This is a genomic window from Klebsiella sp. CN_Kp104 (assembly GCF_040064515.1).
GTDB classification, from domain to species: Bacteria; Pseudomonadota; Gammaproteobacteria; order Enterobacterales; family Enterobacteriaceae; genus Klebsiella; species Klebsiella aerogenes.
In genome coordinates, this window is record NZ_JBEAII010000003.1 from 173,015 (window position 1) to 230,685 (window position 57,671).

Genomic DNA, 57,671 nt, shown 5'->3' on the forward strand with positions numbered 1-57,671 from the left:
ATTAATGCTCTGATAATAGTTAGCCTGTCGCAGCATTCCCCACGAATAAAAGATCAGCGTGCCAACTTTGTTAGTACGTTCATACTCTTTAAATAAATCAGAAGTTATAGATGCTAAAGCCTGTGGTTCACCAGGAAATCCATCCTGTAAAACTCGGGCAGTCACAGGGGTTGAGACATTCTCAGCAAATACTGAAAATGTAACCATGCTAAGACACAGGAGCAAAACGCTACAAAGATTACATCGCTGAATCATAAATTATTGCTCCATCCTTGATATCTACTCTCCGTCGAGCACGATCTTTAAGCTGGGACGAGTGTGTTGAGATAATAAATGTTGTTTTCGTCCGTTGATTAATCTCAAGCAGGAGGTCAAGAATTGATTCACCGGTAGCAAGATCCAGATTACCTGTAGGTTCGTCAGCGACAATAACTTCAGGGCTATGCGCTAGCGCCCTTGCAATAGCGACCCGTTGCTGTTGACCACCTGACAACTGGCCAGGTTTTCTTGCCAATAAATGGGATAAACCAACACTATCCAGGAAATGTAACGTTCTCTCTCTGGCCTCTTTCGTACTAAAATGACCATTAAGCTTCAGGGGATAATAAACATTATCAAAAACACTCAGCACCGGTATTAAATTGAAAAATTGAAATATGAAGCCTAAATGACGACTGCGAAGGCTTGCAAGATTTTTGTCTGACAACATATTGAGATTTTTATGCAGAAAGAAAACATTGCCAGCAGTCGGCATATCAATACCGGAAAGTATATTAAGTAAAGTGCTCTTACCGCTACCAGAAGGCCCGCATAACGCAAGAAACTCGCCTTTCACAACATCCATATTAATATTATTTAGAGCATAAGTCATATTGTCCTGATAGCCATAAGTCTTATATATACCAGATAATGAAATATCAGGTAACTCTGTTATATTACTGCGCATATCCCCTCCTATTGGTACCAGGTATCAAAATAGGCATAGCCGCTAGCCACACCTGGAATAACAGTTCTGAGACAGCCATTATGCAATGCATACTGATTAATATATTGCCAACTTAGGGCCGGTGTCATACATCCGCTACAACCGTAGCGAGCAATAAGATCGATGCCGGTATGAGGAGAGGGTTTTGTTTTATTGATTCCTCCGACATATGCAATGATATCTATATCATCTGTATTTTCAACACCTGGTAAATGTGGGTTATTGGTTGCAGTATGTATATATGGACCACAATGTATTTTTAAACCACTCTCCCTTTTACTAAAAATAAAACACCCCACTCTTTCTATTGATGTATTTACCCCAGGAATGAGTCTTTTCTTGTTTTTTACTTCACTCTGGATCATACTTTCAGCTGTAAATGCCAACAATGGCACAGCACGATATCCTCCGCAGATGACGACAAAGTCAAATACATCCCATGTAAGATAATCTTGCGCCATTGCCATCGCTTGATAAAGGGAAAATTTTTCGCCACGAATTTTGCAAGTAACATCACTGATTGAAAATTTCTTAACCAAGTTCTTTGGTAGAGTATCAATAGTAGATAAATTGAGACTACTGATATTGTACTCAAAGACACCTGATTCCCCCCAGGAATCAATATAAATAAAAGCAGTTCTCGATTTCAGTAACAGCATCCTTTCTTTCGCTGACATGCTATGCAATGCGGCATCTGATACTTTATCGAAGGCGTTAATATACGGAGTATGTTCAGGACGCCGTGTAATCTCTCGAGTATAAATTTCACTTCTTGAACCAAAACGTTTGAATCTCCAGCCATTAGCTCCCGTAGTTTTCAAGGCAGTATTGTATGAGTGAGACTCCCATACATTTAGCCAACTCGGGTAGTATAAATAAAATGGCTCGTCTGGTTCCATGAACGAATATGAAGACAGATACATACTATTCTCCATATCAATCAGCATTCTTATTCAAATTAGTCATCAAAAGTGCAACGACGGAACCGTCGACCCCTAAGCCAGTTTTCAGGAGGTGTTTTTTAGCATGTTTACTTACGCCCCCCTCTAAGGAGATATGATGTGCGACATCCTCTCGAATCTGATCGTTAACGACAGGGAAAATTAATTCTCTATCAAGAAGTATATGATGACCAATAACTAAATCGATTAATCCAGAACCTGTTGCGGTATAGCCAATTTGTCCTTTATAGGCCAATACTGGAAGAGCATTTTCACCGGCATACATGGTGATGGCTTTTGCCTCAACATTATCACTTGATGAGGTACCATTACCATGGGGAATAAATGCACAAAGGTCTTCTTTTTTTATACCATTATCATTTAGCATTGAATTAATCAACTTTAGAATACTAGTACTTTGCCAGTAGGAATCATTACTACGCCCAGCATTAATCTGCTTATAAGCCGAAGTAATGCTTATTCCATAGCTTTTCCCTCGCCCTAATCGGTGCTGTTGACTTTCCAGTAACATAGCGCCATACCCCTCAGCAAAAATGACACCATTACTGTTTATACCGAAGGGTTGGACCATTTCACTCTCCAACATTCCCTGGCTCTCAAGGAACACTAGATCTTGATATTTAATTTTTGAAATATTGATAATCAGCGCCAGATCAATACCACCTTGCACTATTGCCCTGGTCCCCAGATGGATAGCGGTGAGTGAAGAGTTACTGGTGCAGTTCATATTTGGGGGAAGATGTTTTAATTCGTATCGTTTTGCAAGGCGATAGGAAACCGTGTCCTGCGACATATTTTTCACTGATAAGTTTTTGATTGAGGATATCAATGAAACATCTTCCATATCATTATAATTATAGAAATTCCTATAATCCATGACATCAACGCGAGGACCTATTCCTGTAATGTATACTCTGACCCTATCACCTTTCAGGCAGTCTTCATTGAGGCCAGCCTGAATTAAGGTTTCATTGATAAGTTTATATACCAGGTCAAAAGCGCTATCATTATCCCGTTTTAGTTTAGCTATCATTATATTGCCAGAAAATCCGCAGTCGATAGCCTGTTTATCTGAAGTAAACCATGGAGATAAGTGTATCCGTTTACCTTGCCGCAAATTTTCAATTAACAGCGAACCATTCTCTGCATACGGTAAACACACACTGAAACCAGAAATAATAGCCCTTTCGCTCACCTTATTATCCTTTTATCACAATAGCGTAATAGTTTCCGCCCTCAGTAGCGCCAATTAAAAGAGCGTATCTAATAGGTATATTAAGTGATTGGTTCACAAAGTTGAGTCTCTCATCAGAAAATTTTCGAGTATAAGGAATAGCAGGAACCGATTGTCTGCGAATACAATCAAGAAGAACCGTCAGGTTTAGCAGACCTGCAGAAGAGGCGACAAAGCCAAAGAATGCATTATAATTCACAACCGGTACATGAGGATTAAGGCGATGAAATGACGTATATATCGCATTCGTTTCTATCAATGAATTTACTTCGCTACCATTACTGGTCCCACAAACTAAATCAATTTCTTTCGAGGTAATACCTGCATCCGCAAGCGCGCGAGTAATAGCCATAGACATTGCTGCGGATTTCTCCTCAACCTGTGTCACATCAAAATAGGTATTGCTACATGCCTTACCATAACCGGCGATTTCAGCTAATACCTCAACGCCGCGGGCCACTGCTGACTGTGGATCTTCCAGGAGCATCATGCATGCGCCTTCACCTGGTACGTAGCCCTGTGCTTCTTTGCCATATATCTGATAATCAGCCGGATCGGACATCATATGAATTTTATTTGTCACCGCATCCATATAAAGCGACATAGAAGGAAAGTATTCATCAGCCCCGCCAATTACAACCTGCGGTTGGAGCTGTTGGCGAACAATTTCATAGCCATAGGTCAATGCACCAAGCGCAGCATTTTCACCGGTCGCCAACGTTGTTGTATATCCTTTGACCCCTTCTGAGATCCCGCAAAATGTTGTAATTGAGTTCATTAGAGAGCCGGGAAATTCCGAAGTCCGAACTTTCCGCGGGTCAGGTTTCAAACTTTGCAAATACTTATAGGTTGTTTCTTGCGGCCCTCGTGCCATTCCCAGAACCATACCCAGATCATCTCCATCTCGTTTGATCTTGCGTTTAGCCATATGCAAAGTTTCTGAAAGTGCAAGAAGAGCAAACGTACCGCCGCGAGTTGCCTTACGCGGGTCGTATCGACGTAGATGTTTGCGTGGTTCCAGGCCTTTCACCTGATAAGTTTTAAAATTCTCTTCTGTCTCCGGCTGCTTGTACGCCTCTTCCTGATATTCACCACCAAATATATCCGCAAACTGATTGGTTTTGGCCAATACACCCAACAGCTCTTTCGCCTCGTCAAGCGTGTCATCAGGAAAGACAACACCGCTGAGTTCTACTGAGCTGTCGCCTTCATGGATATAATGAAGAATCTCATTTAGAGTGTGACCTATAGCCGATACAGCGCCTACTCCAGTAATAGCAACTCGTTTTGCTTCATAGGTGGTCAGTGGAACTGAACAAGGTTTTGTGCTGACAATCATGCAGCAGTTATTACCGCCGAAAGCATAATTGTTCTTCATAAAGATATTGATATCTTTTTTACGAAACTCGTTCGGTACATAGTCCAGATCGCAATTGGGGCGCGCCTGCGAAAAATTTAATGTTGGCAGAACATTTTTTTCTGGCAGAGTCACCAGGCACGCAATAAGTTCGACAATTCCTGCCGCCCCAATATTGTGGCCAAAATAAGATTTTGTGGAACTTATTAACAAATTTTCTGCTCCGGAGAAAACCTTCTTCATTGCCAGAGTTTCGATTTGATCATTAGCTTCCGTACCTGTGCCATGCGCATTGACATAATCAATTTGTTCAGGCTTGACCCCAGCATTCGCCATCGCTTTTTGCATAACCTGCACTGCGCCACTGGCGCGTGGGTCGGGACCTGTTTCATGATATGCGTCGCAAGATGTCGCGTAAGAAAGAATTTCACCGAAGATGGTCGCGCCACGCGCCACCGCATGTTCATACTCCTCGAGTACAATGGCCCCCGCGCCCTCACCAATAGACATCCCTGAATGCCCTGAAAATGGCGAACAGGATTGCGGATGCATAACATTCAAGGCATAAAAACCCGCGAAAGTGGGTAAATAGATGGGTTCTGTACCTACCGCCAACATAGCCTTACTTTTGCCATTTTGGATATAATCAAAAGCCATACCGACGGCATTCGGGCTTGCAGTACAAGCCGTCGCAACAAGTTCCACTCCGCCCTTCAAGCCCAGTAGCGTTGAAGCGCTGGAGCAACATGATGAAAAACTGCCTGAAAACAGAGCCTTTCTTAATGAAAAGTCCTGAATACGCTGCTCGAAGAGTGGAAGAAACGCCTCTGTACCCGCAGAAGAAACGCCCACAATCATCCCCATCTCTTCCAGACACTCGCGATTGGCGGCCAGTTCTGCCTGCTCTAGTGCTTCCTTACCAACTTTGTAAGCCCAAAGCGCGGCATTATCGAGCGATGCAACAATTTCTTCAGATAATTCGGGACAATGAATTTTATGCAGCATTTCAGCAGCTCGGGCATTCGCAAACCATTTAGAAAAGCGAGCACTGTCAGCAATACCATTTTTTTTAGCCAACAGCGCTTGCCTGAAGTCTGCAATATTGTCGGCGAGGGATGACAATATTCCCATGCCGGTAATAACTACTCTTTTTCTGCTCGTTTTCATATTTTTATGTTCTATCCAGAGTTGTTAACAACGATTCCGAGAATGCCGAGTTAAGAATAAAGTCGCTAATTGTTATACCGCTTCAAGCGCGCTTTTCGCCTTCAATTCATCAACATAACTATGGATTGTTGGGTTAACCAATAAACTCAGATTATAAATAAAAGGGACATTTTGGGTTTTGGCTGTGATTTCCCCATTTACAGTTTGAATAGTAAAACCGGAGATATCCGCTAATGCATAGCATTCGTCAATAAGTGCCAACGCGATCCAATGCTGTTTAGCAGGAGAATATGCGGCTTTAACAATAACACCGACTTGATGTCCATTAACCATCACAAGGTCATTTGAGTCGATGTGACTACATTCGACATCAGGAGCAATTCCAACGAGTTTGCGTTCAACACCCTTCCGCGATAGTTCTTCTACCGCACTCTTACCAATAAAGTCTTCCTTGTCATACTGTACAGCCCACTGCATTTGTAGTTCTACTGGATTACGGGAGTAATTATTATAAAGGCTTTCGTCCCATCCTGGATTTTCTACTCTCACCAGTCGTTGATAATCTAAACCGCCGGTTTTGAGCAAATACTTAGCCCCTATTTCTTGTAACTTCATCCACATTGTGACTAGCGTTGCTTGTGGGCCGATCAACTGATATGCAAATTCACCATGTTTTCCACAGCGGAAAACCATTAACTCATCATCAGTGTTCATATATTCATAATATGGTAGACCAATGATATCAAAGCCATAAACCTCCGCCATTATCTCCCAGGCATAGGGGCCTTCCAGCATAATAGTCCCCCAATTATTTTCCTCCATCGCTTTGATTTCAGGGATCTCCTGAATATCTAACTCCTCAGCTTTAGTCAGTACTTCGTTGAGTACATCTATAATTTCTTTAGAAGTAAGGCTCTCGGATAAAATATAATAACCATCAGCGGCGCACAAAACATATGCATCACCACGGATATCCCCATCAGCGTTTAGCAGTAGGGAGTAAATGCCCTGCTCATCACGGATTATAGATACATCAGCCGAAACCATGTAGTTCACCAACGCCCATGCATCATCTCCCATCACACTGATGATAGACATATGAGAATAATCCACCAACAAGGCATTTTCACGCACAGCCTTATATTCTTCAAAAATATCATGATATGAAGAAGGTACGCATTGATGATTATAGATTCCCATAACCGCATTATTTTTAAAGTGGAGATCAGAAAGTAAATTCATAAAATAGCCTTTAATATAACCTATCAATTCAGGATGTTTTTTTCTTTAGAATGAAAGATGCCAGATTATTTATGCTTCGCATATAGGCTGGGTCATCACCTTCCGAAACCTGAATGTTGAAGGTTTTATCAAGCATTACGATTATTTCCGTGGCATCTACAGAGTCTAGTTTCAGTCCATTGCCAAACAGCGGTGTGTCATCATCAATTTGATGTGCCTCACGTTGAACATTTAGGCGTTGAATAATTTCGGATTTAATCGTAATGATTATTTTTTTTCTTTCATCGATTTCATCATTAATGTTGGTCACACCTGCTCTCCTTGGTAATTAAATGACTTCTCTAAAATTAATAATCACGCCCTGGCTAATGATCTTCTTTCCGACATTAGCCGTGACTAAATAATGTTTAAACCCACTTTCATCAGAAAATGAGAGTTTACTTACCACTTCAATCGTATCTCCCGGGTAAGCTGTCCCTTTAAACTTCAAGTTCTGAGAAGCTAACACTCCACGTACCTGCGAGCGCCTCGTACGTATTGTACTTAGCATATCCGGATGCTTAATATAGGCATGAATGTCACGCAATGATCTCAGTTCTTCACCCGTTCGCCCCTGGTAAATATCACAGATATCAGTGAGAAAAGAGTAGTACTCGCTTGCCTGGCCAAATATTTCAGAAATAATAGCTCCTGGCATAATGGGATCCTCTGGGAAATGCCCAAGTAGATAAGGATCATTATAAGTCACATGTTTTATAACTTTGATAAAACCATTCTCGCCATACTTATAATCAATGATCTGGTCGACCATAAGTAGAGGTTGACGCCAGCCCCCCATAGCAAGAAATATTTTCGGCGGTATCGGATACTTAGACATAAATCACCGCATTACCATGCCACCATCAACCACGATGGTTTGCCCTATAATATAGCTGGATGCTGAAGAGCTTAAATAAACAATGACGTTTGCTACCTCATCGCATTTTCCGAGTCGTTTTAATGGAATTGAGTTAGTCACCTCACGAACCACGGTACGGGGAACCTTCTTCGCCATTTTAGATTCAATCATTCCTGGCGCTACCGCATTAACACGCACTCCCCGCGGGGCCAGTTCAGCCGCAAGAGTGCGGGTGAAACTTAAAATTGCACCTTTGGATGCACAATAGTTTGCCTGGCCAATGCTTGGTACCAGAGCTGCAACAGATGCAACGTTGATAACAACTGGACTTTCCGCTGAACGTAATAACATTAATGCTTCTTTCGTTAACCGAAACAGACTAAGTAAATTGATGTTGATAACCGAATAAAAATCATCAAAACTCATTGATGCAAAGAGGCTATCTTTAACAATTCCCGTATTATTCACCAGCACGTCCAGTCTTCCGGCATCTATGGTCAGGCGCTCGCACAACGCCACGACTTCTTCCCGGTTCGTGAGATCGCAAGGCAAAATATGTAGCAAGTCACCATTGGCATGATTTTCTTTCAGTGCAAGCAGCGGTTCGTCATTCGATTTATATAATGCATAAACAATACATTTTTGCTCAAGAAATTTCCCACAAATTGCAAGACCTATGTCGCCGCTAGCACCAGTAATCAGCACCTTTTTACTTGCAAGATCGTTATATTTATACATTTTATATGAATGCCTTAAATTAATATATGATGGTTACGGCTATCGCATATGTCCGGCAATGTGAAATACTTAATGACATATTCATCACTCGCTGCTCATTAAGAATATCCCTAACTCTACCGGATAATATAAACTCAGGTTTTCCATATTCGTCATGAACAACTTCAATATCATGGAATCGAATTCCATGGCCAAATCCGTAGCCAATGGCTTTTACCAGAGACTCCTTTGCAGCCCAAAATCCTGAGGCTCGTTCATAATTTAGATCAATAACATCGATTTCTTTTATTTCATTATTCGTAAATACTCTCTGAAGAAACCCCGACTTATGATTACCAATAGCCTTTTTTATTCTTGCTACTTCGACAATATCTGTACCAATACGCATTACATATTTCCAAAAGAATTAAATCTGGTACGCAAAATTGAAATTAAGCTTATACTTATCCACATCGAAATCATCCGGATAGAGAAAAGGTGTTGATAACGAAGCATCATACTCGACCGCTTTCACCGCGCCTTTAACTCCTAAGACTCCACCCATTATCTTTTTCCCACTCAGGTCTTGTGAAGGTAACTTACCAATTATTTGTCCATAATCTGTGCCAACATAAGGGGTGATACCGTCAAATCCAGTCACCACATTCAGGGTATTTTGTATAAAAAAACCTTTATTCCCATAGATACCATCGCTGTTTTGAAAACCACGTACACTCCAACGATCGCCTATTGTAAATTGATCCTGTAACGTCAAATTATCTGGTGAATACTGAGCACCAAAATTAAGTTCGTAATAGGCGTTGGCTGGCAACATAGTTAACCATTTAACATAGTTCACATTAAGGTTTACTATTTGACTTTTCTTACTCACAGTGCCAGTACGCATGTCTGGTGTGTCAGTGCCACCAAAAGCCCTGGTAAACCGTTGCCAGGTTAATGTGGAATCCAATGCAGCCCCGGTAAAGTTTCTCTTATAATTTAATCCTAACCGTATGTTACCCATATCTCGTTTTTGCAAAACCAGTTCTGTCCCACCCAATGTGTAGTCATATTTCCGTCTGATCAATTCAGCACTCGCAGACAATTTAGAGTTCACATTGCGGTATAGCATACGATTACCTTTGAGGCTGAAATATTCCGTCTCACCTACATAATCAAAAGTATATGTACCAACATCAATACCCTGAGTGGATTTACTTTTACTATAAAAAAGACTTAGATCGGTATATCCAAAAGGCACACTATAATAGGCACTAGCATTTTTATACCCCCCGGTCTGACTACCCGTTCCTGCAAGGTAAAAAACATCGCTCAAACTAGTGACATTATATAAATACCCCACTCCACCAATAAGTTGGTTTCCAGTGCTATCATCACCATAGTTATTATACGAAGCTCTGACGCTCCATGTTTTTTTTAGTTGTGTATTAATTACCAGATTGCTCGTGCCATTTTTAGGACCTGGTACTATGTTAATTTTAACATCAACTTCAGGTGTTCTCTGTATATTTTCCAAAGCCTGCTCAACATCCCTGATATTGAGAATATCACCTTCTGAAAATGGCAAAACCCATTTACTTATATCGTTATCAACAATGACAACCTCAGAAATCCTTCCAGGTATCACTGCCAAATTTAATTTTTTAGTCAAGAGATCTTGAGATGGAATTTCCACCCTCGTTGTTATATATCCTGCATTTATATAGTAATCTTGAAAAAGCACAGCAGCTTTTTTCAACCCATTCATCCCTAAGCATTTTCCAGCAACCTGTTTTTTAATTTTATTTAATCCGCGGTCGTCTAAAAAATCATTGCTAAGTACTAATTCATCAATTTGAAAACACGGAGTTTCCAGCGGGAATGTGCTATCGGTTTCTTTTTTTGCGATGGCATCGGAGAACACATCCTTTTGTTCTATTTTTCGGTCTTTGAACGCAGCGTTATCATTGCTTTGCTGGTCTTTTACAAGCCGCCCTAACTGAGCATCAGCCGCTACTGCAGGGCCGGTAATCAACAATACCAGGCTAATAATTACTATATTGCGAATATCCATTTCATACCCTAATCAGGTAAAAGCAGTAATCCCTTACCGCTTTTACCTTCAACCTAAGTTATTTATTTACCTACAACGGTACCAAATACATTTACAACATTGGCAGTAGTCTCAAATCCTTGAGCTCCGCCTAATACAGCCCAGAAACCAGTATTAACTATTTTCTTGGCATTGATAACAGCCTTACCGCTGGTATACAAATTACCGTAATTGTAAATATTATTACTCGCAGTGACATTTAACTGACTATCAGCTACCAGGTTTGACCAGTTTGAGATATTTTTAGCGGTGACATTAGTAGTCTTAGCTGTAATATTCGCGCCGAGATTATTAGTTAAATCATTAGCAGTGGTGATATTAAGTGTATTACCAGCTGCAATATCGCTGTTGTTAGTAATAGTTTTGCCAGTCAGATTTAAATCACCACCTGCATTAAAGGCGTGATTATTTGTCACATAACCGGAAGTATTTACTGTCAGATTGCCTGCAGCATTCACCCATCCAGTGTTATTGTAGTCACCATTGATATTAATTAAAATATCGCTATCTGAAGAGATGATACCGGTAGCGGTATTTTTGGCAACAGAGCCACTTGCTTTTGATGATATCGCAGTTGCATCTATCTGCATATTGCCTGAACTATAAATTGTTGCGTAATCAGCAGCAATTTTCTTCGCAGCAATCGTCATTTTCCCGGAATTAGCAACAATCTGCCCCTTGTTACTTGCGAGATCGCCAGTCAGATTAATATTTACATCACCGGTTTGCGCAATAATACGGCCAGATTCGTTATTCAGGCTCTTAGCCGTAATATCAACCCCTTCACCGCCAATTAGACCGCCTTGCTGGTTACCATAGCCGAAGTATTGCCCCACATAGAAACCAAATTTGTCACTGTCAGTACTGGTGATTTTACCAACCGCATTAAGCGCTAGTTTTTCATCCGCAACCATCATTGTATATTTAGCATCAATATCAGCGCCTGAATCAATGCTGATATTTTTAGCTTTGATTACCGAACTGTCTGTACTCACTGTATTGGCTTTAATGGTTACGTCACCGTTCACAGAAGTTATTACTCCCAGGCGGCTATAATAGTTGTTAAGATCGATATTAACACCCGCCCCGCCATTGATACCCGATTGGCTGGTATTCATGTCGCGACCAGTAATTGAAACAGTCTTACTGCTTTCAATTTTACCCATATAGTTATCAATATCACTGGTGGTTTTAATGCTCACGTCACCATCTGAAGCAATTTCGCCAGCCCAGTTGAATAAGTAGTCAGCAGCAATCTCGATGCCATTACCTGAGACGATACCCAAGGATTCACCGCCCGTGGTATCGGCCGATTTGTTGTTGTTGTTTTTAACTGCTTTGGTTGTCGTTAATTTTACAGCACCAGCACTGGAGCGAATCAAACCAGTTACGTTTTCAATGTTTCCAGTACTTTCAACTTCGACATTGCCCGTTGAATCAATAGTGCCGCCATTATTGGTTAACGATGTATTTTTCAGACCAACATAGCCAGCATAAATCTGACCATTGTTATTATCAAAATCACCTGATTCGATTGCGACGATACCCGCCTCAATGCCCGCCGTTTTAGCTTTACCGGTATTAGTAAAAGTGTTGCCATTGGTATTGACAGCCAGCGTTTGTCCGGCAGCCAGTTTACCATTACTATTATCGAATTTACCGCTAGTAATATAGTTATTAGTGGTTGCTAAAATGTTTCCACCGTTGATATTACTTATTTTATTCCCCGCAGTATCAATAGCGATCATTTTGTCACTATTGATTTTTCCTGCACTATTTTCTAAAACACCGTTGGTGTTCAGGGTGATATCACCACTGGATTGAATAACCGCATTGTTGTTAAGTAGTTTACCGTTACTGGTAATCTTAATACCGCTATCCCCGGCAGAAATCGTCCCCAGATTACGCACGCCTACGCCACTTTCAGTGCTGACAAGGCTAATTTTATTCGCATACATACCACCGAGCTTAGAAACATCCACGCCGTAGGTACTGGCGTTACCGGTAGGCGTTACGGAGTCGGTGACCACGCCGTCGGCGTTGACCGCATTACTCCCCGCGACAATCTTAAGCTCACTGGCAGAAAGCGCACCATTCACAACGACACTGCGCGCCAGAATTTCGGTCGGTGATTCGCTCTGAAAGCCACTTACAGTAATCGTTCCGCCATTAACGGAATAGCCATTTAACAGCCCATCCTCACCTAATTTTGGCGTACCTGTCGTCAACGTCCCTTTTTCAGCGTTGATGAACCCGCCTCCCTGAGTCGTGATGCCATTAGGGTTGGCAATGATTAAGTGAGCGGAATCCCCGGCAACTTCCATCATGCCATTAATGGTACTCGCATTCGTTGAAGTCACTTCGTTAAGAATAACCATCGCGCTGCGGTCCGTAAGGTTCGGGTTGGCCGCAATCTGCCCAGCCAGCACGGACTGCGCCGCGCTTGTCGCGTTGTTAAAGATCACCCCTTCAGCGCCAACGTTCAGGGTGTCATATACGTTATGCGAAAGACCATTGCTATTCGGTTTCGCGATATTGACAATCGGCACACCATTTGAGGCTTCAGTAACGCTGCCATTTTTAATAGAAATTTCCGCTTGCGCCACTACAGGCATCAGCAGTAATAATGATGCCGCAATTGGGTTTAATTTCACGGACCTTTTTTTATTTTCGTGATATTTCATATGAACCTTTCTAAGATAGTATTGATTGAGTGCAGCCAGAAAGAATAACCTGCGCTTATGCAGCGATATTCACCCTGACTATTTTAAGTACGCGTCATGCGTACAAAATCCCTGTGAAAAGCACGTAAACTCATCAAACGTTATATGCAGTTCTATTCAACAAATTAATATTAAATAAGTTAAAAATTATATCTTTCAGATCGTCTACGCCGAATGCATATACCTACATGGCACAAAGAAAGTTGATTTAATTCATACGAAATATGAGACATCCCCTGTCCGTGCATCGAGCGTAATTCCTCGTTTAAGCGTTGTTGACTCATCATTTTTCAAGCGCTAAATCACCTGTTCTTGTGATGCGTAATAAATAATGCCACGTACAACACCATATCCTTACTCCGTTACAGTTTCCCCGATCAATATAATGAACAAAAAGTGAATTCTTTCTATACATATTCAATTTTGTTCACTTCATGATTGAGATCACGACCCTCGCCTCTTCTCTCCCAGGGATTATTCATCCTTCAACTTCATCATTCATGCGTGAATTCATCTTTATGAATTTGTATTTGAAAGCAGATGGGCATAATAAGCCTGCGGCGGGTAATGAAACCGGCATGATGAAATGCCTTGTGAAGGATTAAAAAGAAGTTCAGAAGAGATAGGTAATGAGGACTTAATTTGCCGGAGAGAGGCTTATGCCTTCTCCGGCCTGGATATCAACACAATGCCTGAATCGCTTTGCGTTTTAATCGCGGAAGTTTTTGAACTGGAATGGCTGGCCAAGATCGCCGCCGCGAACCAACGCCATAACCGACTGCAGATCGTCACGGGATTTGCCAGTGACGCGAATTTCTTCGCCCTGAATCTGCGTCTGTACTTTGAGTTTGCTGTCTTTAATCAGTTTAACGATTTTCTTCTGTATTGCGCTTTCAATACCCTGCTTCAGCTTAGCTTCAACAAACCAGGTTTTCCCGCTGTGTACGAAGTTTTCCGGCACGTCAAGCGAGCTTCCTTCAATACCGCGCTTGAGTAGCTTTGCACGCAGGATATCCAACAGTTGATTGACCTGGAAATCAGACTCGCTCAGCACCTTGATGGTTTTACTGGTTTCGTTCAGCTCAAAGGTGGCTTCAACATTACGAAAATCAAATCGTGACTCGACTTCGCGGCTTGCGTTTTCGACCGCATTACGTGCTTCCTGAAGATCGACTTCAGAGACAATATCGAAAGATGGCATCTTTTCCTCTCCTTCCGTTTCTTTTGCGTTGCATAATACCCGCAACGCGGCATAACTCAACTTGTTATCCCGGAAGCTTAGCTGATAACGCTATACTTTAGCTACAAGCGCCTGGGAAGTCGCAGGTGAGGAGGAATAATGAAAGTAACCGTACTAGGATGCGGTGCATTGGGACAACTATGGTTAACCGCGCTGTATAAAAACGGACATGAGGTTCAGGGCTGGTTACGCGTCCCGCAACCATTTTGTAGCGTTAATCTCATTGAGACTGACGGTAGTAATTTCAACGAATCAATGACCGCTAACGATCCTGATTTTCTCGCCACCAGCGATTTACTACTGGTGACGCTAAAGGCATGGCAGGTTTCCCAGGCAGTGAGAAATCTGGCTGCTATCTTACCGGCTTCTGCGCCTATCTTGCTCATTCATAACGGCATGGGCACCCTTGATGAATTAAAAAGCGTTAAACACCCACTGCTGCTGGCGTCCACCACTCATGCCGCCCGCCGCGATGGCAACGTCATCATTCACGTCGCGCAGGGAACAACTCATATTGGACCAGCCAAAAGCTATAGCGAAGATTACAGCGGCCTCGCCGACATTCTGCAAAACGTCCTGCCGGATGTCGCCTGGCACGACAATATTCACCCTGCTCTTTGGAGTAAGCTGGCCGTCAACTGTGTGATTAATCCCCTGACTGCGCTGAAAGATTGTAGAAACGGCGATCTGCGAGATTTTCCGCAAGAGATCGGCGCAATCTGTCATGAAGTCGCAGCGGTAATGCAACGTGAAGGCATTCATACATCTGCGGAAAACCTGTTATTGTATGTAAATCAGGTAATTGAAAGTACAGCAGACAATATCTCATCTATGTTGCAGGATATTCGCGCGCAGCGGCATACGGAAATCGACTACATCACCGGTTTTCTGCTTAATCGCGCCCGGGCCCACGGTCTGTCAGTGCCAGAAAATGCCCGTTTATTTGAACAGGTAAAGCGGAAGGAGAATACTTATGAGCGCGTCGGCACTGATTTGCCTCGCCCCTGGTAGTGAAGAGACCGAAGCGGTCACCACTATCGATTTATTAGCGCGCGGCGGCGTGAAAGTGACTACCGCCAGCGTCGCCAGTGATGGCAATCTGACCATCGTTTGCTCGCGCGGCGTGAAGCTACTTGCGGATGCGCCGCTGGTCGAAGTCGCTGATGGCGATTTTGATATCATTGTTTTACCTGGCGGTATTAAAGGTGCCGAGTGCTTTCGCGACAGCCCTTTGCTGGTAGAAACCGTAAGACAATTTCATTTATCCGGGCGCATCGTGGCAGCAATCTGTGCTGCGCCAGCGACCGTCCTGGTGCCACATAATCTGTTCCCCATCGGCAACATCACCGGTTTCCCGGCGCTGAAAGAGCAAATCCCCGCCGAACAGTGGCAGGATAAACGCGTCGTCTGGGACCCAAGGGTTAATCTGTTAACCAGCCAGGGTCCGGGAACCTCTATTGATTTCGCGCTAAAAATGATTGACCTGCTGATCGGTCGCGAAAAAGCATACGAAGTAGCTTCGCAGTTGGTCATGGCTGCTGGCATCTATAATTACTACGAATCCTGATAGCCGGTCCGCGCCGCGGGCTGGTTCCCCCCTTCTTGAGGAGCCGTAGCATGTCCCGTAGCGCAACCGATTCTCGTGATCTCGTCATCAGCCGTCTACTCAGCGCCCCCACGACAGCCCTCTGGCGCGCGTGGGCCGACCCGGCTTTACTCAAAACCTGGTGGTGTCCTAAGCCATGGTATACCGACGTTCTGGCCTTTGATTTGCGTCCCGGAGGGGCTTTTCACACCGTGATGCACGGCCCTGACGGTGAACGTAGCGATAATCCCGGCTGCTTTCTTGAAGTCATTCCGCAGCAAAAGTTAGTCATGACCTCAATGCTGACCGCAGACTTTCGCCCTGCCGTTTCCCCGTTTGCCATGACGGCTATTATCACCTTTGCGGATGAAAACGACGGCTGTCGCTATACGGCAACGGTACTGCATGCAGATAATGAAACCCGTGAGCAACACGAAAAGATGGGATTTTTTGAAGGCTGGAATATCGTTATCGATCAGTTGAATGCCCTGGCGATGACGCTACGCTAAACCCAGATGTAAAAAAGCCTTCCCTAAGGGAAGGCTTTTTCATAAGTACAGGTGAATTACGGACGATACACTTTCACGTTAGTAAAGCCCTGCTCACGCAGGTACAGCGCCTGCAGACGGCTCATTACGCCGCGCTCACACCACAACAGCCAGGTTTTACTCTGATCGAGGTTGCCAAATTGGGTGCTCAGTTTATAGAACGGCAGCGAAACAACATCGACGCCTTCCACTTTCAATGGCTTATCATCCTGCTCATCGACAGAACGAATATCGAGAATCACGTCATTCGCGCTGAAGCCGCTGACGGTTTCCACTTCTACCACGTCCTGCTGCGTTTGCTGAGCGATGTCGCGAATGTCGATGTTATTCGCTTCCTCAACCACTTTATCCAGAATGCTAAAATCGAAGTTTTCTTCTTCCGCTTCGATCTTCGCTTTTACCGCTTTTATGGTTGGGCTCTTCGAGATAACGCCGCAGTATTCCGGCATGGTGCGGGCAAAATCTTCAGTGCCGATTTCGCGCGCAAGATTGATAATGTGTTCTTTATCGTGAGAAATCAGCGGGCGCAGGATCAGCGTGTCGGAGACATTATCGATAAGACGCAGGTTAGTCAGCGTCTGGCTGGATACCTGGCCCAAGGCTTCGCCGGTCACCAGTGCCTGCACGCCATAACGCTCAGCGACTTTCGATGCCGCACGCACCATCATACGTTTGAGCACCACGCCCATCTGGCCATCCTCGACTTTCTCAAGGATTTCGCCAACCACCGGCTCGAAATTGATTGCCACGAAGCGAACGCGATGGGAGCTGCCGAAGCGGTTCCACAAATAGTGCGCCACCTGACGAACGCCAATTTCATGCGCGGCGCCGCCGAGGTTGAAGAAGCAGTAGTGTACGCGGCAGCCGCGACGCATCAGCATATAGCTGGAGACGCCGGAGTCGAAGCCGCCGGAAATAAGCGACAGCACATCTTCCTGAGTACCAATGGGGAAGCCGCCAATACCTTCATAGCGCCCTTTCACCAGCAACAGACGATCGTTTTCGATTTCCAGGTTAACCGTCACGTCCGGATCGGTGAGCTTCACGCGCGCCGATTCGATATGCTGGTTCAGGCCGCCGCCAACGTAGCGCTCAACCTCAATTGAGGTGAATTCATGTTTACCACGGCGCTTCACACGCACGCAGAAGCTTTTACCTTCGAGCTGTTCGCGCCACAGCGGTAGCGTCTGTTCAAAAATGTTATGCAGAGAAGTAAAAGGTACGTCCTCCACTTCCAGAATATGATGAATGCCAGGGATACGGGTCAGCGCATCGCGAATAACCGGCCGCTGGTTTTCGTCTTTCGCGCGAACTTCGATATGATCCCAATGACGAACGACGGCGAGCGTCTCATCATAGTTTTTGAGAACGTTACGAATGTTCCCGGTTAAGATTTTAATAAAGCGCAACCGCACAGATTGGCTTTTGATGGTGATTTCCGGGAACAATTTAATGATAAACTTCATGGCGACAATAGTTCGTTGGCAAGCCCGACGGGGCTTTAAGCAAAAAAGTTGTACAGGCGCGATACAGCGTCTGCATCCAGGGCGCGGAGTATACCATCATTGTTCGCTTTTCGCCTGGCATTGCGCATTTTCGCAAAAATGTATCCGTAGGGTGAATGCCGCGAGTTTGCTTAACCGCCCGACTCCGTTACCATACTGATAGCCATCGAGACATAACAAGAGTCTATATTCACTATGCCAAAGAAAAATGAGGCCCCGGCCAGCTTTGAGAGCGCTTTAGGCGAACTCGAGCAGATCGTTAATCGTCTGGAAAGCGGCTCACTACCGCTGGAAGAAGCGCTCAGCGAATTTGAACGCGGCGTGCAGCTCGCGCGCCAGGGCCAGACGAAACTGCAACAGGCCGAGCAGCGTGTCCAAATCCTGCTGGCCGATAGCGAAGATGCGCCGTTGACTCCCTTTACGCCGGACGCTGAATAAATGGACTTCCCGCAACAATTACAGACCTGTGTCACCCAGGCCAATGACGCGCTGCGCCGCTTTATCTCTCCGCTGCCATTTCAGAACACTCCGCTGGTTGAAGCCATGCACTATGGCGCATTATTAGGCGGCAAACGCCTGCGCCCTTTCCTGGTTTACGCCACCGGCGAGATGTTCGGCGTTAGCCGTTCCACACTGGATGCCCCAGCCGCTGCCGTCGAATGCATTCATGCCTACTCGCTGATGCATGACGATCTGCCGGCGATGGACGACGACGATCTGCGCCGCGGTCAACCCACGTGCCACATCAAGTTTGGCGAAGCGAACGCTATTCTTGCCGGTGACGCCCTGCAAACGCTGGCATTTTCTATACTGAGTGATACGCCGATGCCGGAAGTACCGGATCGCGACCGTCTGGCGATGGTTTCCGAACTGGCTCAGGCCAGCGGCGTCGCCGGAATGTGCGGCGGTCAGGCGTTGGATCTCGAGGCGGAAGGCAAGCAGGTCGATCTACAGGCGCTGGAGCGAATTCACCGCCATAAGACCGGAGCGCTTATTCGCGCGGCGGTTCGTCTTGGCGCGCTGAGCGCCGGTGAGCGTGGCCGTCAGGCGCTACCAGCACTCGATCGCTTTGCGGAGAATATCGGTCTCGCCTTCCAGGTGCAGGATGACATTCTGGATGTGGTAGGTGATACTGCGACTCTTGGCAAACGTCAGGGTGCCGACCAACAGTTAGGCAAAAGTACCTATCCGGCGCTTTTGGGTCTTGAGCAAGCCCAGCAGAAAGCGCGCGATCTGATTGCCGACGCCCGCCAGGCTTTAGATGAACTGGCTGCGCAATCGCTGGATACCACGGCACTGGAAGCGCTCGCGAATTACATTATTCAGCGCGATAAATAAACAATAAATGAGTCTCTGATGAGTTTTGATATTGCCAAATACCCAACCCTGGCGCTGGTAGATTCCACCCAGGAGTTGCGCCTGCTGCCAAAAGATAGCCTGCCCAAGCTTTGCGATGAGCTGCGCCGTTATCTTCTGGACAGCGTGAGCCGCTCAAGCGGCCATTTTGCCTCTGGCCTTGGCACGGTTGAACTGACCGTGGCGCTGCACTACGTCTACAACACGCCGTTCGACCGCTTAATTTGGGATGTCGGCCACCAGGCTTACCCGCACAAAATTCTCACTGGCCGCCGCGACAAAATCGGCACTATCCGCCAGAAAGGCGGGCTGCATCCGTTCCCGTGGCGCGGCGAAAGCGAATATGACGTACTGAGCGTTGGCCACTCTTCTACCTCTATCTCCGCGGGTATTGGGGTCGCTATTGCCGCCGAAAAAGAAGGCAAACAGCGGCGCACCGTTTGCGTCATCGGCGATGGGGCTATCACCGCCGGGATGGCGTTTGAGGCGATGAACCACGCGGGGGATATCAAACCAGACATGCTGGTGGTGCTGAACGACAATGAAATGTCGATTTCAGAAAACGTCGGGGCGCTGAATAATCACCTGGCGCAGCTGCTGTCCGGCAAGCTGTATTCCTCGCTGCGTGAAGGCGGCAAAAAAGTCTTCTCCGGCGTACCGCCGATTAAAGAACTGCTTAAACGTACCGAAGAGCATATTAAAGGTATGGTGGTGCCCGGCACGCTGTTTGAAGAGATGGGATTTAACTACATCGGCCCGGTAGATGGCCACGATGTGCTGGGTCTGGTTAATACGCTGAAGAATATGCGCGACCTGAAAGGGCCGCAGTTCCTGCATATCATGACCAAAAAAGGCCGTGGATATGAACCGGCGGAAAAAGATCCCATCACCTTCCACGCGGTACCGAAATTCGATCACACCAGTGGCGTGCTGCCGAAAAGCAGCGGCGGCCTGCCTTCCTATTCGAAAATATTTGGCGACTGGCTGTGCGAAACCGCGGCCAAAGACGACAAACTGATGGCCGTCACCCCGGCGATGCGTGAAGGGTCCGGGATGGTCGAGTTCTCGAAAAAATTCCCCGATCGCTATTTCGATGTCGCGATTGCCGAACAGCACGCGGTGACCTTTGCCGCCGGGATGGCGATTGGCGGCTATAAGCCGATCGTGGCGATCTATTCCACCTTCCTGCAGCGCGCTTACGATCAGGTGATCCATGACGTCGCCATTCAAAAGCTGCCGGTGCTGTTTGCAATCGATCGTGCGGGCATCGTCGGCGCCGACGGTCAGACCCACCAGGGAGCGTTCGATCTCTCCTTCCTGCGCTGCATTCCGGAAATGGTGATCATGACCCCGAGCGACGAAAATGAATGTCGCCAGATGCTCTACACCGGATACCACTATAACGATGGCCCTAGCGCGGTACGCTATCCGCGCGGCACAGGTACCGGCGCGGAACTGGAACCACTGGCGCCGCTGCCGCTCGGGAAAGGCGTGGTGAAAAGAAACGGCGAGAAGCTGGCGATCCTTAACTTCGGGACTTTACTGCCGGAAGCCGCTCAGGTTGCGGAAAAACTCAATGCGACGTTGGTCGATATGCGTTTTGTGAAACCGCTTGATGAGGCGCTGATCCTGCAGCTTGCCGCCAATCACGAGGTGCTGGTCACCCTTGAAGAGAACGCCATCATGGGCGGGGCAGGCAGCGGCGTAAACGAGCTGTTGATGGCCCACCGTCGCGCGGTGCCGGTGCTGAATATCGGTCTGCCGGACTTCTTTATCCCGCAGGGGACTCAGGAAGAAGTTCGCGCCGACCTCGGCCTGGATGCCGCCGGGATCGAAACCAAAATCCGCGACTGGTTGGCATAATTGCCCATACCGCTCCTGCTATGCTTAAAGGATACCTTTTAAAGTAGCAGGAGCGTCTTATGCACTACATTCCTCTTGGAGATACCCATCTTCGCGTTTCCCGACTCTGTCTCGGCTGCATGACCTTCGGCGAACCTGACCGCGGCAATCATGCCTGGACGCTGCCAGAAGAGAGTAGCCGTCCGCTGATTAAACGTGCGCTGGAAGGCGGAATTAACTTCTTCGATACCTCGAACAACTACTCCGACGGCAGCAGCGAAGAGATCCTCGGCCGCGCGCTGCGGGAGTACGCTCGCCGCGATTCGGTGATCGTCGCCACCAAAGTTTATCATCAGGTCGGCGATCTGCCGCAGGGGCTGTCTCGCGCGCAAATCATGCGCTCCATTGACGATAGCCTGCGCCGTCTGGGAATGGACTATGTCGACCTGTTGCAGATCCACCGCTGGGATTACTCCACGCCCATCGAAGAGACGCTGGAGGCGCTCAGCGACGTCGTACGCGCCGGGAAAGCGCGCTATATCGGCGCATCATCAATGCATGCCCGCCAGTTCGCCCAGGCGCTCGCCCTGCAGGAACAGAACAATTGGGCGCGCTTCGTCACCATGCAGGATCACTACAACCTGATTTATCGCGAAGAAGAAAACGAGATGCTGCCGCTATGCCAGCGCAAAGGGATTGCGGTCATGCCGTGGAGCCCGTTGGCGCGCGGCCGACTAACACGACCATGGGGAGAAACCACCGCGCGTCTCGTCTCCGATGAATTCGGCAAATCGCTGTATAGCGCCACCGACGCCAATGATGAGCAGATAGCACAGAAGCTGGAGGAGGTGGCTGAGGAGTTAGACGCCAACCGCGCGCAGGTGGCGCTGGCCTGGCTATTAAGCAAGCCCGGCGTGGCTGCGCCGATTATTGGCGCCTCACGGCAGGAACAGCTGGATGAGCTCCTGCATGCCGTCGATTTAACCCTGACGCCAGAACAGATCGACAAGCTGGAGGCGCCCTATCGGCCCCACCCAATCGTCGGCTTCAAGTAACGCCGCAATTTAAACCCCGGCCGCGCCGGGGTGCAGATTTAGAGCAGACCTATCGGCCAGTGGTGGCCAATCAGATACAGTACGCCGGCGGAGATCACCCCGGCGACGATATCGTCGACCATGATCCCCATTCCACCATGGATGTTGCGGTCGAACCAACGAATTGGCCACGGCTTCCACATATCAAAGATGCGGAAAATAACGAAACCGGCGGCCACCCACTGCCAGTCCATCGTCGGTAACGCCATCAAAGTGATCCACATCCCGACAAACTCATCCCAAACGATGCTGCCGTGGTCATGAGTGCCCATATCTTTAGCCGTACGGTGACAAAGATAGACGCCGATACAGATGCTCATCATCACCACCAGCGAATAGAGCTGCCAGGGGAGAAAGGTCATCAGATACCAGAACGGAATCGCCGCCAGAGACCCCATCGTTCCCGGCACCACCGGGCTCAGCCCACTGCCGAACCCGGTCGCCAGCAGATGCCAGGGATTGCGCATATTGAGGCGGCTTTTCGCCTCGTCTCTACTGCGTGCCAAAATGATCGTACCCCTTTAAATCCAATTTAATCGGCTTACCCTCACGGATAAACTGCAGTCCATCCGCTTCCGCCACGATCTGGCCGATACAGGTAAAGCGTGCGCCAAGCTGACCAATCGCGACATCCAATGCTCCGCGATTCAGCTCGGGAACGGTAAAGCATAATTCATAATCTTCGCCGCCGGCGAGCGCCCAGCGTAGCGCCTGTTCAGGATCAACATGGCGCAGCATGGCATCGGAATACGGCATCGCATCGAGATCGATACGCGCGCCGCAGGCGCTGGCCTTGAGAATATGACCAAGGTCAGAGATAAGACCGTCAGAGAGATCGATCGCTGAATTAGCCAGATCGCGCAGCGCCTGCCCCTGCAGCACGCGGGGCATTGGACGCAAATGGCGCGCCAGCAGATAATCGGCATCCGCTGGCGAATCAACCGTTAGCCGGTCCTGTAAAAGCGCCAGCCCGGCGGCGCTATCACCGGGCGTGCCGGTGACATAAATCCAGTCGCCAGGCCTGGCCCCGGAACGCTTCATCGCGCGGCCCGGCGGCACAAAGCCGTGGATACCCAGCGTCATCGACAGCGGCCCACGGGTGGTGTCGCCGCCGATCAGCTGCATATCGTAATAGTTAAGCTGGACAAACAGACTGTCGCTAAAGGCTTCAAGCCACGCTTCGTCTGCTTCCGGCAAAGTGAGGGCCAGCGTCAACCATGCCGGTTCCGCCCCCATCGCCGCCAAATCGCTCAGGTTCACCGCCAGCGCTTTATACGCCAGGTCAGCAGGGTCGATGTCGGCTAAAAAGTGGTTGCCCGCCACCAGGGTGTCGGTGCTGATTGCCAGCGTTTTTTTCTCGGGGATATTCAGGAGCGCGCAGTCATCGCCGATGCCGGTTTCAACATCAAGGCGGGCGCTTTTAACGCGATCAAAATAACGGGCAATCAGGGAAAATTCGCCGCATGCCATACGTTATGCCTCAGCAAAGAAAAGAATAAGGCCGGGTTCGCAGGATCAGATCCTGCAAAGCCCGGCCTGCAGTTTACTTTTTGCGGGGACGGATTACCGGGGCCGCTTTATCCAGCACGCCGTTGACGAACTTGTGGCTATCTTCAGCGCCGAAGGTTTTCGCCAGCTCGATAGCTTCGTTGATAGCCACTTTGTACGGCACGTCGTCACGCTTCGACAGCTCAAACAGCGCAATACGCAGTACCGCTTTTTCTACCTGACCCAGCTCTTCCAACTGACGTGACAGGTATGGCTTCATCAGACCGTCGAGATACGCGCTGTTAGTCGCCACTCCGGACAGCAGTTCACGGAAATACAGAACGTCTACATCTTTTACATCCTGTTCCGCCAGGAACTGGTATTCAACATCAGCGATGTCGTTCTGGGACAACTGCCAGGAGTAGAGCGCCTGGACGGCACACTCACGGGCGCGGCGACGAGCAGCAGGTTTCACGGAATTCCCCTTACAAAAAATCAGGCCTTGATGGCTTTCAATACGTTAATCATTTCCAGCGCGGTCAGCGCGGCTTCTGCGCCTTTGTTACCGGCTTTAGTGCCAGCGCGTTCGATGGCTTGTTCAATACTTTCAGTCGTCAGAACACCGAAGGCTACCGGGATTTCACTGTCCTGAGCGACGTGCGCCAGGCCATTGCTTGCACCGCCAGCCACATATTCAAAGTGGGCGGTACCGCCACGAATCACCGTACCCAGCGCGATTACCGCGTCATATTTACCGGTTTTTGCCAGTGCGCCAGCCGCCAGCGGCAGCTCATACGCGCCTGGTACCCAAACAACGGTGATGTTTTCATCTTTTACCTGACCAATGCGCTTGAGGGCGTCAATCGCGCCTTCCAGCAGGCTGTCATTGATAAAGTTGTTGAAACGCGCAATGGTGATGGCGACGCGAGCGTCCGGGGTAGCAACGTTAGCTTCAATAATGTTCATACTCTTCCTTCGGGTTCATGTGCCCCGCAAGGGGGGCGGATTTTATCATAATATTCTGGGCGCTGCTTCCTAATATTAGGAATACATCACGCAGTCGTTAAATGCAGGCAGACATCGGGCCCGACCTGACGTATCTCGTTGAATTTGAAATGGGGGGCCTGGCTCAGTTTCTCAAGCCCCGGCAGCGCGCATAAACCGCGCGCGTCACTGCCTAACAGTTTAGGCGCAATATAGACGATAAGCTCATCCACCAGCCCGGCCTGTAGCAAAGCGCCGGCCAGCGTCGGCCCCGCTTCCACCCAAATGCTGTTCACCTGCTGTTTACCGAGCTGCATCATTAGCAGCACGAGGTCGAGATGGCCGTTATGCTCCGGCACCAGCAGGGTACGCACGTTATCAGGCCAGGCACGTTCATCGGCATGGGTGCGAGCGAACAGGGTTTCACCTTGCTGCTGGATAATTCGATGCTCCGGCGTGACGCGGTTTTGGCTATCGATGACGATACGCAGCGGCTGACGCAGGTTCTCCTGCGGATAGAGCGCCTGCGTATCGGCGCTCAGCTCCTGCCAGCGCACGGTCAGCGCCGGATCGTCCGCCAGCACGGTCGCGCTGCTGGTGAGAATAGCGTGGCTCTGCGCGCGCAGGCGCTGCACGTCGCGTCGCGCCTGTGGCGAGGTGATCCACTGACTTTCACCGCTGGCCATCGCCGTACGGCCATCAAGCGAAGCGCCCATCTTCAGCTGGATCCACGGAAAACCGGTGCGCATCCGCTTCAGAAAACCTTTATTCAGCGCTTCCGCTTCATTCATCATCAGCCCATGGCTGACGTCAATGCCGGCCTGCTGCAGGCGGTACAGGCCGCGACCGGCCACCTGTGGATTCGGGTCCTGCATTGCCGCTACCACGCGAGCCACGCCTGCGGCGATCAGCGCGTCGCAGCACGGCGGCGTGCGACCATGGTGGCTACAGGGCTCCAGGGTGACGTAGGCGGTCGCGCCTTTGGCTTTATCGCCGGCCATACGCAGCGCGTGCACTTCGGCGTGCGGCTCGCCGGCCCGATAGTGGAAGCCCTCGCCGACGATCTCGCCGTCTTTTACAATCACACAGCCGACGTTGGGATTAGGATGGGTAGTAAAGCGTCCGCGCGCGGCAAGCTTCAGCGCTCGCGCCATGTACATTTCGTCCTGCATGGCTTAGTCCTGTAAACGGGCGATTTCTTCGCCGAACTCTTTAATATCTTCGAAACTGCGATAGACGGAAGCGAAGCGAATATAGGCGACCTTATCGAGCTTCTTCAGCTGCTCCATCACCAGATTACCGATCATTTTACTCGCGACTTCACGCTCACCGGTGCCGCGCAGATGGGTTTTAATGTGATTTACCGCCATTTCGACGTCATCGGCGCTGACCGGACGCTTTTCAAGCGCTTTCAACATCCCGCTACGCAGCTTGTCTTCGTTGAAAGGTTCGCGCACGTCGTTGCTTTTTACCACCCGCGGCATTACCAGCTCAGCCACTTCAAAAGTGGTAAAGCGTTCATTGCAGACCAGACACTGCCGACGACGACGCACGGAGGAGCCTTCGCCGACCAGGCGAGAATCGATGACTTTGGTATCCACGGCGAAACAGAAAGGGCAATGCATGGCGCGTCCTGACAGGTAGTTAATCTGAAGGATAGTTTACCCTGAAGTCAGCGGACTACAAAGAAAGAGCTTTTGAGACAAAGGATCTATGGTAGGTCAATTCAGTTTAGCTACCATTAATCATCCTCTGTAAACGGAATCCTGACCATGACAAGACGTTACCTACAACTGGCTATCATCGGCAGCCTGTTCACCCTTACCGCCTGCGCCCAGCAAAGCGAAGTTCGTCAGATGAACGAGAGCGTCAGTACGCTGAGCAAAGAGATGACCCAGCTGAATCAGCAAACGATAAAAATCACCCAGCAAAACGCACTGAATGCTAAATCAACCCGCGGCGTTTATCTGCTGCCGGAGGCCAAAACCCCCGCGCGGCTGGAGAGCCAGATCGGCACCCTGCGCATGTCAGTGGGTAGCATTACGCCAGATGGCGACGGTTCGCGCCTGACCTTACGCATCCAGGGCGAGTCTAACGATCCGCTCCCGGCCTTCACCGCGACCGTCGCTTCCGGACAAATTACCGGCACCACCCACAGCTATCAGGAAGTCAACGTCCAGGATCAGCTGATTAGCGCCCCGGCCAGCATCCTGGCGCCCAGCGATGTGGATATCCCGCTGCGCCTGAATGTGACGCCTGATAAAGTCGGCTTTATTCGTATCCACGATATCCAACCCGCCAGCGCGCAGTAAGCGCTCACGCCGGGCAAAACGGCCCGGCGCCCCACTTTTCATCTATCGAAGTTATCCATTTACAACTTTTCATAAGAGTTCATTAGAAATCGCTCCTGAAGGCGATTTTCAGTAGCATTTTGTCAAGAAATGCATAGAATCGTGAACGCAATCGATTACGCATGTTCTGGTTATGTGAAACAACACGTATTTTTGTGAGCAATGATTTCTATAATAGACCCCCACAGAAAGACGAAATATTTAGCAACGCTTCGGCAATTTTCTTAACGCCTTTTGGCTTAATTTAAACAGTGGCATCAACATGAAAAAAACATTACTGGCAGCGAGCGCTGTTGTGGCGCTTTCCGCTTCTTTCACCGCTGGCGCGGCAGAAACTGAAAAACCGCAGTACCTGTCTGATTGGTGGCACCAGAGTGTGAACGTAGTCGGTAGCTACCACACTCGTTTTGGACCGCAGATCCGTAACGATACCTATCTGGAATACGAAGCGTTTGCTAAAAAAGATTGGTTTGATTTCTACGGCTATATTGATGCGCCGGTCTTCTTCGGCGGCAACAGCACGGCGAAAGGTATCTGGAACAAAGGCTCCCCGCTGTTTATGGAGATCGAACCGCGTTTCTCTATCGACAAGCTGACCAACACCGACCTGAGCTTCGGGCCGTTCAAAGAGTGGTACTTCGCGAACAACTATATCTACGATATGGGCCGCAACGACTCTCAGGAGCAGAGCACCTGGTATATGGGTCTGGGTACCGACATCGATACCGGTCTGCCGATGAGCCTGTCGCTGAATATCTATGCTAAATACCAGTGGCAGAACTACGGCGCCTCCAACGAAAACGAGTGGGACGGCTACCGCTTCAAGGTGAAATACTTCGTTCCGCTGACCGACCTGTGGGGCGGTTCGCTGAGCTATATTGGCTTCACCAACTTCGACTGGGGTTCTGACCTTGGCGACGACAACTTCTACGATATGAACGGTAAGCACGCGCGTACCAGCAACTCTATCGCGTCCAGCCACATCCTGGCGCTGAACTACGCGCACTGGCACTACTCTATCGTCGCGCGTTACTTCCATAACGGCGGCCAGTGGGCTGATGATGCTAAGCTGAACTTCGGCGACGGCGACTTCAGCGTTCGCTCTACCGGCTGGGGTGGCTACTTCGTTGTCGGTTACAACTTCTAATTGCTGATACAGCAAGACAGCGCCCGGGACGCGTTTTACGCTTACCGGGCGTTTTTTTATCGCTCCTCACATCTCACCTTACGTAAGAAATCGCTCAGTGAACGGTCGGCGCACTCGCTGAAACGACGTTCGATCACCTTCACCTCCAGACAACGATCGAGACGAAAGTTACGATAATCACTGCGCAGTTCGCACCAGGCCACCAGCAGCCAACGCTCCCCCCAGAAAAATAGCCCCAGCGGCAGCACTTCACGCCGCGTTACCTGACCGGATTCATCCTGATAGTGAAGCTGCAACACCTGCTGATTGGATACGGCCTGATGGATAACGTCAAAATGGGTTTTAGCATAACGATGCGCGCCAAGGTCAGGGGCAAACAGCCGGGTCTGCTCCGCTTTGCGCCGCCGGTCTTCCGGCAAAATCGCCAGCATTTTTTCCTGAGCTGACTCCAACGACTGTGAAAGCGCATCTCCGCCCCAGGTCTTCAGTAGTCGAATCGCGGCGATTAGCGCTTCAGATTCTTTGCTGGTTAGCATCAGCGGCGGCAGATCATAGCCCGCCAGCAGACGATAACCGCTCCCGGCCTCGCCCTCAACCGGTACACCGGAGAGCGAGAGGTCGCGGATATCGCGATAGACGGTTCGCTCCGACACGCCCAACCGCTCCGCCAGCAGCGCCGCGGTGGTTAGCCGCCTGCCGCGCAGGATCTGTACAATCTGAAATAAACGGTCGGCGCGTCGGGTCATTTCTCGTTTCGCTAAATAGTCAGGTTAAACCGGTTGATGCAAACCTACGCGGTTGCCTTCGCTGTCGGTAAACAGGGCGATGGTGCCAATATCATTCGGCAGCGCCAGCGGGCCAAATACGCACGCTCCTCCCGCCGAGGCGATACGATCCAGCGTGGCGGCCAGGTTGTCGGTATGCAGATAAATAATAGCGCCCTGCGGCGATGGCGCGATACCGTCAAATTTAGCCAACGCGCCGCCGGGGGCCGGATCCTGATGCGGGAAGACGGCCAGGTCCGCACAATCCATGGTTTCACGACGCAGCGTCACCTGCATTACCGGCTCATAAAACGCGACGGCGCGATCCATATCAGCGACCGGAATTTCAAACCAGTTAATCACGTTATTCATACTTCCTCCTGCTCGTTAGTGAGTTCAGAAGCAGTGTACGAGAGGGCTCCTGACAGCATACTGTCAGCAGGTTTCAGGCAGGCAAAAAAAATCCCGGCCATCGAGGCCGGGATTGCTTTATCTCAACTGAACTCTATTACGGCAGAATAGACGGCTGATCCGCCCCTTCTTTTTCGACCTTCTGCTGGATCAGATGCTCGCGCTTCATGCCCAGTTTCAACGCCAGCGCGGACGCGACGTAGATAGAAGAAGCCGTACCGATGGAAACACCGATCAGCATGGTCAGCGAGAAGCCTTCCAGAATCGGGCCGCCGAAGAGGAACAGCATCAGGATCACCATCAGGGTGGTACCGGAGGTGATCAAGGTACGATGCAGCGTCTGGGTCAACGACACGTTAAAGATTTCGTACGGCGTACCGCGACGGATCTTACGGAAGTTTTCACGGATACGGTCCGACACCACGATACTATCGTTCAACGAGTAACCAATTACCGACATCAGTGATGCGACGATGGTCAAGTCAATCTCGATGTGGAACAACGACAGTACACCCATGGTAATCACCACGTCGTGCGCCAGTGCAATAACGACCCCTGCCGCCAGTCGCCATTCAAAGCGGAAGCCGACATAGATAAGGATACACACCAGCGCCGCAATCAGCGCCAGTGCGCCGGTTTGCGCAAGGTCCGCGCCCACGCTCGGGCCAACGAACTCAATACGTTTCACCGTCGCGCTTTGGCTGGTCGATTCGTTAATCACGTTAACGACTTTGCTGCCCAGCTCCTGGCTGCCGTTGGCATCGTGTACCGGCGGCATACGCACCATGATGTCGCGGCTGCTGCCGAAGTTCTGCAACTGCGGCTCCTCAAAGCCTGCTTTCTGCAGCGAATCGCGCAGCTGGTCCATATCAACCGGTTTTTCGAGGGTAATTTCAATCACCGTACCGCCGGTGAAATCGAGACCCCAGTTAAACCCGCGGACGCCGATGATGGCGATCGACACAATCAGCAGAAAACCTGAAATGCCGAAGGCCCAGTAGTCCCAGCGCATAAAGTCCCAGACTTTACGGCCGTGGTTCAATTGTTCAACAGTATATTCCTGTGCCACAACGCACTCCTCAGATAGACAGCTTTTTCACGCGCTTGCCGCCGTACAGCAGGTTCACGATGGCACGGGTGCCGACGATAGCGGTAAACATTGAGGTCGCGATACCGATACCGGTAGTAATCGCAAACCCTTTAATGGCACCGGTACCGACCGCGTACAGGATGATAACCTTAATCAGCGTCGTCACGTTGGCATCGAAGATAGAGCTAAATGCGCCCTTATAACCTTCGTCAATCGCCTGCTGAACGGTACGTCCGTTGCTCAGCTCTTCTTTGATACGCTCGTTAATCAGTACGTTAGCATCGACCGCCACCGCAAGGGTTAAGACGATACCCGCGATACCCGGCATGGTCAGCGTTGCCCCAGGAATCAGGGACATAATGCCGACAATCAGCACCAGGTTAGCAATCAGCGCGGAGGTCGCAATCAGGCCGAACTTCTTATAGAAGAAGATCATGAACAGGATAGAGACCACCAGACCGGCCAGACACGCTTCCAGGCCCTGCTTGATATTCTGCATACCCAGAGTTGGGCCGATAGTACGCTCTTCAACGATCTGAATCGGCGCAATCAGGGCGCCCGCACGCAGCAGCAGAGAAAGCTGACGCGCTTCGGTCGGGTTGCTGATACCGGTGATACGGAAGCTATTGCCAAGGCGAGACTGGATATTGGCGATGTTAATCACCTCTTCCTCTTTCGCAAGGATAGCGCGACCGTTGGCATCTTTCTTACCGCTGTCTTTGTACTCCACGAACAGGGTCGCCATCGGTTTACCGATATTGTCCTTGGTGAAGTTAGACATGATGTTGCCACCCGCGCTATCGAGCGAGATGTTAACCTGCGGCTGGTTGTACTCGTCCATGCTGGAAGTGGAGTCAGTGATATGGTCGCCGGTCAGGATCACGCGCTTATACAGCACCACCGGACGGCCTTCACGGGTATCTTTCACTTCCGAATCGCCCGGTACGCGGCCAGAAGCGGCTGCGGACTGATCGACGTTGGTGTTCACCAGACGGAATTCCAGCGTCGCGGTCGCGCCAAGGATTTCCTTCGCACGCGCGGTATCCTGGATACCCGGCAGTTCAACCACGATACGGTCGGAACCCTGACGCTGCACCAGCGGTTCGGCCACGCCGAGCTGGTTTACACGGTTACGCAGAATGTTGATGTTCTGCTGAACGGCGTATTCACGGGCTTCTTTCAGACGTTCGTCGGTCATCACCGCTTTCAGCGCATTGTTCCCCTGGCTTGAAATAACCAGATCGCGATGGCGCGGGCTGAGATAAGAGATAGCCTGGTCGCGCGCCGCGCTGTCGCGGAAGACGATGCTCAGACCGTAGTTGTCTTCCTTACGCACGGTAGAGTAAGGAATGCCTTTGTCACGCAGCTCGCTGCGCAGGCTATCGATGTTTTGTTCCTGCAGTTTGCCTAATGCGGTGTCCATGTCCACTTCCATCAGGAAGTGCACGCCGCCGCGCAGGTCAAGACCCAGCTTCATCGGCTCGGCATACATCGCCGCCAGCCAGCGCGGGGTAGCAGGAGCAAGGTTTAGCGCCACGACGTATTTGTCACCCAGCAGGTTAACCAGCGCTTCACGCGCTCGCAGCTGAGTGTCGGTGGTGTCGAAGCGCGCAAGAATTGCGCCCTCTTCCAGTGCCACAGACTTCGCGGTGATTTTTTCTTCTTGTAAAGTTTTCTGGACCTGGATCAGCGTTTGCTCACTGGCGGCGACGCCGCGCGCGCCAGTGATTTGAACAGCCGGATCCTCACCATACAGGTTGGGAAGCGCGTAAATCAGGCCGACGATAATCACGACGACCAGCATCACGTACTTCCACAAAGGATAACGGTTTAACACGGCAGTTCCCTTAGGGAAAATGGTAATTACAGCGCCTTCATGGTGCCTTTCGGCAGAACGGCAGCTACGAAGTCACGTTTGATAACCACTTCGGTGGTATCGTTCAGCGCGATAGCGATGTAGCCGTTTTCCGCGACTTTAGTCACGCGACCAACCAGACCGCCGTTAGTCAGGACTTCATCACCTTTGGCGATGGAGTTCATCAGATTCTTGTGCTCTTTAGTACGTTTCTGCTGTGGGCGCAGGATCATGAAGTAAAAAATCAGACCGAACACCACCAGCATCAGAATCAGAGACATTGGGCTGCCCTGCGCCGGCGCGCCGGTTGCTGCTACCGCATCAGAAATAAAAAAGCTCATTGAAATTCCCTCATTATTAAAATTAATCAACGTTCAAAGGAGGAACGGAACGCCCCTGACGTTGGTAAAAATCGGTCACGAAGCTCTCTAATTTACCCTCTTCGATAGCCTTGCGTAAACCAGCCATTAAACGCTGATAGTAGCGCAGGTTATGAATGGTATTGAGGCGCGCGCCCAATATTTCGTTGCAACGATCAAGATGATGCAAGTAAGCACGTGAATAATTGCGACACGTATAGCAATCGCACTCGGCATCCAGCGGCGATGTATCGCTTTTATGCTTCGCGTTGCGGATTTTCACTACGCCATCGGTCACAAACAGATGGCCGTTACGCGCGTTGCGCGTCGGCATAACGCAGTCAAACATATCGATGCCGCGACGTACCCCTTCCACCAGGTCTTCCGGTTTCCCGACGCCCATCAGGTATCGCGGTTTATCTGCCGGGATCTGCGGGCAAACGTGCTCCAGGATACGGTGCATGTCTTCCTTCGGCTCGCCGACAGCCAAACCGCCGACAGCGTAGCCATCAAAGCCAATCTCTACCAGACCTTTCACCGAGATATCTCGTAAATCTTCGTAAACGCTGCCCTGAATGATGCCAAAGAGCGCGTTTTTGTTGCCGAGGCCATCGAAACGGTCACGGCTGCGCTTGGCCCAGCGCAGAGACATTTCCATCGAACGCTTAGCGTAATCCCAGTCTGCCGGGTACGGCGTACATTCGTCGAAGATCATTACGATATCGGAACCGAGATCGTACTGAATCTCCATCGATTTTTCCGGATCGAGGAAAATCGGATCGCCGTTGATCGGATTGCGGAAGTGCACGCCCTGCTCGGTGATCTTACGGATATCGCCAAGACTGAAGACCTGGAAACCGCCGGAATCGGTGAGGATCGGCCCTTTCCACTGCATGAAATCATGCAGATCGCCGTGCAGCTTCATGATTTCCTGGCCCGGGCGCAGCCACAGGTGGAAGGTGTTGCCGAGGATGATTTGCGCGCCGGTGGCTTCAACTTCTTCCGGCGTCATCCCTTTGACGGTGCCGTAGGTACCCACGGGCATAAAGGCTGGCGTTTCAACTACGCCGCGATCAAACACCAAACGGCCGCGACGCGCGCGGCCATCGGTGGTATCAAGTTCAAATTTCATTATTGCTCCTGCGTCAGAAAAACAGTCCGACGTTTAAATACTCGCCACGGAATGATTCCGTGGCTAAAAAATGCGTCAAGGCGTCAGAAAGCCGGCGTGCCGGGCTTTTTAGGGACGCTCAGAAATAGCCTGCGGATTGTACGTGATAAACATCGCGTCCCCGTAGCTAAAAAAGCGATATTTTTGTTCTACCGCAGCCTTATAGGCGTTCATGGTGTGCTGATAGCCAGCGAAAGCGGAGACCAACATAATCAGTGTGGATTCAGGGAGATGGAAGTTAGTCACCAGCGCATCGATGACTTTGTACTGATATCCCGGATAGATAAAGATCTGCGTATCGGCAAAGAACGGCTCAATCAGGCCATTTTTAGCCGCCTGCGCCGCGCTTTCCAGCGAACGCACGGAAGTGGTGCCGACGGCGATGACGCGGTTACCGCGCGCTTTCGCCGCCAGAACCGCATCAACCACATCCTGCGGCACCTCCGCATATTCTGAGTGCATGATGTGCTCTTCGATGCTATCGACGCGCACCGGCTGGAAGGTCCCCGCGCCAACGTGCAGCGTCACAAACGCCATCTCAATGCCTTTCGCGCGCAGTTTTTCCAGCAGCGGGTCGTCAAAATGCAAGCCGGCGGTCGGCGCGGCGACCGCGCCCGGCTTGGTGCCGTAAACTGTCTGGTACAGCTCGCGATCGGCGTCTTCGTCCGGGCGGTCGATATACGGCGGCAGCGGCATATGACCGATGCTGTTCAGGATATCGAGCACCGGGCGCTCATCGTTGAACTCAACTTCAAACAGTGCGCCGTGGCGCGCCAGCATTGTGGCGTTAATGCTTTCGTCATCGCCTAACAGCAGCTCCGCCCCCGGCTTCGGCGCTTTAGAGGCGCGAATATGTGCCAGAATACGTTTATCATCCAGCATTCGCTCGACCAGCACTTCAATCTTGCCGCCGCTGGCTTTACGGCCAAACAGACGCGCCGGGATCACCCGGGTGTTGTTAAAGACCAGCAGATCGCCAGGGTTGAGCTTATCGAGCAGATCGGTGAAAGTACCGTGCGTCAGCGCGCCCGTCGGCCCGTCCAGCGACAGCAAGCGGCAGCTACTGCGCTCCGGCTGCGGATAGTGAGCAATCAGGGATTCAGGTAATTCAAAGGAAAAATCGGTAACGCGCATGACGATGACTCAGACTAAATAAAGAGGCGGGTAGTCTAGTGCCGGGCGGGTCTTCCTGCAACCGTTACCCTATTCAACGCTGGATATAATAGCGGAATACCATGATTAACCAGCAAGAACGGCATGACCGTGTGAAGGATTGAAGTCGATATGAATTTTCTCGCGCATTTACATCTCGCCCATCTTGCGGATAGCTCGCTGCCGGGCAACCTGCTGGCCGATTTTGTCCGTGGTAACCCGCAGGGCGAGTATCCTGCGGATGTGGTTGACGGCATTTATATGCATCGGCGTATAGATGTAATGACCGACAATCTGGCGGAAGTTAAAACGGCGCGCGAATGGTTTCGCCCCGAGACCCGCCGCGTCGCGCCAATTTCCCTCGACGTCATGTGGGATCATTTCCTGTCGCATCACTGGGCGCAGCTGTCGCCGGATCTGCCGCTAAACGAGTTTGTGCGCTACGCCCACGCGCAGGTAGCGCAAATTCTGCCGGATTCGCCGCCGCGCTTTGTTAATCTCAATGAATATATGTGGTCCGAACGCTGGCTGGAACGTTATCAGGATATGGAATTCATTCAGCGCGTCCTGAACGGTATGGCCAGTCGCCGCCCGCGCCTCGATGCGCTGCGTGATTCATGGTACGACCTTGATAACCACTATGGGCAACTGGAGCAGCAATTCTGGCGTTTTTATCCGCGAATGATGGAGCAGGCGAAAAAGAGAACGCTGTAAAACCTTGCGCTTTCTCACAAAACGATTATTCTGAAAGCGCTATTGAATAATTATCAATAGGCAAAATCTATCTCATCGATTGTCAGCGCCGCATTGAGTTCCTGCCCGCCTCTGCCTATACTGGCCCGCGTTGCGTTCCAATTAACCTTAGTAATAACAGGAGAATCATATGGTTCTGGTTACTCGTCAGGCTCCGGACTTTACCGCTGCAGCAGTATTAGGTAACGGCGAAATCGTTGAGAAATTCAACTTCAAACAGCACACCAACGGTAAAGCTACCGTCCTGTTCTTCTGGCCAATGGATTTCACTTTCGTTTGCCCGTCTGAACTGATCGCTTTCGACAAGCGCTACGAAGAATTCCAGAAACGCGGCGTAGAAGTGGTTGGCGTTTCCTTTGACTCCGAGTTCGTTCACAACGCATGGCGTAACACCCCGGTAGACCAGGGCGGTATTGGCCCGGTTAAATACGCGATGGTTGCCGACATCAAACGTGAAATTCAGAAAGCTTACGGCATCGAGCATCCGGACGAAGGCGTTGCGCTGCGCGGTTCCTTCCTGATCGACGCTAACGGTATCGTTCGCCACCAGGTTGTTAACGACCTGCCGCTGGGCCGTAACATCGACGAAATGCTGCGTATGGTTGACGCGCTGCAGTTCCACGAAGAGCACGGTGAAGTTTGCCCGGCTCAGTGGGAAAAAGGAAAAGAAGGTATGGCCGCTTCTCCGGAAGGCGTAGCTAAATACCTGACCGAAAACGTATCCAGCCTGTAATCGGCTAGACGTTTCCATAAAAAGGCTCGCAAATGCGAGCCTTTTTTGTGCCTGTTATATTCGCTGTGAGCCCGGTAAGCGCGGCGCCACCGGGCAAACGTATCAGAACGCGAAGCAAGAACAGCCTAATACGCCCCAGAAAGCCTGCTCATCCGCCACCGGAATCGACGACTTGCGCGCAATATCATGCTGATGTCCATGCACGCCGCAGCTGCCGCAGCACTGGTGCATCTGCACCACCGCGCCAATCTTCGCGGCCGCAGGCGGCGCCGAGCGATAATGCCCAGGCACTTTTACCACCGGCGACCACTCCGGCAATACCGGAATTGGCGGCGGCGCCAGCGGCGAGAAATGGCCGGCCGCGTACACCACCTTGCCATCAACGATGGTCAATACCGACTCAATACCTTTAATTTCCTCTTCCGCAACGCTGAAGTAGTCTTTTGACAGCACTACCAGGTCAGCCAGTTGCCCTTTCTCAATGCGTCCTTTTTTACCCTGCTCGCTGGAGAACCACGCGCTACCGGCGGTCCATAGCTCAAGGGCGACGTCGCGCGGCAAACGGTTGTTATCGTCGTACATCGCCATGCCGCCGACGGTACGTCCGGAAACCAGCCAGTACAGCGCGGTCCACGGGTTATAACTGGCGACGCGGGTCGCATCGGTACCCAAGCCTACCGGTACGTCCAGTTCCAGCATTTTCGCCACCGGCGGCGTATGTTTCACCGCCTCTTTGCCGTAGCGATCGACGAAATACTCGCCCTGGAAAGCCATCCGGTGCTGCACCGCGATACCGCCGCCTAGCGCCTTCACGCGTTCAATATTACGTTCGGTGATGGTCTCGGCGTGATCGAAGAACCAGTGCAGGCCGTTAAACGGAATATCGCGGTTCACCTTCTCGAACACATCCAGCATTCGGCTAATCGACTCATCGTAGGTGGCATGCAGACGGAAAGGCCAGCGGTGTTCCACCAGATGACGCACCACCCGCTCCAGCTCATCTTCCATGCCTTGCGGCAGATCCGGCCGCGGCTGCAGGAAATCTTCAAAATCCGCCGCCGAGAAGACCAGCATTTCACCAGCGCCGTTGGCACGGTAGAAATCGGTGCCCTGCCCCGGCTTCAGCATGTCGGTCCAGCGCTCGAAATCTTCCAGCTCCTGCTTCGGCCGCTGGGTAAAGAGGTTATAGGCGATACGCACGGTCATCTGCTCTTTGGCGTGCAGTTGCTCGATAATTTCGTAATCTTCCGGGTAGTTCTGGAAACCACCGCCGGCATCGATAGCGCTGGTTAATCCTAAACGGTTCAGTTCGCGCATAAACTGGCGCGTGGAGTTAACCTGTAGATCGAGCGGCAGCTTCGGTCCTTTGGCCAGCGTCGCATACAGGATCATGGCATTCGGTTTGGCGATCAGCATCCCGGTCGGGTTGCCGTTGTTATCGCGAACGATCTCGCCGCCCGCCGGATCCGGCGTCTCTTTGGTATAGCCAACGGCTTTCAGCGCCGCGCGGTTAAGCAGCGCGCGATCGTACAGATGCAGCACGAATACCGGCGTGTCAGGCGCCGCTTCATTCAGCTCTTCCAGCGTCGGCATGCGGCGTTCGGCAAACTGGAATTCGCTCCAGCCGCCGACCACCCTCACCCACTGCGGCGACGGCGTGCGATCGGCCTGATCTTTTAGCATACGCAGCGCATCCGCCAGCGATGGCACTCCTTCCCAGCGCAGCTCGAGGTTATAGTTCAGGCCGCCACGAATCAGGTGCAGGTGGGAGTCGTTAAGACCCGGGATCACCGTATGGCCTTTAAGATCGACAATTTGCGTCCCCTCGGCGGCGAACGTCATGATTCGATCGTGGCTTCCGGTCGCGAGAATTTTTCCATCGGCGATGGCCACGGCTTCCGCCAGTGGGTTCGCGCGATCGAGCGTATGAATCTGACCGTGGGTCAGAATCAGTGTGGCAGTTTGCGACATAACGCACTCCTTTAAGCTGGTTGAGCTAGTTTTTTTTCAACCAACCGGCAAACAGACGGGTCACGATAGGCATCCACAACCAGACCACCAACGCGACCACCAGGGCATCGTTAATCAGATGCAGTAACAAGCTTCCCCGTAACTCCGGTAGCGCCATGCCGGTCAGCCATGGTACCAGGTTGGTACTTGGGAAGATGACCAGCAGGGTTATCAGGAACTGTTTCCAGCGCAGCGGCTGGCGAATATTGGCCGCAGGCGGGGTAAACCAGAACGCCGCTTCGGTGCGGATTTCGGTACGATCGCCATCATTGAGAAACGGCGCGATTTCCGCGACTAATTCACGACGGGTTTCCGACTGCGTCCAGGCGTAGAGATGTTCAATGGTGTCGAAGCGAATTATCACGCTCCAGAGATTTTGCCCGGCCGCCGGACGGATCACGTTGGCGCCAAGATGGCCGGGAAACTCCGCCGCAACCGGCATGATTTTGCCCAACCATGCTTCATAGCGCTGGCCGTTTTGTGGATCGAGATGATGACTGATGACCAGCGTCACTGATTTCTGTTGCGCCATTAAGAGTTCCTTGCTTCAGGGGAATGACGGGATTTCTCCCGCCATCAGCCATAAATGACAATACACAAAATCATTCATGCCGCATTGAGGCGGCAAGATTGCCCGCCCTCGAGCGCTGACATCAGCCAGTGACCGGGGCGGACAAGCGAAGCCAACAAAGAGGCAGCTTGCAGGATGAAGTGTTTTAGGCTTTACGTTCCGGCGCGCCGTGCACCATGGTATAAGCATAATCCACGCCCATACCGTAGGCGCCGCTATGTTCACGAACCAGATCCATCACCGCGTCATAAGTCTCTTTACGTGACCAGTCGCGCTGGTACTCCAGCAGGACCTGCTGCCAGGTCACCGGTACCGCGCCGGCTTGCACCATACGGTCGATGGCGCGCTCGTGAGCGTCAACGGAGGTACCGCCGGAGGTATCGGTTACCACGTACACTTCATAACCTTCTTCCAGCGCCATCAGCGCCGGGAAGGTCAGGCACACTTCAGTCCACAGCGCGGAAATAATCAGTTTTTTACGTCCAGTGGCTTTCACCGCATTAACAAAACCGGCGTCTTCCCAGGAGTTCATAGAAGTACGTTCAATCGGTTTCACTTCAGGATGAACCGCCAGCAGTTCTGGCCAGATATAGCCGCTGAAGCTTTTGGTTTCGACAGAGGTATAAATAACCGGAACGTTAAAAATCTTGCCCGCTTTGGCCAACGCGACGGTGTTATTTTTCAGCGTCTGGCGATCGATATTGGCCACACCAAAAGCCATTTGCGGCTGGTGGTCAATAAAAATAAGGGTGGAATTAGACGGATCAATCAGTTCACGAATAGACATAACACATCCTATTAATCAATTAGTTAGGAAGATAATACACTGCCGTTGTGCTGTGCTGATTGTGGCCAATAACGCATGATGAGTATAGTCAGTAATTTCTAACGAGTTATTAAAGAAATCTTTCCGTTTTAATTCACTTGAGTAAAAATAGTGACCGTTTGAATAATTAAAAAAAGACTAATCAAAAAATTAATGGGAACTGTTCTAATTTATTCACTGGAATTGAACATCGGCCTTCGGTAAAACAACGTTATTATTAGACTGGCGGATCGAGACTAATGCGTTTAAACCTTGATGTACTTTTGATTCTTGATGCTCTGGATAGGCATGGCTCGTTCGCGCTGGCGGCGGAGTCGCTATTTAAAACCCCCGCCGCGCTGAGCTATATGATCCAAAAACTGGAAAACGATCTAAACATCAGTCTGCTGGATCGTTCCGGACACCGGGCGAAATTTACCGATACCGGTAAAATGATGCTGGAAAAGGGGCGCCTGCTGCTCAATGCCGCCAACGATCTGGAAAAACAGGCGCAGCTGCTGAGTTCCGGATGGGAGCGGGATCTGGCGATTGCGCTGGACGACTCTTTCCCTTTCCAGGCCCTATTGCCGCTGATTGAAAAGTTTTACGCGCAATATCCGCAAACCCGGCTCAACTTTACCCACCATACCCTGGCGGGCTCATGGGAAGAGCTGACTCACAACGGCGCGGATATTATTCTTGGGGCGATTAACGAACCGCCGACTTCAGCGGAATGGTCGTGGAAAATGCTCGGCGCGATGGACAACGTGTTCGTTGTCGCGCCCGGCCACCCGCTGGCGGCAACGACCCAGCCGCTGACCAACAAACAACTCAGCCTGCATCGCGCGGTGGTTATTAGCGATAGCGCCCGCTACTGTCATCCACTGAACAGCAACCTGCTCGATGAGCAGGAGCAAATCCGGGTAGATGATTTCGCCACCAAAGTCGCGCTCCTGCGCGCCGGTTTGGGATGCGGATTCCTGCCCCGCCACATCGCCCTCCCGTGGCTGGAGAGCGGTGAGTTGCTGGAGAAACCGGTGATTTCGAGCCGTGAGAAAGATATAACCTATATGGCCTGGCGTAGCGGCAATAACGGTCTGGCTCAGCGCTGGTGGCGAGAGGCTATTCTCGAAGACAGCTGTCTGAGCCAGCTCTACCGTTAACGGCTACACCAGACGCTTGCGGAAATCGCGGGCAAACTCAGCACATCATCGTGCATGTCGCCCGCGCCTTCTTTTCGCTGCCACGTTTTCCCCTCCAGCAAAGGCGATGCGTCGATTACCACCTCGCAGGCATGACCACGGTTTATCGCCACCAGCACCCGCTGCTGTTTGTAAACGCGAACAAAGACCACCACGTTATCTTCCGCATAGATGACCTGGCAGCCGCCATAGCGCAGCGCCTGATGCCCCTTACGCAAGGTGGTCATACGCTTATATAACGCCAACAAGTTTTCATCCTGCAGCGCCGGATCCCATGGAAAGGGTTTACGGCAGAAGGGATCGTTGTTGCCATCGACGCCGACTTCGTCACCATAGTAAATACACGGAACGCCCGGCCAACAGAACAGCCAGACCACCGCCAGCGGCAGTCGCGCCACATCCTTACCCAGCAAGGATTTAAAACGCGCGGTATCGTGGCTGTCCAGTTGGTTAAACATCCGCAATTGCTGCTGATGCGACAGCCCGGCGCGATAGTTGTCCATCCACGCCATACAGGTTTGCGCATCGATGTGCTGCGGATCGTAGGAAATATCGGTATTGGCGAGGAAGCCCCACAGCGGGAAGGTAAAACCGCGATAGTTCATCGCCGCGTCTTCGGCATCAGCCTGCAGCCACTGGCGCGCATCGCCAAAATGTTCGCCGAATACAAAAGCCTCCGGCTGCTCCCGCTTCGCCGCCTGGGTGATACCGGCAATATGGCGCAAGTTATTACGCGCGCCGCCATCCTCGCCCAGCATATGCACCACGTCCAGCCGCCAGCCGTCCATACTCCACGGCGCTTTTAACCAGTGGCGCACCACGCTGTCTTCACCCGCATAGATTTCGTTAACCAGGCTCGATGAACGGTAGTCAAGTTTTGGCAGACTGGCGTAACCCAGCCAGTTATGCGCCACCCCGTCCTGGGAAAAATTAAACCACTCACGCCACGGGGAATCCGGCTGATGGCAGGCGCCGTTGCTCGCCTGCTGGTGGCGATCGAACCATGGGTGCGAGTCACCGGTATGGTTAAACACGCCGTCGAGGATCAGGCGCATCCCTTCACGCTGCGTATTGTGGCGCAGTCGCAGCAGCGCGGCATCGCCACCGAACTGCGGATCGACACGGCGATAATCAGCGGTATCGTATTTATGTACGCTGGGCGCGACGAATACCGGATTGAGATACAGCGCGGTCACGCCAAGCTGCTTCAGATAAGGAAGCTTCTCGCTAATACCGTCGAGGTCGCCGCCATAAAAGGTCGAACCGCCCGCCTCGCCGGTTAACGGCTCATCCCACGCTTTTAGCACAATATCCTGACCGGCCGCATGGTGGTAATAAACCTCGTCCTGCCCGGCTTCTCGCGCCTCGCTACGGGCGAAACGATCGGGGAAAATTTGATAAAACACCTGATCGGCGACCCACTGCGGGCCGCTATCCGGCACATCGACCGCAAACTGCTCCAGCCTCGCGGGCGGGAAACGCTGGAATCCCTGCGGCGTAAACCACAACTGACGGTCCGCCCACAGCAGCTTAAAGCTATAGCGGCGGCGCGGCTGGCCGTTCATCAGGTTTATCTCTCCACGCCAGGCGACGACATCGGCGTGTGGGGATTGGCGCAGGCGCTGCATGGGCAACGACAGCTCTTCATTGTCTTCTTCCGCGCGCAGCGTAATTCGCTGCGGCATTGTTTCGCCGCTTAGCCACAATGTGATAACGAGTCGTTCCTGCTGCTCTTTAATAAAAGGAGCAACCGGCAGGTGCCAGGCCTTCAACATCATCATTCCTCTTTTTGCGTAATGGCCACACCTTGCCACAGTGAACAGGCGTATAACTCATCATCAATAGAATAATTGGGGGAGGAGAAAGGAGGAGGATGTGATTTTCCGGGCCGCGGCAAAGCCGGACCCGGAAGAGTGGAGAATTACTGCGCCTGCGCTAACTGGCGATCGCGGCGGGTCTTAATTTTCCAGCCAACCAGCAGCAGCACGATCCACGCAAAGCCGACGTACAGCGAAATGCGGGTATCCGGATGGTAGCCGATAAGCGCGATGATAAAGACCAGGAACAGCAGGCCGACCACGGTGGTGGCCACGCCGCCCGGTACTTTAAACTTCAGCGCTTTCACCTCTTCCGGCGACAGGCGGCGACGGAAAGCGATTTGCGACAGCAGGATCATAATCCACACCCACACCGTGGCGAAGGTCGCCAACGACGCAATCACCAGGAAGACGTTTTCCGGCATGATGTAGTTGAGATAGACCGCAAACAGCAGCGCCACGGTCATCACCAGCACCGTCACCCACGGCGTACCGCGACGCGACGTTTTGGCGAACACTTTCGGCGCGCTCCCCTGCTCGGCCATTCCGTGCAGCATACGGCCAACGCCGAATACGTCGCTGTTAATCGCCGATAGCGAGGCGGTTAACACCACGAAATTCAGGATGCCGGCGGCAAAGGTAATTCCCATATGCTGGAAGGTCAACACGAACGGGCTGCCGTTAGTCCCCACCAGGTTCCAGGGATAGATAGACATAATGACGAACAGCGTCCCCACGTAGAACACCAGGATACGCATCGGCACCGAATTAATCGCCCGCGGAATGGATTTTTCAGGATCCTTCGCTTCACCGGCGGTGATACCGATAATCTCAATCCCGCCGTAGGCGAACATCACCATCTGCAGCGACATCACCATCCCCAGCCAGCCGTTACTGAAGAAGCCGCCGTTACTCCATAAGTTATGAATACCGGTTGGCTGACCGCCGTTGCCGATACCCCAGATGATGATGCCGAAACCGGCAAGGATCATGATGATAATCGTGGCGACTTTAAAGAATGAGAACCAGAACTCCAGTTCGCCGAACACCTTCACGCTCATCAGATTGACGGCGCAGATAATCAGCACCACGCTCAGTACCCATATCCAGTGCGGCACCGCCGGGAACCAGACGCCCATATAGATACCGAAGGCGGTCACGTCGGCAATCGCGACGATCAGGATTTCAAAACAATAGGTCCAGCCGGTGATATAGCCGGCCAGCCCGCCGAGGTTCTCCTGCGCATAACGCGAGAAAGAGCTGGCGGAAGGATTATGCACCGACATTTCGCCCAGCGCGCGCATGATGATATACGCCGCCACGCCGCCGATAATGTATGCCAACAATACGCTCGGCCCCGCCATTTTAATGGCGTCTGCCGAACCATAGAACAGGCCGGTACCAATAGCGGAACCAAGGGCCATAAAGCGAATGTGCCGGGTACTTAGCCCGCGCTTAAGCTTGTTACTACTTTCCATCGTGTTCCATGCCGTTTTTCTCGTTTGTGCTTTGCGGGGGCAAAACGCAAAAGGGAATGACCAAAAAAACAAAAAACCACGGGACCTTAAGTCCCGTGGTTAAACACCTGCGTAAAGCGTCGGTTAGTGGGCTTTTGAGACCACCGGGCTACCCGCTGCGCGATCGATGATCGCGGCCAGCACAGCCATCACCGCGGTTGGCAGCAACCATGCCAGACCTTGCGCTGCCAGCGGCAGGCTCGCGGTCCATTGCGGCAGGATATCTGCGAACGCCGATGCTTTAACACCGTCAATGATACCAAACATCAGGCTGATAAACATTGCCGGCGCGATAACGCGGGAGGAATTATGCCACCAACCGCGGGTAAAGCTTAATACCACCAGTGCGATACACGGCGGATAAATAGCGGTTAACACCGGAATCGAGATCTGAATCAGATGGCTGAGCCCCAGGTTAGAAACCGCCATGGAGAACAGGCCGAGAATAAACACCAGCGAACGATACGACAGCGGCAGATACTGCGCGAAGAACTCAGCGCAGGCGCAGGTCAGGCCAACCGCGGTGACCAGACAGGCGATAAATATCAATGCCGCCAGCAGGAAGCTGCCCGCGCCGCCGAAGGTATGCTGCACGTAGGAGTGCAGAATAGCCGCGCCGTTTGCCGACTGATCGACCAGCGTCGCGCTATCGGAACCCAGGCGGAACAGCGCCAGGTACAGCAGCGTCAGGCCCACGCCGGCCATCAGACCAGCCCAGACGGTGTATCGGGTCAGCAATCGGGCTTCGCTAACGCCACGGGAACGCGCAGCATTAACGATAACGATACCGAAGACCATCGCCCCCAGCGTGTCCATGGTCAGATAACCATTGACGAAACCATTAGAGAACGGCGCGGTACGATAGGCTTCCATCGCGTCGCTAATCGGGCCAGCCGGCCAGATAACCGCGGCCACCGCGAGCACGACCAGGGCGATAATTTTCAGCGGCGCCAGGAAGTTGCCGACGGTATCCAGCAGTTTGCCCGGATAGAGAGAAACCAGAATCACCAGCGCGAAATAGATAACGCTATAAATAAGGAGCGGCAGCGCGCCGTCGCCGGTCAGCGGAGCAATCCCCACTTCAAATGAAACGGTGGCGGTACGCGGGGTCGCGAACAGCGGCCCAACCGCCAGGTAGCACACCACGGCCAGCAAAATGCCCGCAACTTTGCCGATTGGCGAGCTCAGACGCTCAACGCCGCCGCCGACTTTCGCCAGCGCGACTACCGTTAGCACCGGCAAACCCACGGCGGTAATCAGGAAGCCAATGGCTGCGGTCCAGACGTGTTCGCCGGCCTGTAAGCCAACCATCGGAGGGAAGATAATGTTGCCTGCGCCAACGAACAGCGCGAAGGTCATAAAGCCCAGCGCGATGATGTCGCGAGATTTTAACTGATGGGTCATAAATTCATTACTGCCTGTGGATGTGGTGTTGTAAAAAACGGAAAAATACCGTGCCTTCCTTTCGGGATGATACAGCGGCCATTGCCTGTAAACTCAGCGAGATATGCTCTCGAAGCGGCGTGGAAAAGAATTGTTTTTTGAATTACCACGCAAAAGCAGTCTTACCGGGACTGCATAGGGGGCAATTTAAACGCTTATAACGTTTTAAAGCAAGGTGGGATCGTAAAACCAGATGATTATGCTAACTATGATTTTGAACCTGGATTAATTGACCATAACGACGCAAAACGCGTGGCTAATCATGCGAACAATAAATAACCAGGCGTTCGTTTAATACGCAACGAAAAGTTGACTGCAAATGAAAATGACCAGCCGAAGCTGGTCATTGGCAAGGAAAGCTGACAGACGCCGCCTCAGGCGACATTTTTGGCAATTAAACGTTCCGGCAACAGGAAGCTAAAGCGTGTTCCCTTCCCGACCGTACTTTCGATTTCCAGCCGGCTTTCGTGATGGCTAACCGCATGTTTCACAATAGCCAGCCCTAAACCGCTGCCGCCGGTTTGCCGGGAGCGCGCCTTGTCGACGCGGTAGAACCGCTCGGTCAACCGGGGGAGATGTTCAGGCCCGATGCCAGGACCGTTGTCCTCAACGCTAAACAGCGCGCCGTGTGGCGCCCGCTGCCAGCTGACGTGAATCTCAGTTCCCGCTGGAGTATGGTTAACGGCGTTGTACACCAGATTGGAAATCGCGCTGCGCAACTGCTCTTCGTTGCCCATCACCTGGAGCGTTTCGTCGACGCTAAAGTGCAACTGATGCTTACCCTGGCTGAGGGTTTGCGCCTCGCGCTCAACCACCCGCAGCATCATCGGGACGTCGATTTTATCATTCATCGCCAGCACCGGCGCGGCTTCAATACGCGAGAGCGTCAGCAACTGCTTCACCAACCCTTCCATCCGCTGCGTTTGCTCACGCATGGTATGCAGCGCTTTTTCTCGCGTCGGCCCTTCCAGCACCTGCTCCTGCATCATCTCGAGATAACCCTGCAGTACGGTGAGCGGCGTGCGCAGCTCGTGGCTGACGTTGGCGAAAAAGTTACGCCGCGCGCCTTCCAGCTGGTGCATTTGCGTGACATCGCGCGCCACCATCAACCACTGTTTATCGCTATAAGGCATCACGCGAATTTCCAGATGACGGGCGTTATTGAGCACCAAATTAAGGGGCTTGGTGAAATCGCGGTTTTTCAGATAGTTAGCAAACTCTGGGTAGCGCAGCAGGTTGAGGATATTCTGCCCGCTATCGTCCGGCCAGCGTAGATTAAGGATTTGTTGCGCCAGGCCATTACACCAGAAGATGGCGCCCTCTTCGGTGGTCAGCACCACCGCATCGGGTAAGGATTCCGCCCCGCTGCGAAAGCGCTTGATGAGGCTTCCCAGTTCGCGACGACGTTTTTTATTACGCATCTGCATTTGATGCAGACCATACAGCAGCGGTTCCCAACTGCCGCTTCCCGGCGGCGGCGTCATACTGCGATCGACCCACAGCCACCACGACAGACGTAACAAATTCCAGAAATGCCAAATAAGCAATCCGGTCACCGCCGCCAGTAAAAACCACGGCAGATGACCGAAAAACGCCCCGAGGATCAGGGCCGGTATACAACATAAGAAAAGCTCAAGCGCCAGCCTTTTCCATGACAGCCGTTCCAGCACGGGTCACACTCCTGTCAAAATTCAGAAACGGGCGGAGAAACGATATCCCGTGCCGCGAACCGTCTGTACCATCCGGTCATGGCCGCTATGTTCCAGCGCTTTGCGCAGGCGGCGAATATGCACATCCACCGTCCGGTCTTCAACGTAAACGTTGGTTCCCCAAACGTGATTCAGCAGCTGTTCACGGCTGTATACGCGTTCCGGGTGGGTCATAAAGAAGTGTAATAATTTAAACTCGGTCGGCCCCATATCCAGCGGGTTTTCACCGGTCATGACACGATGCGAGGAGGGATCCAGGCTCAGCCCCTGCATCTCAATCACCTCTTCGACCGCCATTGGCGAAATACGCCGCATCACCGCCTTAATTCGCGCCACCAGCTCCTTCGGCGAAAACGGTTTGGTAATGTAATCATCCGCACCGGTTTCCAGACCGCGAACGCGATCTTCTTCTTCGCCGCGCGCCGTCAGCATCACCACCGGAATATCGCGGGTCATCGCTTCGCGCTTAAGCTGTTTAATAAACTGTAGCCCCGATCCGCCCGGCAACATCCAGTCAAGGAGAATCAAATCGGGCCAGGGTTCATTGAGTTGATTCACCGCACTGTCAAAATCTTCCGCCTCGACGGGCTGAAAGCCGTTTTGCTCCAGAACAAAGCAGACCATTTCGCGGATTGGAGCTTCATCTTCAACGACCAGAATTCTTCTCGCCATTATTTACCCTGTGTTTTTTAGCCATCAGTATAGAAGTGCGCGGCCATTATGCGTCAGATTTGTGACAGATTTATGAAAAAATGACCGTCTGATGAATGCGGATTTTGAATGATGACACGCACTTAACGCATCCAGTCTCGCCGTAATATGGCAAAAGGAATACGGGCGGCGGGATCGACGTTATAATGGCCGCCTGGCTTTTATCGCAACGGAATTTTTATGCGCATCCTTCATACCTCCGACTGGCATCTCGGCCAGAACTTCTACAGCAAAAGCCGCGCGGACGAACACGCCGCCTTTCTCGACTGGCTGCTGGCGCGCGCGCAGGAACACGAGGTGGATGCCATTATCGTCGCTGGCGATATTTTTGATACCGGCTCTCCGCCGAGCTACGCCCGCGAACTGTATAACCGTTTTGTCGTTCAACTGCAGCAAACCGGCTGCCAGTTGGTGGTGCTGGCGGGCAACCACGATTCGGTGGCGACGTTAAACGAGTCGCGCGAAATTCTCGCCTTCCTGAAAACCACCGTGGTCGCCAACGCCGGCCACGCGCCCTTTATCTTGCCGCGGCGCGACGGCGCGCCCGGCGCGGTCTTCTGCCCGGTGCCGTTTTTGCGCCCGCGCGAACTGGTGGTCAGCCAGGCTGGCCACTCCAGCGGCGAAAAACAGCAGCAGTTGCTCACCGCCATCAGCGACTACTATCAGCAGCAATATCAGCAGGCCTGCGATCTGCGCGGCGAACGGGCACTGCCGATTATTGCCAGCGGCCACCTCACCACCGTCGGCGCCAGCAAAAGCGACGCGGTCCGTGAAATCTATATCGGCACCCTCGACGCCTTCCCGGCCAATCGCTTCCCGCCCGCCGATTACATCGCACTCGGCCATATTCATCGCGCCCAGCTGGTTGGCGGCTGCGAGCATATTCGCTACAGCGGTTCGCCGCTGCCGCTGAGTTTTGATGAAACCGGAAAAAACAAAAGCGTTAATCTGGTCTCATTCAGCGAGGGCAAGCTCAGTGAAGTCACCCCGCTAACGGTGCCGATCACCCAGCCTCTGGCGGTACTGAAAGGCGATTTCGCCAGCATCACCGAACAGCTTCAGCAGTGGCAGGATAGCGCGCAGCAGCCGCCGGTATGGCTGGATATCGAAATCACCAGCGATGAGTACCTGCACGATATCCAAAGAAAAATTCAGCAGCAGACCGAATCGCTGCCGGTGGAAGTGTTGCTGGTGCGCCGCAGTCGCGCCCAGCGTGAACGCATTCTGGCCGGCGTTCAGCGAGAAACGCTGAGCGAACTACAGGTCGAAGAGGTGTTTGCCCGCCGCCTGGCGCTGGAAACTCTTGATGCTCCACAGCAACAGCGGCTGGAGCAACTGTTTACGGAAACGCTGCATAGCCTGAACGGTGAGGAACGCCTGTGAGAATCCTGAGCCTACGCCTGAAAAACCTTAACTCGCTGAAAGGCGAATGGAAAATCGACTTTACCGCTGAACCGTTCGCCAGCAATGGGTTATTCGCGATTACCGGGCCGACCGGCGCCGGGAAAACCACCCTGTTAGATGCTATCTGTCTCGCGCTGTACCACGAAACGCCGCGCCTGAGCAGCGTATCGCAATCGCAAAACGATCTGATGACCCGCGACACCGCCGAGTGCCTGGCGGAAGTTGAATTTGAGGTCCGGGGCACCGCCTATCGCGCCTTCTGGAGCCAGAACCGCGCCCGCAACCAGCCGGATGGCAATCTACAGGCGCCGCGCGTTGAGCTGGCGCGCTGCGACGACGGGAAAATTCTTGCCGACAAGGTCAAAGACAAACTGGAGCTGACGGCATCAATTACCGGCCTCGACTATGGGCGCTTTACCCGCTCAATGCTGCTTTCGCAGGGGCAATTTGCCGCTTTCCTCAATGCCAAACCGAAAGAGCGCGCCGAACTGCTGGAAGAGCTGACCGGGACTGAAATTTACGGGCAAATTTCCGCGCAGGTCTTTGAAAAACATAAACTCGCCCGCATTGAACTGGAAAAGCTGCAGGCGCAGGCCTCCGGCGTCGTACTGTTAAATGATGAGCAGCAGCAGGCGTTACAGCAAAGTTTGCAAGTACTTACTGCTGAAGAACAGCAGCAGCTTGCCGAACAGACCCGCCAGCAAAATGGCCTACAGTGGCTGCGCCGCCGTCAGGAGCTAAACGCGGAAGCCACCCAGGCTCAGGCTGCTTTACAGCAGGCGCTGCTGGCGCAGGAAGCCGCCGCGCCGCAGCTGGCGGCTCTACAAACCGCGCAGCCGGCAGAGCAACTGCGTCCATTATGGTCGCGGCTGCAGGAACACAGTAGCGCGCTGGCGCAAACTCGCCGTCAGGCTGAGGAAGTAAATACTCGCTTACAGCACAGCCTGCGCCGTCGCGCCGGGATCCGCCTGGCTGCCCAACAACGTCTGGCTCAACTAGAATCCAGCCAGCAATCGTTAAATGAGTGGCTTAAAGCGCACGAGCGATTCCAGCAGTGGAGCACGGCGCTGGCAGGCTGGAAAGCCACCTTCCAGCAGCTTAACCGCGACGCTCAGCAAGAGTTGACGCTACAACAGCGCCTGCAGGATGCCAGCCGTAAGCTCGGCGAAGTGCCGGCCACCGCGCTAACCCTCGATGCGCAGCAGGTCAGCCGCGAGCTGACACAGCATGCCGCCGCCCGCCCGCTGCGCCAGCAGCTCTCAACCCTCCATCGCCAGCTGCAGCCGCTGTTCCTGCGTCTGCGGCAGCTACAGAGCGCGGAAAACGCCTCACAGCAGGAAAAAGAGAAGCTTGAAGCCGCGCTACAACAGCGTCGTCAGGCGTGGAAGGAAAAAAATCAACAGCTCAGCGATGTAAAAGCCATCTGCGAACTGGAAGCGCGTATCGCCGGGCTGGAAGCCGAGCGCGCCCGCCTGCAGCCGGGCGCGCCTTGTCCACTGTGCGGTTCTGAACATCATCCGGCGGTCGCGGAATACCAGGCGCTGGTACCCGGCATCAACCAAACTCGCCGCGACGCGCTGGAGCGTGACGTGCGACAGCTGGCGGAAGAAGGCGCGCAGCTGCGCGGCCAGCTTGAAGCGCTGCTTAAACAACAGCAAAAAGACGCTGACGAGAAAACATCGCTTCTGCAGCAGGAGCAAGCGCTCACCTCTCAATGGCAAGCCACCCTCGCGGAATTAGCGATTACGCTGACGCCGCAGGATGATATTGCTGGCTGGCTGGATAGCCAACAGCAGCATGAACAGCAGCTGTATCAGCATCAACAACGGCTGGCCTGGCAGGCGCAACAGCAGGAGAGCCAGCTGCAGCTGCAGCAGTTACAGCAGGATCTCGAACAGCGCCGTCGCGCGCTGCAGGCGGAGCTGGACGTTTATACCCTGGCGCTGCCGCCTGCCGCGGAGGCTAACGACTGGCTGGCCCAGCGTGAAGCCGAAACCCGCGGCTGGCAGGCGAAACAAAATGAAGCCGCCGCGCTGCAGGAACAGCGCCAGCAGCTAACGCCGCTGCTGGAAACCCTGCCTGAGTCAACGGAAGCCGCGGATCCCGCGCCGCTGGAGGGCTGGCGGCAGGTGCATGATGATTGCCTGGCGCTACAGAGCCAGTGGCAAACGCTGGGCCAGCAAGAAAGCCAGCAGCAGGCACAGGTGAAGGAAAGCGAAAAGCAGTTTACTGCCGCGCTGGCCGCCAGCCCGTTTGCCGACCAAGCGGCCTTTCTTGCCGCTTTGCTTGACGAGGCAACCCGCCAGCGGCTGGAACAACTCAAGCAGACGCTGGAAAAAGAAGTTCAGCAGAACCAAACGCTGGCCCTGCGGGCGCAGACGTCGCTTGAACGCCATCAGCAACAGCCGCCCGCCGATATTGATATTAACCAGCCGCTGGAGCAGCTAGAGAATAGGCTGGAGCAACTGGCACGCCAGTTGCGGGAAAACAGCGCCCGTCAGGGTGAGATCCGCCAGCAGTTGAAGCAAAACAGCGATAACCAACAGCGCCAGCAATCATTACGTCAGCAGATGGAACAAGCCGCGCAGCAGGTCGAAGACTGGGCCTGGCTGAATGCGCTCATCGGTTCAAAAGAAGGCGATAAGTTCCGTAAATTCGCCCAGGGGCTGACGCTGGATAATCTGGTGTGGCTGGCTAACCAGCAGCTCAACCGCCTGCATGGCCGCTATTTGTTGCAACGTAAAGCCAGCGAGGCGCTGGAGCTGGAAGTGGTGGACACCTGGCAGGCCGACGCGGTGCGCGATACCCGCACGCTTTCCGGCGGCGAAAGCTTCCTTGTGAGCCTCGCGCTGGCGCTGGCGCTATCTGACCTGGTGAGCCATAAAACGCGGATTGATTCGCTATTCCTTGATGAAGGATTCGGCACCCTCGATAGCGAAACGCTGGATACCGCGCTGGATGCGCTCGACGCGCTTAACGCCAGCGGCAAAGTGATTGGCGTGATTAGCCACGTCGAGGCGATGAAAGAGCGCATCCCGGTGCAGATTAAAGTGAAGAAGATAAACGGTCTGGGATACAGCCGGTTGGATAAAGCGTTTGCGGTGGAGTGAAGTCTTCCCTCTCCCCACAGGGGAGAGGGAATGAGATCACAGCGGCCACAGCCATGCCGCGCCGCGTACGCCGCTGGAATCGCCGTGCATCGCCTGGCGAATCGGCGTCTCGCATTCTCCACCGAACACCCACTGCTTCACCAGCCCCGGTACCGTTTGATACAGGCGTTCGACATTGCTCATCCCGCCGCCTAACACAATGACATCCGGGTCGAGGATATTCACCACATGCGCCAGCGATTTCGCCAGCCGCTGCTCGTAGCGGCTCAGCGCCAGTTCGGCCTTTTCGTCACCTTCACCCACCAGGCGCATAATCTCGCTGCCGGTTAACGGGTTTCCGCTCAGCCGCTGATAGTCGGTGGCGAAGCCGGTGCCGGAAATAAAGGTTTCAATACACCCCTGCTTGCCGCAGTAACAAGGCACTTGCTGACGATAGCGCAGCTCATCTTCATCCATCCACGGCAGCGGGTTGTGCCCCCATTCGCCGGCTGTACCATTGCCGCCGATATGCGCGCGCCCGTTCAACGCCACCCCCGCGCCGCAGCCGGTACCGATAATTACCGCAAACACGGTTTGCGCACCCGCGGCCGCGCCATCGACCGCCTCCGAAACCGCCAGGCAGTTGGCGTCGTTGGCAAGCCGGACCTCACGATTGAGGCGCAGGCTGAGATCTTTATCGAAGGGTTGTCCGTTCAGCCAGGTCGAGTTGGCGTTTTTCACCACCCCGCTATACGGCGAAATCGAGCCGGGGATGCCCATACCGACGGTGCCGCGCTGCCCGGTCGCCTGCTCGGCCATCTCCACCAGCGAGGCAATCGTCTCGATGGTCTGGCGATAATCCTCCCGCGGGGTTGGCAAGCGGTGGCGAAATAACTGCTGGCCCTGCTCACTCAGGGCGATGACTTCTGTTTTTGTTCCACCTAAATCAATACCAATACGCACAGTCTGCTCCTCACCCCGATTAACAATGCAAGCATAGCGACAATTCGCTATCATGCCCGCCTGATTTAACGACAAAGCCGTGGAAATTATCATGCTGTGGTTCAAAAATTTAATGGTTTACCGTCTGAGCCGCGATATCGAATTGCGCGCTGAAGAGATGGAAAAACAGCTGGCCGAGCTGACATTTACCCCTTGTGGCAGCCAGGATATGGCGAAAACCGGTTGGGTATCGCCGATGGGATCGCACAGCGACGCGCTGACGCATACGGCAAACGGCCAGATCGTTATCTGCGCCCGTAAAGAAGAAAAGATCCTGCCGTCGCCGGTGATCAAACAGGCGCTGGAAGCAAAGATCCTCAAGCTCGAAGCCGATCAGGGCCGCAAGCTGAAGAAAACGGAAAAAGATTCGCTGAAAGATGAAGTTCTACACTCGCTGCTGCCGCGCGCCTTTAGCCGCTTCAGCCAGACGATGATGTGGATCGATACCGTCAACGGCCTGATTATGGTGGACTGCGCTAGCGCGAAGAAAGCGGAAGATACGCTGGCGCTGCTGCGTAAAACGCTGGGCTCGCTGCCTGTAGTGCCGCTGACGCTGGAAAATCCGATCGAGCTGACGCTGACCGAATGGGTGCGCTCCGGTAGCGTGGCTCAGGGCTTCCAGCTGCTTGACGAAGCCGAATTGAAAGCGATGCTGGAAGATGGCGGCGTGATCCGCGCGAAGAAACAGGATCTGGTGAGCGATGAGATCGCCGTACATATCGAAGCGGGTAAAGTGGTCACCAAACTGGCGCTCGACTGGCAGCAGCGTATCCAGTTTGTGATCTGCGACGACGCATCGATTAAACGTCTGAAGTTCTGCGACGAATTACGTGACCAGAATGAAGATATTGACCGCGAAGATTTTGCGCAGCGTTTTGACGCCGACTTTATCTTGATGACCGGCGAACTGGCGGCATTGATTCAAAGCCTGGTTGAAGGACTGGGCGGCGAAGCCCAGCGCTAACGCGCTACCTTCCTGCCGGGCCCGGAAAGTGGACGCGGCAGGAAGGCGCTTAAATTACAGATAACGGCACAGGTAGGAAGTCGGTTCCGCCACCTGCAGGTGGAATTCGCTATTACCCGGCACGTTAAACACTTCGCCTGCCGCGTAAACTTTCCATTCAGTTTCACCCGGCAACAGTACGTTCAGCGCACCGCTGACCACGGTCATCTCTTCCGGCTGGGCGGTGCCAAAGGCGTATTCACCCTCTGCCATCACCCCAACGCTGGCGCGGCCGGTACTGCTGCTGGTGAAGCCGATAGATTTCACTTTCCCTGAAAAATACTCATTGCTTTGAAGCATAAACAAGACCTTATCATCGTTGGTTGAAGCTTCAATATAGGGGGCGCTCCTTGCCCCTGTCACGCAAAATTAATCGATAACGTCGGGTTAAACTAATAGTTCTGCCGCCAGTCGCGAAACCAGCACATTTGACAATAATACCGGGACATCCAGCGCTTTTTGTAATACGTCGCGGTGATGCTGATGATAGCCAAGACAGTCGAGCACCAGTACATCCGCTCCCTGTTCGACTAAACCTCTTCCTGCATCCAGCAGATCGCTGTCGCTGCCGCCCATCGGGTTCGCCAGCGCATAGTAAGGCGTATTTTCTAAAGTGAGCCACTTTTGCCGCTGCAGGGGCAGGACTTCTTCAACGGGTACAATCACTCCCACCTGATGGCCATCGACGATCGAGGCCACCAGCGGCGGAATAATCCGTTCAGGCTCAAGAAGGATAGCGTTGTGCGTCGCAAGGCCGCTCAACTGTTCGGAACTGAGAAGAAGAATGACATCATATTCCTGCCGATCCAGCATCTCGATAACGCAGCGCAGATCGCGCTCCACCTTTTGGCGGGAGACTTCCACCAGTTGGTTGTCATTGAGTAAGGTCAGCAGCCCCTGGTCGCCGGATTCCACGGCATAATCTTCCATAACGTCTTCACGCGTCATTTTACCTAACAGGCTAATATGGGTGATCTGCTCTTCCCTGATATGTTCGGTTAACAGCGGCAAAACTTCCGCCACCGGCGCCACGCCAATGGTCAAAATTGCCATCGTTGCACTCATATCATGTACCTTTTCACTACCACTGCTTCAACACAGGCTTCTCACACACGACATCCGCCCCCCTGGTGAGTAAAAATCAACCGTCGAGAAGCGTAGCAGCTCAGCGCCGCTGCGGAATGTAAAGATTCCAGAAGCTTCAGAGTCGCTCCTGAAAAATCCGTGTGTTAGGTATTCATTAGTACCATTGATGAATTAAAAATGTGAACTGGGCCCGGTATTGCCATCTTCATGACGCAAACCGGGCCGGGGGATTAGGTTTTCTCGGGATCTTCGTAACGCCGTTTGGCGTCTAATGCTTCCTGCTCGGAGGGATGCTCGCTGATCAGCGAATCGGGTGTCGGGTAATCCGCACGCAGCTGATACCAGGTGACCGTCTGACCCGCGGCGCCTTTTTCAACGGCGACAACGCGGGCTTGTCTCGGATAAGGAGGTCTGTTTGGCATTGTTCTTCCTTTTTCGGCTGTCAGAACAATTAAGTATAGGCCCCGCTTTCTTCCCTGACCCAGGTAAAATCCTAACTTACCGTCACATCGCACAGCATGGTCATAATCTGTTCAACCACCGCATCCGGCGTCGCGGTGGCGTCTACGGTATGATGGGCGGTTTCGCGGTACAGGGCTTCCCGTTGCGCCAGCACTTCGCCGACTTCCTCACGGACAGGCTTACCGGTCAGCGTTGGGCGTTGTTCCGCCTGCGGATAAGCTTCCAGCCGCTCAATCAAGGCGTTAACAGAAGCCTGCAGATAAATCACAATGCCGTTTTCACGCATATACAGACGATTGCGTTCAGCAAGAATAATCCCTCCGCCGGTCGCAATCACCGTATCCGGCAACGTAACGGCTTTCAGCGACAGCGTCTCCAGTTCACGAAAGCGCTCCCAGCCCTCTTGTTGCACGATTTCCGCTACCGTGCGTTTCTCATGGGCCTGTAAACGATGATCGGTATCGGAAAACTGGAAATGCAGCGCGCGCGCCAGGGCATGGCCGATCGTCGTTTTACCGCAGCCTCGCGGCCCGATGAGAAAAATTGGTTGTGTCATTACCGAAGACCCCCTGGTTCCGCGTGTCGCGGAGAAATAAAGGCGAAAAGTACGCCATGATACCTGCAAATGTCTGCCACGATAACCGTAAAATAATCGTTACATTTTTTAGGAAACCCTATTTACCACAGAGTTTGAATGGATTCCGCATGTAAACTTATCATTGCATTTAGTGTTATGCCAGCTTTACTTAAAGGCGAAGGATTATTTTTTATCCATCGTTTGCCGTAAACGGTAACACATTTCTGCACAGCTTTACGCTGCAACATATTTACAACACCGGCAGACCGTCGCACTCTGACGGTAAATGACCCGTGTGACAGAGGAATGTATCATGCAATCTGAAGAACAACGCCTTATTGATGGCCTGTTTTCCCGTTTAAAAGAGGCCGAGACGCACAGCGCATCGCGCGACGCCAGCGCCGAGGAGCGGATTGCCCAGCACGTAACCCAACAGC

The 57,671-nt window shown here is 52.2% G+C and carries 56 protein-coding genes (2 of these 56 running past the window's edge); 16 read left to right on the forward strand and 40 right to left on the reverse strand.

Features of this window, described 5'->3' with window-relative positions:
- The 13 genes from ABLU80_RS06650 to ABLU80_RS06710 form a co-directional block, all read right to left on the reverse strand.
- On the reverse strand, window positions 1–207 hold the start of the coding sequence (locus tag ABLU80_RS06650) for a hypothetical protein (RefSeq protein WP_285178066.1). Its footprint begins 396 nt before the window's first position; the window shows 207 of its 603 coding nt (coding positions 1–207); it begins with the start codon at window positions 205–207; its stop codon lies off the left edge, out of view.
- Between the two features lie 31 nt (window positions 208–238).
- Complete coding sequence (locus ABLU80_RS06655; RefSeq protein WP_042893796.1) at window positions 239–946, reverse strand: ABC transporter ATP-binding protein; 708 nt, start codon at window positions 944–946, stop codon at window positions 239–241.
- 8 nt (window positions 947–954) lie between these two features.
- Entirely contained in the window at window positions 955–1,908 is a 954-nt protein-coding gene (locus ABLU80_RS06660; protein WP_163331498.1) for an ATP-binding protein, read from the reverse strand.
- A 13-nt stretch (window positions 1,909–1,921) separates the two neighbouring features.
- Window positions 1,922–3,142, reverse strand: a complete 1,221-nt coding sequence (locus ABLU80_RS06665) for a beta-ketoacyl synthase (protein WP_042893571.1) — start codon at window positions 3,140–3,142, stop codon at window positions 1,922–1,924.
- Between the two features lie 4 nt (window positions 3,143–3,146).
- Complete coding sequence (locus ABLU80_RS06670; RefSeq protein WP_072035676.1) at window positions 3,147–5,705, reverse strand: beta-ketoacyl-[acyl-carrier-protein] synthase family protein; 2,559 nt, start codon at window positions 5,703–5,705, stop codon at window positions 3,147–3,149.
- Window positions 5,706–5,777: 72 nt separating this feature from the next.
- On the reverse strand, window positions 5,778–6,947 hold the full coding sequence (locus ABLU80_RS06675) for an aminomethyltransferase family protein (RefSeq protein ID WP_042893569.1): 1,170 nt from the start codon (window positions 6,945–6,947) through the stop codon (window positions 5,778–5,780).
- A gap of 28 nt (window positions 6,948–6,975) precedes the next feature.
- Entirely contained in the window at window positions 6,976–7,257 is a 282-nt protein-coding gene (locus tag ABLU80_RS06680) for a phosphopantetheine-binding protein (RefSeq protein ID WP_015367976.1), read from the reverse strand.
- A gap of 18 nt (window positions 7,258–7,275) precedes the next feature.
- The gene (locus tag ABLU80_RS06685; RefSeq protein ID WP_047080996.1) at window positions 7,276–7,824 is read right to left on the reverse strand and encodes a 3-hydroxyacyl-ACP dehydratase FabZ family protein; all 549 of its coding nucleotides are present in this window, start codon (window positions 7,822–7,824) and stop codon (window positions 7,276–7,278) included.
- 3 nt (window positions 7,825–7,827) lie between these two features.
- On the reverse strand, window positions 7,828–8,583 hold the full coding sequence (locus ABLU80_RS06690) for an SDR family NAD(P)-dependent oxidoreductase (RefSeq protein ID WP_015367978.1): 756 nt from the start codon (window positions 8,581–8,583) through the stop codon (window positions 7,828–7,830).
- 19 nt (window positions 8,584–8,602) lie between these two features.
- Window positions 8,603–8,971 carry a holo-ACP synthase gene (acpS, locus tag ABLU80_RS06695; RefSeq protein WP_072058462.1) on the reverse strand — a complete coding sequence of 123 codons (369 nt, stop codon included), beginning with the start codon at window positions 8,969–8,971 and terminating at the stop codon, window positions 8,603–8,605.
- Between the two features lie 18 nt (window positions 8,972–8,989).
- Window positions 8,990–10,636: a ShlB/FhaC/HecB family hemolysin secretion/activation protein gene (locus tag ABLU80_RS06700; protein WP_348849845.1), complete on the reverse strand. Its 1,647-nt coding sequence runs from the start codon at window positions 10,634–10,636 to the stop codon at window positions 8,990–8,992.
- 62 nt (window positions 10,637–10,698) lie between these two features.
- Window positions 10,699–13,359 (reverse strand): filamentous hemagglutinin N-terminal domain-containing protein, encoded by a 2,661-nt coding sequence (locus ABLU80_RS06705; protein WP_047064197.1) that lies wholly within the window; start codon window positions 13,357–13,359, stop codon window positions 10,699–10,701.
- 748 nt (window positions 13,360–14,107) lie between these two features.
- Window positions 14,108–14,599: a YajQ family cyclic di-GMP-binding protein gene (locus tag ABLU80_RS06710; protein ID WP_015367982.1), complete on the reverse strand. Its 492-nt coding sequence runs from the start codon at window positions 14,597–14,599 to the stop codon at window positions 14,108–14,110.
- Between the two features lie 138 nt (window positions 14,600–14,737).
- Between ABLU80_RS06710 and panE the strand changes: the two genes are divergently transcribed.
- From panE to ABLU80_RS06725, 3 genes are read left to right on the forward strand one after another with little or no spacing between them, the layout of a single operon-like run.
- Window positions 14,738–15,649, forward strand: a complete 912-nt coding sequence (panE, locus tag ABLU80_RS06715; protein ID WP_015704565.1) for a 2-dehydropantoate 2-reductase — start codon at window positions 14,738–14,740, stop codon at window positions 15,647–15,649.
- Entirely contained in the window at window positions 15,612–16,205 is a 594-nt protein-coding gene (yajL, locus tag ABLU80_RS06720) for a protein deglycase YajL (RefSeq protein ID WP_047058570.1), read from the forward strand. Before panE ends, yajL begins: the two co-directional genes overlap by 38 nt.
- Window positions 16,206–16,255: 50 nt before the next feature.
- Window positions 16,256–16,732, forward strand: coding sequence for an SRPBCC family protein (locus ABLU80_RS06725; protein WP_047064199.1), 477 nt, complete (start codon window positions 16,256–16,258; stop codon window positions 16,730–16,732).
- A gap of 56 nt (window positions 16,733–16,788) precedes the next feature.
- On the opposite strand, the gene thiI is transcribed toward ABLU80_RS06725, so the two are convergent.
- Window positions 16,789–18,237 carry a tRNA uracil 4-sulfurtransferase ThiI gene (gene thiI / locus ABLU80_RS06730; RefSeq protein WP_015367986.1) on the reverse strand — a complete coding sequence of 483 codons (1,449 nt, stop codon included), beginning with the start codon at window positions 18,235–18,237 and terminating at the stop codon, window positions 16,789–16,791.
- 234 nt (window positions 18,238–18,471) lie between these two features.
- Here thiI and xseB point away from each other — a divergent pair, with 234 nt between their 5' ends.
- From xseB to ABLU80_RS06750, 4 genes are read left to right on the forward strand one after another with little or no spacing between them, the layout of a single operon-like run.
- The gene (xseB, locus tag ABLU80_RS06735) at window positions 18,472–18,714 is read left to right on the forward strand and encodes an exodeoxyribonuclease VII small subunit (RefSeq protein ID WP_015367987.1); all 243 of its coding nucleotides are present in this window, start codon (window positions 18,472–18,474) and stop codon (window positions 18,712–18,714) included.
- Window positions 18,715–19,614 (forward strand): (2E,6E)-farnesyl diphosphate synthase, encoded by a 900-nt coding sequence (ispA, locus tag ABLU80_RS06740; RefSeq protein WP_015367988.1) that lies wholly within the window; start codon window positions 18,715–18,717, stop codon window positions 19,612–19,614.
- 18 nt (window positions 19,615–19,632) lie between these two features.
- Window positions 19,633–21,495 carry a 1-deoxy-D-xylulose-5-phosphate synthase gene (dxs, locus tag ABLU80_RS06745; protein WP_047064200.1) on the forward strand — a complete coding sequence of 621 codons (1,863 nt, stop codon included), beginning with the start codon at window positions 19,633–19,635 and terminating at the stop codon, window positions 21,493–21,495.
- Between the two features lie 59 nt (window positions 21,496–21,554).
- Entirely contained in the window at window positions 21,555–22,529 is a 975-nt protein-coding gene (locus tag ABLU80_RS06750; protein ID WP_020079496.1) for an aldo/keto reductase, read from the forward strand.
- Window positions 22,530–22,567: 38 nt separating this feature from the next.
- Here the strand turns inward: ABLU80_RS06750 and pgpA are convergent, their stop codons facing one another.
- The 6 genes from pgpA to nrdR form a co-directional block, all read right to left on the reverse strand.
- The gene (gene pgpA, locus ABLU80_RS06755; RefSeq protein WP_257393917.1) at window positions 22,568–23,080 is read right to left on the reverse strand and encodes a phosphatidylglycerophosphatase A; all 513 of its coding nucleotides are present in this window, start codon (window positions 23,078–23,080) and stop codon (window positions 22,568–22,570) included.
- Window positions 23,061–24,038, reverse strand: a complete 978-nt coding sequence (gene thiL, locus ABLU80_RS06760) for a thiamine-phosphate kinase (protein ID WP_348849846.1) — start codon at window positions 24,036–24,038, stop codon at window positions 23,061–23,063. The genes pgpA and thiL overlap by 20 nt, the downstream gene beginning before the upstream one ends.
- A 73-nt stretch (window positions 24,039–24,111) precedes the next feature.
- A complete protein-coding gene (nusB, locus tag ABLU80_RS06765) occupies window positions 24,112–24,531 on the reverse strand; it encodes a transcription antitermination factor NusB (RefSeq protein ID WP_015367993.1) in 420 nt (139 codons plus the stop codon).
- Window positions 24,532–24,551: 20 nt separating this feature from the next.
- On the reverse strand, window positions 24,552–25,022 hold the full coding sequence (gene ribE / locus ABLU80_RS06770; protein WP_001021161.1) for a 6,7-dimethyl-8-ribityllumazine synthase: 471 nt from the start codon (window positions 25,020–25,022) through the stop codon (window positions 24,552–24,554).
- A gap of 86 nt (window positions 25,023–25,108) precedes the next feature.
- Window positions 25,109–26,212 carry a bifunctional diaminohydroxyphosphoribosylaminopyrimidine deaminase/5-amino-6-(5-phosphoribosylamino)uracil reductase RibD gene (ribD, locus tag ABLU80_RS06775; protein WP_015704561.1) on the reverse strand — a complete coding sequence of 368 codons (1,104 nt, stop codon included), beginning with the start codon at window positions 26,210–26,212 and terminating at the stop codon, window positions 25,109–25,111.
- Between the two features lie 3 nt (window positions 26,213–26,215).
- Window positions 26,216–26,665: a transcriptional regulator NrdR gene (gene nrdR, locus ABLU80_RS06780; protein WP_002890417.1), complete on the reverse strand. Its 450-nt coding sequence runs from the start codon at window positions 26,663–26,665 to the stop codon at window positions 26,216–26,218.
- 147 nt (window positions 26,666–26,812) lie between these two features.
- On the opposite strand from nrdR, the gene ABLU80_RS06785 reads away from it, so the two are divergent.
- Both ABLU80_RS06785 and ABLU80_RS06790 read left to right on the forward strand, forming a co-directional pair.
- The gene (locus tag ABLU80_RS06785; RefSeq protein WP_015367995.1) at window positions 26,813–27,352 is read left to right on the forward strand and encodes a DUF3251 domain-containing protein; all 540 of its coding nucleotides are present in this window, start codon (window positions 26,813–26,815) and stop codon (window positions 27,350–27,352) included.
- 301 nt (window positions 27,353–27,653) lie between these two features.
- The gene (locus ABLU80_RS06790; protein ID WP_015367996.1) at window positions 27,654–28,538 is read left to right on the forward strand and encodes a nucleoside-specific channel-forming protein Tsx; all 885 of its coding nucleotides are present in this window, start codon (window positions 27,654–27,656) and stop codon (window positions 28,536–28,538) included.
- A gap of 56 nt (window positions 28,539–28,594) precedes the next feature.
- Here ABLU80_RS06790 and ABLU80_RS06795 read toward each other — a convergent pair whose 3' ends face one another.
- The 7 genes from ABLU80_RS06795 to queA all read right to left on the reverse strand — a co-directional run bounded on the left by ABLU80_RS06795 (window position 28,595) and on the right by queA (window position 35,322).
- Window positions 28,595–29,284: a YafY family protein gene (locus tag ABLU80_RS06795; RefSeq protein WP_042893552.1), complete on the reverse strand. Its 690-nt coding sequence runs from the start codon at window positions 29,282–29,284 to the stop codon at window positions 28,595–28,597.
- Between the two features lie 24 nt (window positions 29,285–29,308).
- A complete protein-coding gene (locus ABLU80_RS06800; RefSeq protein WP_015704559.1) occupies window positions 29,309–29,674 on the reverse strand; it encodes a VOC family protein in 366 nt (121 codons plus the stop codon).
- Between the two features lie 136 nt (window positions 29,675–29,810).
- Window positions 29,811–30,782: a protein translocase subunit SecF gene (gene secF / locus ABLU80_RS06805; RefSeq protein ID WP_015367999.1), complete on the reverse strand. Its 972-nt coding sequence runs from the start codon at window positions 30,780–30,782 to the stop codon at window positions 29,811–29,813.
- A gap of 10 nt (window positions 30,783–30,792) precedes the next feature.
- Entirely contained in the window at window positions 30,793–32,640 is a 1,848-nt protein-coding gene (gene secD, locus ABLU80_RS06810) for a protein translocase subunit SecD (protein WP_015704558.1), read from the reverse strand.
- A 26-nt stretch (window positions 32,641–32,666) separates the two neighbouring features.
- Window positions 32,667–32,999, reverse strand: coding sequence for a preprotein translocase subunit YajC (yajC, locus tag ABLU80_RS06815; RefSeq protein ID WP_003859109.1), 333 nt, complete (start codon window positions 32,997–32,999; stop codon window positions 32,667–32,669).
- A 22-nt stretch (window positions 33,000–33,021) separates the two neighbouring features.
- The gene (gene tgt / locus ABLU80_RS06820; RefSeq protein ID WP_015368001.1) at window positions 33,022–34,149 is read right to left on the reverse strand and encodes a tRNA guanosine(34) transglycosylase Tgt; all 1,128 of its coding nucleotides are present in this window, start codon (window positions 34,147–34,149) and stop codon (window positions 33,022–33,024) included.
- A 108-nt stretch (window positions 34,150–34,257) separates the two neighbouring features.
- Window positions 34,258–35,322 (reverse strand): tRNA preQ1(34) S-adenosylmethionine ribosyltransferase-isomerase QueA, encoded by a 1,065-nt coding sequence (queA, locus tag ABLU80_RS06825; RefSeq protein WP_015368002.1) that lies wholly within the window; start codon window positions 35,320–35,322, stop codon window positions 34,258–34,260.
- A gap of 150 nt (window positions 35,323–35,472) precedes the next feature.
- Between queA and acpH the strand changes: the two genes are divergently transcribed.
- Both acpH and ABLU80_RS06835 read left to right on the forward strand, forming a co-directional pair.
- On the forward strand, window positions 35,473–36,054 hold the full coding sequence (gene acpH, locus ABLU80_RS06830; protein ID WP_015704556.1) for an ACP phosphodiesterase: 582 nt from the start codon (window positions 35,473–35,475) through the stop codon (window positions 36,052–36,054).
- A gap of 169 nt (window positions 36,055–36,223) precedes the next feature.
- Window positions 36,224–36,826 (forward strand): peroxiredoxin, encoded by a 603-nt coding sequence (locus ABLU80_RS06835; protein WP_015368004.1) that lies wholly within the window; start codon window positions 36,224–36,226, stop codon window positions 36,824–36,826.
- Window positions 36,827–36,928: 102 nt separating this feature from the next.
- On the opposite strand, the gene ABLU80_RS06840 is transcribed toward ABLU80_RS06835, so the two are convergent.
- From ABLU80_RS06840 to ABLU80_RS06850, 3 genes are all read right to left on the reverse strand, one after another.
- Complete coding sequence (locus tag ABLU80_RS06840) at window positions 36,929–38,797, reverse strand: amidohydrolase (RefSeq protein WP_047063942.1); 1,869 nt, start codon at window positions 38,795–38,797, stop codon at window positions 36,929–36,931.
- 25 nt (window positions 38,798–38,822) lie between these two features.
- Window positions 38,823–39,368 (reverse strand): antibiotic biosynthesis monooxygenase, encoded by a 546-nt coding sequence (locus ABLU80_RS06845; RefSeq protein ID WP_047080992.1) that lies wholly within the window; start codon window positions 39,366–39,368, stop codon window positions 38,823–38,825.
- 184 nt (window positions 39,369–39,552) lie between these two features.
- Window positions 39,553–40,194 (reverse strand): hydrolase, encoded by a 642-nt coding sequence (locus ABLU80_RS06850; protein ID WP_020079504.1) that lies wholly within the window; start codon window positions 40,192–40,194, stop codon window positions 39,553–39,555.
- A gap of 278 nt (window positions 40,195–40,472) precedes the next feature.
- Between ABLU80_RS06850 and ABLU80_RS06855 the strand changes: the two genes are divergently transcribed.
- On the forward strand, window positions 40,473–41,375 hold the full coding sequence (locus tag ABLU80_RS06855) for a LysR family transcriptional regulator (protein WP_015704553.1): 903 nt from the start codon (window positions 40,473–40,475) through the stop codon (window positions 41,373–41,375).
- Here the strand turns inward: ABLU80_RS06855 and malZ are convergent.
- The 5 genes from malZ to phoB all read right to left on the reverse strand — a co-directional run bounded on the left by malZ (window position 41,372) and on the right by phoB (window position 48,572).
- The gene (malZ, locus tag ABLU80_RS06860) at window positions 41,372–43,189 is read right to left on the reverse strand and encodes a maltodextrin glucosidase (RefSeq protein WP_170926282.1); all 1,818 of its coding nucleotides are present in this window, start codon (window positions 43,187–43,189) and stop codon (window positions 41,372–41,374) included. The two genes, ABLU80_RS06855 and malZ, sit on opposite strands and share 4 nt — an antisense overlap.
- Before the next feature lie 146 nt (window positions 43,190–43,335).
- Window positions 43,336–44,709, reverse strand: a complete 1,374-nt coding sequence (gene proY, locus ABLU80_RS06865; RefSeq protein ID WP_015368010.1) for a proline-specific permease ProY — start codon at window positions 44,707–44,709, stop codon at window positions 43,336–43,338.
- A 123-nt stretch (window positions 44,710–44,832) separates the two neighbouring features.
- The gene (gene brnQ, locus ABLU80_RS06870; RefSeq protein ID WP_015368011.1) at window positions 44,833–46,152 is read right to left on the reverse strand and encodes a branched-chain amino acid transporter carrier protein BrnQ; all 1,320 of its coding nucleotides are present in this window, start codon (window positions 46,150–46,152) and stop codon (window positions 44,833–44,835) included.
- Window positions 46,153–46,565: 413 nt separating this feature from the next.
- Window positions 46,566–47,861, reverse strand: a complete 1,296-nt coding sequence (gene phoR, locus ABLU80_RS06875) for a phosphate regulon sensor histidine kinase PhoR (RefSeq protein WP_032707533.1) — start codon at window positions 47,859–47,861, stop codon at window positions 46,566–46,568.
- Window positions 47,862–47,882: 21 nt separating this feature from the next.
- Window positions 47,883–48,572 carry a phosphate response regulator transcription factor PhoB gene (gene phoB / locus ABLU80_RS06880; RefSeq protein ID WP_004099401.1) on the reverse strand — a complete coding sequence of 230 codons (690 nt, stop codon included), beginning with the start codon at window positions 48,570–48,572 and terminating at the stop codon, window positions 47,883–47,885.
- A gap of 219 nt (window positions 48,573–48,791) precedes the next feature.
- On the opposite strand from phoB, the gene sbcD reads away from it, so the two are divergent.
- Window positions 48,792–49,994 carry an exonuclease subunit SbcD gene (sbcD, locus tag ABLU80_RS06885; RefSeq protein WP_015704550.1) on the forward strand — a complete coding sequence of 401 codons (1,203 nt, stop codon included), beginning with the start codon at window positions 48,792–48,794 and terminating at the stop codon, window positions 49,992–49,994.
- Window positions 49,991–53,125 carry an exonuclease subunit SbcC gene (gene sbcC, locus ABLU80_RS06890; protein ID WP_348849847.1) on the forward strand — a complete coding sequence of 1,045 codons (3,135 nt, stop codon included), beginning with the start codon at window positions 49,991–49,993 and terminating at the stop codon, window positions 53,123–53,125. The genes sbcD and sbcC overlap by 4 nt, the downstream gene beginning before the upstream one ends.
- Window positions 53,126–53,161: 36 nt before the next feature.
- Here the strand turns inward: sbcC and mak are convergent, their stop codons facing one another.
- Complete coding sequence (gene mak, locus ABLU80_RS06895) at window positions 53,162–54,067, reverse strand: fructokinase (RefSeq protein ID WP_020079509.1); 906 nt, start codon at window positions 54,065–54,067, stop codon at window positions 53,162–53,164.
- A 91-nt stretch (window positions 54,068–54,158) separates the two neighbouring features.
- Between mak and rdgC the strand changes: the two genes are divergently transcribed.
- Entirely contained in the window at window positions 54,159–55,070 is a 912-nt protein-coding gene (gene rdgC, locus ABLU80_RS06900; protein WP_015368016.1) for a recombination-associated protein RdgC, read from the forward strand.
- A gap of 54 nt (window positions 55,071–55,124) precedes the next feature.
- Here the strand turns inward: rdgC and ppnP are convergent, their stop codons facing one another.
- The 4 genes from ppnP to aroL form a co-directional block, all read right to left on the reverse strand.
- Entirely contained in the window at window positions 55,125–55,409 is a 285-nt protein-coding gene (gene ppnP, locus ABLU80_RS06905) for a pyrimidine/purine nucleoside phosphorylase (protein ID WP_015368017.1), read from the reverse strand.
- Between the two features lie 87 nt (window positions 55,410–55,496).
- Complete coding sequence (locus ABLU80_RS06910; protein ID WP_015704547.1) at window positions 55,497–56,174, reverse strand: AroM family protein; 678 nt, start codon at window positions 56,172–56,174, stop codon at window positions 55,497–55,499.
- A 251-nt stretch (window positions 56,175–56,425) separates the two neighbouring features.
- Complete coding sequence (locus tag ABLU80_RS06915) at window positions 56,426–56,617, reverse strand: YaiA family protein (protein ID WP_015368019.1); 192 nt, start codon at window positions 56,615–56,617, stop codon at window positions 56,426–56,428.
- Window positions 56,618–56,688: 71 nt separating this feature from the next.
- Window positions 56,689–57,213, reverse strand: a complete 525-nt coding sequence (gene aroL, locus ABLU80_RS06920) for a shikimate kinase AroL (protein ID WP_015704546.1) — start codon at window positions 57,211–57,213, stop codon at window positions 56,689–56,691.
- 334 nt (window positions 57,214–57,547) lie between these two features.
- Between aroL and ABLU80_RS06925 the strand changes: the two genes are divergently transcribed.
- Window positions 57,548–57,671, forward strand: partial view of a DUF2076 domain-containing protein gene (locus tag ABLU80_RS06925; RefSeq protein ID WP_015704545.1) — the beginning only. The gene runs 584 nt beyond the window's last position; 124 of the gene's 708 nt are visible here — the first part of the coding sequence; the start codon lies at window positions 57,548–57,550; its stop codon lies off the right edge, out of view.

Bases quoted from the DNA above. Each gene is read 5' to 3' on its own strand.
- ispA (WP_015367988.1), top strand. From the start codon at position 18,715: ATGGACTTCCCGCAACAATTACAGACCTGTGTCACCCAGGCCAATGAC.
- ABLU80_RS06750 (WP_020079496.1), top strand. From the start codon at position 21,555: ATGCACTACATTCCTCTTGGAGATACCCATCTTCGCGTTTCCCGACTC.
- aroL (WP_015704546.1), bottom strand. From the start codon at position 57,213: ATGACACAACCAATTTTTCTCATCGGGCCGCGAGGCTGCGGTAAAACG.
- queA (WP_015368002.1), bottom strand. From the start codon at position 35,322: ATGCGCGTTACCGATTTTTCCTTTGAATTACCTGAATCCCTGATTGCT.
- ppnP (WP_015368017.1), bottom strand. From the start codon at position 55,409: ATGCTTCAAAGCAATGAGTATTTTTCAGGGAAAGTGAAATCTATCGGC.
- ABLU80_RS06685 (WP_047080996.1), bottom strand. From the start codon at position 7,824: ATGTCTAAGTATCCGATACCGCCGAAAATATTTCTTGCTATGGGGGGC.
- ABLU80_RS06660 (WP_163331498.1), bottom strand. From the start codon at position 1,908: ATGTATCTGTCTTCATATTCGTTCATGGAACCAGACGAGCCATTTTAT.
- malZ (WP_170926282.1), bottom strand. From the start codon at position 43,189: ATGTTGAAGGCCTGGCACCTGCCGGTTGCTCCTTTTATTAAAGAGCAG.
- ABLU80_RS06795 (WP_042893552.1), bottom strand. From the start codon at position 29,284: ATGACCCGACGCGCCGACCGTTTATTTCAGATTGTACAGATCCTGCGC.
- ABLU80_RS06845 (WP_047080992.1), bottom strand. From the start codon at position 39,368: ATGGCGCAACAGAAATCAGTGACGCTGGTCATCAGTCATCATCTCGAT.
- ABLU80_RS06800 (WP_015704559.1), bottom strand. From the start codon at position 29,674: ATGAATAACGTGATTAACTGGTTTGAAATTCCGGTCGCTGATATGGAT.
- ABLU80_RS06710 (WP_015367982.1), bottom strand. From the start codon at position 14,599: ATGCCATCTTTCGATATTGTCTCTGAAGTCGATCTTCAGGAAGCACGT.
- tgt (WP_015368001.1), bottom strand. From the start codon at position 34,149: ATGAAATTTGAACTTGATACCACCGATGGCCGCGCGCGTCGCGGCCGT.
- ABLU80_RS06790 (WP_015367996.1), top strand. From the start codon at position 27,654: ATGAAAAAAACATTACTGGCAGCGAGCGCTGTTGTGGCGCTTTCCGCT.
- ABLU80_RS06850 (WP_020079504.1), bottom strand. From the start codon at position 40,194: ATGTCTATTCGTGAACTGATTGATCCGTCTAATTCCACCCTTATTTTT.
- thiL (WP_348849846.1), bottom strand. From the start codon at position 24,038: ATGGCATGCGGCGAATTTTCCCTGATTGCCCGTTATTTTGATCGCGTT.
- ABLU80_RS06840 (WP_047063942.1), bottom strand. From the start codon at position 38,797: ATGTCGCAAACTGCCACACTGATTCTGACCCACGGTCAGATTCATACG.
- ABLU80_RS06725 (WP_047064199.1), top strand. From the start codon at position 16,256: ATGTCCCGTAGCGCAACCGATTCTCGTGATCTCGTCATCAGCCGTCTA.
- ABLU80_RS06910 (WP_015704547.1), bottom strand. From the start codon at position 56,174: ATGAGTGCAACGATGGCAATTTTGACCATTGGCGTGGCGCCGGTGGCG.
- acpS (WP_072058462.1), bottom strand. From the start codon at position 8,971: ATGCGTATTGGTACAGATATTGTCGAAGTAGCAAGAATAAAAAAGGCT.
- sbcD (WP_015704550.1), top strand. From the start codon at position 48,792: ATGCGCATCCTTCATACCTCCGACTGGCATCTCGGCCAGAACTTCTAC.
- ABLU80_RS06690 (WP_015367978.1), bottom strand. From the start codon at position 8,583: ATGTATAAATATAACGATCTTGCAAGTAAAAAGGTGCTGATTACTGGT.
- rdgC (WP_015368016.1), top strand. From the start codon at position 54,159: ATGCTGTGGTTCAAAAATTTAATGGTTTACCGTCTGAGCCGCGATATC.
- ABLU80_RS06785 (WP_015367995.1), top strand. From the start codon at position 26,813: ATGACAAGACGTTACCTACAACTGGCTATCATCGGCAGCCTGTTCACC.
- nrdR (WP_002890417.1), bottom strand. From the start codon at position 26,665: ATGCATTGCCCTTTCTGTTTCGCCGTGGATACCAAAGTCATCGATTCT.
- ABLU80_RS06915 (WP_015368019.1), bottom strand. From the start codon at position 56,617: ATGCCAAACAGACCTCCTTATCCGAGACAAGCCCGCGTTGTCGCCGTT.
- brnQ (WP_015368011.1), bottom strand. From the start codon at position 46,152: ATGACCCATCAGTTAAAATCTCGCGACATCATCGCGCTGGGCTTTATG.
- ABLU80_RS06855 (WP_015704553.1), top strand. From the start codon at position 40,473: ATGCGTTTAAACCTTGATGTACTTTTGATTCTTGATGCTCTGGATAGG.
- yajC (WP_003859109.1), bottom strand. From the start codon at position 32,999: ATGAGCTTTTTTATTTCTGATGCGGTAGCAGCAACCGGCGCGCCGGCG.
- proY (WP_015368010.1), bottom strand. From the start codon at position 44,709: ATGGAAAGTAGTAACAAGCTTAAGCGCGGGCTAAGTACCCGGCACATT.
- xseB (WP_015367987.1), top strand. From the start codon at position 18,472: ATGCCAAAGAAAAATGAGGCCCCGGCCAGCTTTGAGAGCGCTTTAGGC.
- ABLU80_RS06655 (WP_042893796.1), bottom strand. From the start codon at position 946: ATGCGCAGTAATATAACAGAGTTACCTGATATTTCATTATCTGGTATA.
- phoB (WP_004099401.1), bottom strand. From the start codon at position 48,572: ATGGCGAGAAGAATTCTGGTCGTTGAAGATGAAGCTCCAATCCGCGAA.
- ribE (WP_001021161.1), bottom strand. From the start codon at position 25,022: ATGAACATTATTGAAGCTAACGTTGCTACCCCGGACGCTCGCGTCGCC.
- panE (WP_015704565.1), top strand. From the start codon at position 14,738: ATGAAAGTAACCGTACTAGGATGCGGTGCATTGGGACAACTATGGTTA.
- ABLU80_RS06700 (WP_348849845.1), bottom strand. From the start codon at position 10,636: ATGGATATTCGCAATATAGTAATTATTAGCCTGGTATTGTTGATTACC.
- ABLU80_RS06675 (WP_042893569.1), bottom strand. From the start codon at position 6,947: ATGAATTTACTTTCTGATCTCCACTTTAAAAATAATGCGGTTATGGGA.
- acpH (WP_015704556.1), top strand. From the start codon at position 35,473: ATGAATTTTCTCGCGCATTTACATCTCGCCCATCTTGCGGATAGCTCG.
- ABLU80_RS06705 (WP_047064197.1), bottom strand. From the start codon at position 13,359: ATGAAATATCACGAAAATAAAAAAAGGTCCGTGAAATTAAACCCAATT.
- dxs (WP_047064200.1), top strand. From the start codon at position 19,633: ATGAGTTTTGATATTGCCAAATACCCAACCCTGGCGCTGGTAGATTCC.
- thiI (WP_015367986.1), bottom strand. From the start codon at position 18,237: ATGAAGTTTATCATTAAATTGTTCCCGGAAATCACCATCAAAAGCCAA.
- ribD (WP_015704561.1), bottom strand. From the start codon at position 26,212: ATGCAGGACGAAATGTACATGGCGCGAGCGCTGAAGCTTGCCGCGCGC.
- ABLU80_RS06835 (WP_015368004.1), top strand. From the start codon at position 36,224: ATGGTTCTGGTTACTCGTCAGGCTCCGGACTTTACCGCTGCAGCAGTA.
- yajL (WP_047058570.1), top strand. From the start codon at position 15,612: ATGAGCGCGTCGGCACTGATTTGCCTCGCCCCTGGTAGTGAAGAGACC.
- ABLU80_RS06670 (WP_072035676.1), bottom strand. From the start codon at position 5,705: ATGAAAACGAGCAGAAAAAGAGTAGTTATTACCGGCATGGGAATATTG.